Raw genomic sequence first — 57671 nt, 5'->3', positions numbered from 1 at the left:
GGCGAAGTTTGGTCGCCCAGAGCTAGTGACTATCATCGCCCTAGAAAAGCGTGAGAAACTTGGCCTGGTTGACAAGCAAAAGCTTATCGACGAGCTTAATGAAAAAGGCTTTTACCTTCAAATGCCGCCAAAAGAAGATAATTTGCTAGAGCAACACCGTGAATCTCTTGGGCTTTCAAAAACGCCCGATAAGAAGTTTTAAATATCCATGTTATTAAAGACTCTAAACCGCTTAGTTAGCCGAATTACCTTTATAGCTAAGCGCAAAAATCGTAGTTTATTTCCTCAACCGCGCAATATTGCCCTAGTTTTATCGAGTATAACCTTAAGCTTTTCACTGGCAGTTCATGCCGAAAATCAGCCAAGTAATGACAGTGGGCTTAGCGAGACGGGCTTCAAAAGCTACGTTGCTCAACTGAAAAAAGAAGCGGCCGAAAAGGGCATAGATAAGACTAAATTAGATTTAGCGTTTGCTGACATTACTTTCAGGCCCACGGTCGTCAAGTCTGACAAAAGCCAGCCAGAGAAAAAAATTACGCTAGATGATTATCTAGCAACGCGAGTACCCGACTGGAAAGTGAAGCAGGCGGTTGAGCAGTACAATGAACACAAAGTACTGCTTGACGAAATTGCTCAAAAATATGGGGTTCAGGCCCGCTTTATTGTTGCGCTGTGGGGTAATGAGTCTAACTTTGGTAAGATTCAGGGCAACTTTAGTGTGCTGTCTGCACTGGCATCTTTGGCGTATGAAGGGCGAAGAGAAAAGCTGTTTAAAGACAATTTTTTTGCGGCACTTCAGATTCTAGATGAAGGGCATATCTCTGTAGAGGCGCTTAAAGGCTCTTGGGCCGGTGCGATGGGACAAACACAGTTTATGCCCATATCCTTTCTAAATTACGCAGTGGACTACGACGGCGACGGCAGAAAGGATATTTGGGGGACCAAGGCAGACGTATTTGCGTCAATCGCCAACTATCTATCATCTGAAGGTTGGGATAGTGAAGGGACGTGGGGACGCCAAGTAATACTAACCAAACCAGTACCTTTTTCAGGGTTAGCGAAATCTAACATGAAGCCGTTGGCCTTTTGGCAGCAGAATGGCGTCAAGCGCTACAACGGAAATGAACTCCCCAATGCAGAAATCAGTGCATCGCTTATTATGCCAGATGGTGAGCAAGGCCGAATTTACTTGGTGTATAACAATTTTCACACACTGATGAAGTGGAACCGCTCGTCTTACTTTGGCGTTTCGGTTGGGTATTTATCAGAGCGGATAAAACGAGGTTACTAATGGCTTATCGTCACATCGATTCTCAAGGCAATGAAATATCACTACCCGTTAGTAAAGTAGTGTGTATAGGTAGAAATTACCTCGACCACATTCAAGAAATGAATTCTACCGTATCTGAAGCACCCTTGCTGTTTATGAAGCCAAAGGCTGCCTTATGTTATATGCAGAAGCCTATTGCCATTCCTACCGACAAAGGCGAGTGTCACAACGAGCTTGAAGTCGCTGTGCTGCTAAAATCATCATTGAAGAATGCGAGTGTAGATGACGTAAAAGCCGCGATATGGGGTATTGGACTTGGTCTCGATTTAACCCTTCGCGAGGTTCAAGCCGAGCTTAAGAAGCAAGGCCAGCCTTGGGAAAGAGCGAAGTCTTTCGACAACAGTGCACCGCTGTCAGGCTTTGTGCCGTTAAGTGAAATAGAAAACTTGGAAGACCTGCGTTTTACCTTAACCATAAACGGGGTGGTTAGACAGCAGGGACATACCGAGCTGATGCTGCACAAAATCATCCCACTTATCGCCCATATGTCATCTATATTTACGTTAGACAGTGGTGACGTGATTCTTACAGGCACGCCCAAAGGGGTAGGTAAGCTTTGTTCGCAAGATACGATTGTTGCAACGCTAGACAATCATTTAACCGTGGAAACCGAGGTAATAGCAGAATGACAGCCGCGTTTTGGGAAACCAAATCTTTAGAAGAGATGACCCAAAAGGAATGGGAATCACTTTGTGATGGATGTGGTAAATGTTGTCTGCAAAAATTTATCGATGATGACGCGGTAGAAGAATACGAAGTGACCGACCACATTAACGATAATGAGAAGATTCACTATACCAATATTGTGTGTACGTATTTGAACACAAAAAAATGTGAATGTACCCAATATGAAAGGCGCACAGAGCTGGTGCCTGATTGCGTGAAGCTGACAAAAGAGAATCTGAAGGATATCTTTTTTATGCCTAATAGCTGCACCTATCGCCGCCTTTATGAGGGAAGGGGCATACCATCGTGGCACCCATTGTTAAACAAGGGGAAGAAACACGTGATGCACGCAAAGGGGATGTCGGTACGCAACAAGACCGTTTTTGAAACCGACGTGGATTTAAATAATTTTGAAGACTATATAGCCATTTGGCCTTTAGAAGACTTAGATTAACGCGCAGAACGCGCGTTAATCGCCATTAACAATCGCATAAAGCAACGCATCGCGCCCAAATACACGTTTGCGACAAAGCCCTTCTTTTGTACCACCAATTCGCTCTGCTACACGTATGCTTGCCTTGTTGTTAGGCTCTATAAAGCATTCTAATCGATGCAAATTCATTTGAGAGAACGCAAGCTTCTTCAAGGCTTCACAAATCGCGGTAGCTAAACCTTTTCCGCACGCGTCTGGTTTAAGCCAGTAGCCAAGATTAGCGATAAGGTGCGTGTGGTGAATATGGTTGATAATGCCCATACCTAAGCATTTTTCTTCGTGCATTAGCAAGTAGGTAAGTCCATATCCTGTATCTCGTGCCTTTTCCATGTTGGTGATGCACTGCTTAGACAGTGCAGGCGTAACAGGGCAAACCGCTGAACCAAACCAAGGTTTTACGTGATGGATAGACTGTTGCCCAGCCTCACAAAGCGCATAGCAATGTTTCTCTGCAATGCGCTGAATGAAAATGGGGCCTTGTTCCGTATGTATCGGAGGTAGGCGAGACGGTAGAATGGATAAGTCGATCAAAAGGGTTTCTTATCCAATAATCGACATGCAAACACAATAGCAAACACAGCAAAGTAGGCAGCAAAAATAATTTGCATCCACTCAGCCATTCCCATAGACAAAAACTGCCACGAATCTTCTAAACAGTCACCTTCAGCAGCAAATACAGCGGGTAGCCACTCGTGAAGTTGTAACCACGAAGGGAAGTTTGGCACTATTTCACAGCTTGCAAAAAATGGGTTCGCAGCATTGAGAATGCCTACGTGCTCTTTGGCAATTAAGAAGCCCCATCCTGCAGATACAGCCCAACCAGCAAAGCCAAGCATGCGTGTAAAGCCGTTGTTTTTAATAACGACAATAAGTGCTGACAACACAATACCGTACATGGCGGTTCGCTGATAAATGCACATAATGCAGGGTTTTAAACCCATGCCGTACTGAAAGTAAAGCGCAGCAATTTCTAATGCCAATGACGTGGCGAAAAGCACAAGCCATGAAGACTTGTGCTCTGCCCATTGGCTAATGCTGTGAATGATTCCGCGCATAGACTAGTGACCTACCGCTTGAGCACCCGCTTCAGCAGCGGTGTGGTGTTCAATGAGGTGCATGTCGTAAAGCACCTGAGTAGCATCAGCAAGTCCAATGTATGTTGCTAACAAACCAACGATGGTCAGCACGATGGTATATGGCAATGCCATCATAACCATACGGCCGTACGACAAACGAAGCAGTGGCGCGATGGCTGAGGTCAGCAAGAATAGGAAAGCAGCTTGACCGTTTGGTGTCGCCACACTGGGTAAGTTGGTTCCCGTATTGATTGCTACAGCAAGCATATCGTACTGGTCACGTGTGATTTGACCGGCCTGTAGAGCCGCTGTGACTTCAGTGATATAAACAGAGCCCACAAACACGTTGTCACTCACCATCGAAAGCACACCGTTAGCAAGATAGAACATAACCATTTGCGTTTCGCCTTCAAACGACAGTACCCAATGGATTACCGGCTGGAAAAGGCCTTGGTCAATGATAACGGCTACTACACCAAAGAATACGCAAAGTAATGCGGTAAATGGCAGTGCTTCCTCGAACGCTTTTCCAAGTGCGTGTTCTTCGATAACACCGCTCATAGAAGTAGCAAGTACAATAACTGACAGACCAATAAGACCCACTGACGCCATGTGCGTAGCAAGACCAATGATTAACCAAACACCTATTAGTGCTTGTACTACCAGCTTAGCGGTTTCACGCTTACTGCGGCCCTTGTCCATATGGTCGTTATAGTCGACCAAAATCTGTCTTACCGCTGCAGGTAGTTTTGCGCCGTATGAAAACATACCGGTTTTTTCCAGAATTACGGTGGTAAGTAGTCCAAATACGAATACTGGGATAGTAACGGGTGCCATACGGATGAAAAATTCAACGAAGTCCCAGCCAGCCTTATCTGCAATAATCAGGTTCTGTGGTTCGCCTACCATGGTCATAACACCACCAAGGGCAGTACCTACGGCTGAGTGCATCATAAGGTTGCGTAGGAAAGCTCTGAAGTCTTCTAAGTCGTGGCTTCCCAGCTCGTCGTCGCTTGTGTGGTCGTGATCAGAATGAAACTCCTTGCCCGACGCTACTTTGTGATAGATAGAGTAAAAGCCCAGACCTACACTGATTATTACTGCAACAACCGTTAATGCGTCGAGAAACGCCGATAGAAATGCAGACGCAAAAATAAACGATAGGGATAAAATTAACTTGTTGCGAACCTTAATCACCAATTTGGTGAACAAGTACATAAGCAGGTCTTTCATGAAGTAAATGCCCGCTACCATGAACACCAGTAGCAATAGCACTTCTAAGTTAACTTCAATCTCATGCATCATATGGCCAGGCGATGTCATGCCTATAAACATCGCTTCGATGAGCAGCAGGCCGCCTGGTTGAAGCGGGTAACACTTCAATGCCATCGCTAAGGTAAAGATGAATTGGATTACAAGCGTCCAGCCCGCTACATATGGGTCCACCATAAAGATGAAGGGATTAACAATGAGAAAGGCAATAATGGTTTTTTTATACCAGTCGGGCGCATGTCCCAGGAAATTCTTATAGATCGCCGCGATCATTGAGGTTTGCATGAGTTCCTGTTCCTTTTACAACAAAGCACGCATTTTTGCGCATCTTTATACTGTGTAGTTCCGGTTATTGCATACACAAACTGCTGGCGCGATGCGATTTATTTCGCTTTACCGCGGTTTTGCTGCTGTCATTATAGTCGGAAATTAAGCGTACATGATATTAACGTCTTGAGAAAGCAATTCACAGACCCCACCATGTGAAAGTCACTGAATATTTATCACTTTTTTATGATAGTTATCATTGAATTTGAAAATACGTAAGATTTCGAACATAAAATGTACAAGCAGTGTTTAATGGTGTTTGAAATAACACTTTAATTTTAACAAGTTGTTAAAAGCTTTAGTGGACGAGGCATAATTCATTGTGATAATAAAACAGCATCTGGTACAATCAGTTGCAAAATAACAATAACGTGCAGGCGATTAGTTATGATTTATAAGGCACAGAGTCCAGCTGGATTCGCCGAAGAATATATTGTTGAATCTATTTGGAGTGGAAGATTTCCACCTGGCACCATTTTGCCTGCAGAAAGAGAGCTTTCTGAGTTAATTGGTGTAACGCGTACTACACTGCGTGAAGTACTTCAGCGTCTAGCTCGTGATGGTTGGTTAACAATTCAACACGGCAAGCCGACCAAGGTTAACAATTTCTGGGAAACGTGTGGGTTAAACATTTTAGAAACACTTGCTCGTTTAGACCAAGAAGGGATCCCAGAACTGGTTGATAATTTATTAGCAGCGCGCACTAATTTAAGTGCGGTTTTCATTCGAGGCGCAATTCGAAACAACCCTCAAGAGTCTGCTGAAATTATTGCCCGTTATAAAAACGTTGAGCAAGAAGGTTTAGCTTTTGCCCAGTTCGACTATCAAATGTCTCATGACTTGGCATTAGCATCTAACAATAACGTATTTGTTTTGATGATGAACGGCTTCCGTGGCTTGTACTCGCGTATTGGTGGCTATTTCTTCTCGCACCAACAAGCACGCGACGTGGCAAACAAGTATTACGCAGACTTGCTTGATGTTGCTGAGAAAGGCGAATACGACCGCGTCCCTGTAGTGGTAAGAAAGTACGGTATAGAGAGTGGAAAGGTGTGGCTTGCTATTCGTGATGACATGCCTAAGGATTTGGTCGACTAAACACTAGGCTGCCAAAGGCTGTTGGTTTCAATACGACGGCTTTTACAACAAACAACAAAAGCGCCGCATTATTTCTGAATATGCGGCGTTTTTTATCGCTTTCTACTAACGCTCGTTGGTGAATTTACAGCGATGAAACACAGTTTCACATATCTTGTAACATTTTAACCCTTACTTAGTCCCATTCGCGTTAAGTAACGCTAGACCCTAAATCGTATTTATATATACTCACTTTACTTATAAACTTCGCTTAGTTTAGCTGCTTTTTTAAATCTTCAATGATCAAAAGTCGATTGTCTTCAATCGCTTGGCGGTAAACAAAGCGCCAATAAAAGTGCACAACAGGAATAATAATGAAATATCTATGGATAGCACTTGCCGCAGGTGGCTTGGTAGCAGGCTGTGGCGTCGAAAATAAAGCTGAAAATCCTCAACAAGTAGCTGAAAGTGCAGCGCCATCCGTTATGCTAAATACTCAAGTAAGTGCGCCTGTGGCGAAAAAAGTGCCGCATGAAATGACCGCGCATGGTGTCACCCGTAATGACAATTACTATTGGATGCGTGATGACTCCCGAACCGACGAAGAGATATTGTCCCATTTAGAACAAGAAAACAGCTATGTTGAGACTGTTTTGGCTCCTCTTAAGAAAAACCGAGAAGCGCTTTATGAGGAGCTCGTGTCTCGGATTGAGAAGGACGACTCAACCGTTCCCGTTCTCGACAATGGTTACTGGTACTACACCAGCTACTCAGGTGAAAACGAGTATCCTATTTATTTAAGAAAACCTTCACTTGACGCTGAACCGCAAGTATTGCTTGATGCAAACCGAATGTCTGAAGGGCATGATTATTTCAGTATTGGTAGTTATGCGGTGAGCAGCAACAACAAGTTGCTTGCGTATTCTGAAGATACGCTTAGCCGACGCATCTACACTGTGTATGTCAAAAGCCTAGAGAGTGAAGAAAAGCTTGATGACGTTTTAGAAGGTACGTCTGGAAGTGTAGTTTGGGCGAACGATAATATCCATCTCTTTTACGTGAAGAAAGACCCGCAGACTCTTTTGGGATACCAAGTCTATCGCCATAAATTGGGCACGTCTCAAAGCGAAGATGTTTTAGTTTATGAAGAGAGCGACCCTACCTTTTATACCTATATCAGTAAAAGTAAAGACGATAGTGTCATATACATTCACCACGACAACACCGAAAAAACAGGTGTGACTTTGATTGATGCGAATAACCCAACGTCTCAAACAAAAGTATTCTTGCCCATTGAAGACGGACAAGAATACAGTGTAGCAAAAGCGAGTGACGGTTATTTTGTGTTGACCAATATTGGGGCGAAGAATTTTAGAGTGATGAAAGCACCATTAGGCGCCACTAACGATGTGTCGAAATGGAAAGAAGTGATTGCACATCGTCCAGACGTTTTCCTTCAAAGTATTGAAGTAATGAACAACCACTTAGTGGTTAAAGAAAAAGAAAACGGCATGCTGCGCTTGGTCGTTCACAATCTGACGACAAACGAAGAGAAAGTTATTCCAACTCAAGATCCAATTTACGGTGCGTATTTTAATGCAAACCCTAAAATGGATACCAATAAGCTTAGAATTTATTACAGCTCGTTGACCACGCCTGGTTCTATCATTGATATAAACTTAGATACCCTTGAAAGCGAGGTGATGAAACAAACCCGTGTATCTGACACTTTTGACTCCTCTCTCTATGCCTCTGAGCGCGTGATGATTGAAGCGAGAGACGGTACGTCGGTTCCCGTTTCGTTGGTTTATCGCAAAGATAAGTTTAAGAAAGACGGCACCAATCCATTATATCAATACGCCTATGGCTCATACGGTTCGACTGTAGACCCAACGTTTAGAAGCAGCTGGCTGTCTTTGATAGACAGAGGCTTTGTTGTCGCGATCGCACACATTCGCGGAGGTCAAATGTTGGGGCGCGAGTGGTATGAAGACGGCAAAATGCATCAGAAGATAAATACCTTTACTGACTTTATTGACGTTTCAAAAGGACTTGTGGCAAAGCAGTACGCAGACAAAGACCGCGTCTTTGCTATGGGCGGCAGCGCGGGTGGCTTATTAATGGGCGCAATCGTAAATATGGCACCTGAACTCTATCAAGGTGTGAGCGCGCACGTTCCATTTGTTGATGTAGTGACCACGATGAGCGATGCGTCTATTCCGCTGACTACCGGCGAATATACCGAGTGGGGTAACCCAGCCAACAAAGCTGAGTTTGACTATATGCTTTCCTACTCGCCTTACGATCAGATTGAAGCAAAAGACTATCCACATATGTTGGTTACAACCGGACTACACGACTCACAAGTGCAGTACTTTGAGCCAATGAAGTGGGTGGCGAAGCTAAGAGAATACAAAACAGACGATAATTTACTGCTTTTCAAAACCGACATGGAAGCGGGTCACGGTGGAGCTTCAGGACGTTTCAAACGATTCGAGTCTACCGCGCTTGAATATGCGTTCGTATTGCATCTTGCAGGTGTTCCACTCTAACTCTACACCCACCTTTTTAAAACCAGTATCCTCTGGTATTTCGCCCGAACAAGTTAGCGCTTTTTCGGGCATTTTTATTTTTTGTGTTTTTAGTATGCGGATTCTAATTGTTAATCGTAAAGTAAAGCCATGGTGTTGAAATACACTCTCATTTAGCATTCATAGGAGCTGAACATGACTACTACTGACACAATTAAAGGTAAAATCAACGAAGCCGAAGAAATGGCACGTAAAATTTGGTTAGCAGGCCTAGGCGCTTATGGCAAGAGCGTTGAAGAAGCGCAGGGGCGTTACGAGAAGCTAAGCGAAGAAGCGAACAAAATGTTTGACGAGCTAGTGACAAAGGGCGAAACGCTAGAAGAAGACGCAAAGAGTAAGTTCAAATCTACGACTAACGATGTTGAAAATCGCGTTGCAGACGTGCGCAAGAAGCTTGGCCTTGATTCAGAGCCAGCTGATCAGCGCATCGAAGAGCTTTCAGCAAAAATCGATGCCTTGACTGAAGCGGTTGCAAAGCTAGCTGCCAGCAAGTAAAACGGTTTTCCTTCTGGGCACCATTTTGTGGTGCCCTCCATGCAGTTTTCATAAGCTTTTCAGTGCTGAAAGCGCGTTTTAAAAGCTGCAATTGAGTGACAGCGAAGCATTTTTACAAAGTTCAATGACTGTAGAAACCGTTTTATGCTGTCATGCTTAGTAAATCTCCGTATTGGAGGCGTTATGAGCAACAAAAAAATTCCATCTACAGAATCTGTGTCGACAGTCGATCAAGATTCATCAGTACTTAACGGTACTGCTACTTCACCTCTTAAATCGTCACCTCTATTTGGTTGGCTTTACGCTGGCTCAGATTTGTTATCGGCGAAATTAGACAACGCTGCAGGCGTTGTTAGTCAGAAAATTGATGACACGCAAGAAACCATAAATTCGATGCAGGCGAAAGGGCTTGAGGTTGAAAGCGAGTTAAGACGAACACTTAATCCCTTTGCCTTGGTTGATGCTGCTCAGAAATTAGTGGCGTCAACGCCGCTTTTTTCTGCATTCTCAGGCGGCCAGAAGCGCCAGCAAAAAGAGCAGCAGCTTGAACTATTAAGCGCAAAAGTTGACTTGCTTGTAGAGCAGGTAGCCCTTTTAGCAGCAAAAGAGGCTGCTAAAAAAGCTGAGGCTAAAAGCGCTGCTAGCAAGACTGCAGCGCCCAAGAATACCTCACCAAAGTCTACGCAAGCAACGAGGAGTACATCGACAAAGTCGTCTTCGACCGCTTCTTCAACTTCTCGTGCTCGCAAAGCCAATACAACCAAATCGGCATCTGCATCATCAAGTACGACTAAAAAAGCTTCTGCGGGAACAACTAATAAGCGTACTGCGGCCAAATCGACAACTACTAAGAGTGCGGCACAAAAGAAAGCGGCTAGTGCAGAAGCAACGTCGACTAAGAGCGCGACTGATACAACCAAGAACGACGAATAAAAGCACTTCCTAAAGATAAACCTCGCTTTCGGCATGAGCGCCAATTAACTACATATGTGGTTAATTGGCGCAGCTTCGTCCAGAAACGCTTTAGATAGACATAGTGATAGCTGTAGCTAAGTTTAGTTTTACATTTTCTTGAGAGGTGTTTTGTAGAAGTTGTACTATGAGCTTTTATTGAAGTGAAACTTCAATTTTTCCATCACAAACTTCACGTAACTAAGCCCACTATTTATTTTTCGCCCACAAATTCTGATGCTTTTTAAAACCGAAGAAGTCATAGGGTTCCCAGAAACTCGGTACTAAATCGTCAAGTGCGTCCGGAGTGAAGTTGCTCGACAATTGACTCATAATTTCACTTAATCTGTCTTTCCCTACGCGCATGAGTTTCTTGCGGTTAGCTGGGAAATAAAGGTTTCTTCCTTTGGGGATGATTTCTTGCGTACCGCTGGTAATGTACTTCTGATTTCTTGTTACCACTTTACATAAAGGCTCAGCTGGATTTGCAGGGTTAAGACCAATCACTATTGCACATTCGTACTGGTCCTTTTCGTGACCTTTCTCATTCATCGGTATGTAGGTAATACCGAACCCTTGTGGGAAATACCCCACAAGCTCAACAAAATCCTGAGCTAACTGCTTATTTAAGCCGCCTTTTTTCGCTAATTGTTCAATGAGCATGTAGCCTTTAGGCAAGCTCATACGTGAGTAGTCAGACTTAGTTGAAAGCACAATTGAAACATAAATTTGAGGGATCTTTACAATTTCTCCCAGCCCCGTTTTCGATACAAATGCATCTTTTACCAGCTGCTGCAAAAATTCATTGGCTTCTTTGTGAGTTTGAACAAAGCGATCTCTTTCTTCTTTGTTGTTTCCTACATACTTAGGTAGGCCTAACCCCTCAAACAAGTACTTTAAAGTGAAGTGATAGTTTAGCTTCAGAAGATCCTTTCGCTGCGACTCTTCCAGCAAACGAAATTCGTCTAGATCGCCATTTTCCCCTTTCAAGATGGTGAGTGCGGCAGGGCTTTGCAGGCCAATATCTTGAAGTAACGCTGCGGTAATTAGCGGTCGTCCAAGCTCAGTTTTCCATTTATCGCGCCAATAGCGGTTCCCACGAAACCGCGATGCAGCTTCGCGATACTTCGAGAGATATTTGTGAGCAATCGTGTCGTGCTCTAACAGTCTATCGACTAAGCGCAGTGTAAGCACCGCTTTGTAGAGCGGTTTGAAGCGCATGTGCACACGTGCAAAGTTGCCCTCTGGTCCTCGTGTGAGCAGCATAAGTGTACCAAGCAACTTAGCGCTGAGCTGTTGTGTTTCTTGCCAGTTATCGCCCTCACAAAGCTCAATAATTTTGGTGCTTACAGCGTCAAGCCGCTCTATCCTTGCCAGACGCTCTTCTTCAAGCTTTTCGGTGCTGTTTGTTATTTGCTTGGTCAGTTGCTCTGCAAGCACCTCTTTGTTTTTATTTCCCTCAATTTTCTTAAGCTGAGCTTTCAAGTCTTCAATGTGCTGCTCAAGAGAGGGGGTAAGCGAAAAATAGTGACTCGCATCCTCGAACACCGAACCGTAGCCCGTTTCTTGAGGATAAATCATATTGATTAGTTGTTTTACTTGCTGCGTGTAAATGCTGTCGGGGTTTTGACTTTGTGCGCTCACCGTTTTCCTTTCAAAAGATGCTGCGAATTGCCATTACTTTGCTATTGGCAATTCAAGACAGGTCAAGCGACGCACACGCTATCTTACTTCGTGCCCAAGCTCTACTGCCTCACGTTTTTTCAATTGGCCTAAATGATACCGTAAATTTTCGCTAATTTTGGTATTTCTTTTAATAACATGAAGTTGCGGCCATGATGCCCGTTCGCCACTGACAATCAACTGATTGATGCTTTCGCGCGTTGGATTAGACAACACCTGCGATAAATTTCTAATTTGGCGCTTGGGTAAAATATTGATGTTACCTACGTATTGTTGATCAATGATAGAACGAACTTTATGAATAGCCAATTTGGCACTTTTATTACCGGTTAACCTTTCAATGATATCGATGGCGAAAATACTGTTAGTTTTCGCTAGTTGGCCAAGATGGCGCGCAGACATGTCCCACAGCGAGTTGGGGTCAATGCGGCTTGCGGAAATGAATGGCACTGCCAACGGGTTTGTTTGGCTCACGATACTGTGATTTACGCCATATAGCCTCGCTAAGCGCTCGAAGGGAAGGTCGGCCATTAATGAGCCATCGGCAAAACGACGGTTGGGAATATAAGGCACAATATCGCCCGAAGGCGTTTTCGCTCTTAACTGTACAGGGCTAAAAATGATGGGAACTGCACAGGATGCACGTACCGCTTGAGTAATAATTGCATTCGGTGAGGTTTTAGCATTTAACAAGCGCGAATGTTGATGGAGGTCGGCAGGGGATACCGTCACAGTAATGTGTCGACCTGTTTTCTTAAAAGCTTCCTCAAAAGTGGTGAGGTCGAAAAGTTCAATCAGCGCATTTTCGAGCACGGAACTATCAAATAGCCCTTTCTTTCCAAGACCGGCAAAGCTTCGCCAGTGTTTAAAAGTCTCGTAAATAAAGTCGGCGCTGAGTGCTTCTAATAACTGGTCGTGAGTTCGTGTACCCAACATGGCTGCGATGATAGAACCAGCGCTAGAGCCAGACACTACGGTAGGTAACAAATTCTTTTCGTTTAACGACTTAACCACGCCAGCATGGAAAAAGCCTAAGCCTGCGCCACCTGAAAGCATAAGGCAGCTGCGCCCGAAGGCGTGTGCAGTCTCTTCAAAAAATGACAGTTTCTCGTAGAAGTCTACGTCTTGTTCATCGGCGTGATAAATTTGCTCTAGCGCCAATATCACTTCGTCAATAAACTGTTCAATAAGATATTTAGTGCCTATTTTACACTGGGTAAGTAATACGGGGTTGGCAATATTGCCTAAATTGCCGTGTAGCCCCTCGTGCAGAATCGACATAAGCGCATGTAAATCGCCTTTGCTTCTGGCAAGCTGTAGGCGCTGAACCCGTTTTCGAATTAGTTTGTAGTCGTAATCATCGCTAGCGTCTTCGGCTTTCCGTTCCTCAGCACCAGACAATGCATCGTGCGCTAAGCACGCGGCCTCATATTCATCATAATTGCCTGCATGCTCGATTTCATGTTCAAGCTTTTTTAACCGCAAGTCGAATACTGCCATGACGAGTACCTATTTTTGATTGATGAGGGCTGTGCCTTCTACTCATTTGAAAAAGTACACTGACCCGAAAAACACCAGCAAAACGATAGTTTTCACTTAGAACGCAGTTCTCAAAAATTACAGGTCATTAAATGTCCATATAACGAAGACTCAAAGCAAGGGCATGAGAACAGCGGTTCATACACTATTTTGAGTGTATGGCGGAAATTTAGAATTCACTACCTAATCGTTTGTTGTTGAGAAAACTGATGCACGTTAGGTGAATCACACAAGGTCAAACGTTCTAACTTTTAGACTTTCATTTAGCTGTTTTCAATCAACAATTAGCAGTAATTTCACTTTTTACATTGACCATTTCATAAGCACTCAGTAGCCTGAGAGAGAAAATAACAAATTGGACCACATGTTCGTAGTATGGAATGGAACTTTGAAACGCTAAGTCTGCTATCAATTCCTCTAATTAGCGCTATTGTTGGATGGCTAACCAACTATCTGGCGGTAAAAATGATGTTTTACCCCATTGAATTCGTTGGTATTAAGCCTTTCTTAGGGTGGCAAGGGCTTATTCCTGCAAAGCGCCGCCAAATGGCCGAGATTGAGGTTGAGTTGGTGCTTGGCAAACTGCTTAGTGTTGAAGAATTAGCACAGCGGTTAGATGCGGACGAACTCACCAAAGCAATAGAACGCCGTTTAAGTCAGGTTATTCGTAAAGTCGTTAACGATGTAATGGCGGAATCTGCGCCCCAACTTTGGGCTGCGTTACCTGTACAGGGCAAAAATTTAGTTTACCAACGTATTGAAAACGACATTCCTAATGTGGTTCATAAAATGGTGGACGACTTTCAGCACAATGTCTCAGAAATTTTAGACATTAAAGAGCTGGTGGTAGAGCAGCTGGTGAATGCGCCCGAACTCGTTAACGAAATTTTCTTAACGGCGGGCAGCAAAGAGTTTCCATTCATCGTGCGTTCTGGATTTTACTTTGGCTTTTTGTTTGGTTTGCCAACTATGCTTCTTTGGTACTTCTATCAAGCATGGTGGATTTTACCGTTAGGTGGACTGCTTGTGGGTTATGCCACTAACTGGATTGCTATCAAGATCATATTTGAGCCCAAACGCCCGCGAAAATTGGGGCCTATTACCATGCAAGGTATGTTTCTAAAGCGCCAAAAGGAAGTGTCTGAAGTCTACTCTAATATAATCGAAGAGAAGCTTATAACGCCTAAAAACATCACCCATGTGATCTTACATGGTTCAGGTTCCGCTCAGCTTTTAGAGCTTATTGAACTTCATGTTAACGATGCCATTGAGCGTTATGTTGCCATCGCTCAACCTTATTTTGCGTTGGGTGTGGGTTCAGAAAACTACCATAAAATGAAGGCGCTAGCGGTGCGTCAGATATTTGATAATTCTGATAAATATCTGCTCTATGCGTTTGATTACGCTAACAACGCTTTGCAGATTGGGCACGATTTGAGTGAGCGTATGCAGGCATTAAGTGTTGAAGAATTTGAAGGCGTTTTGCGCCCCGCATATCAACAGGATGAGTGGAAACTTATCGTAACGGGGGCTATTTTAGGTATGGTAGCTGGTATAGCTCAACTCTATCTGGTGTTTATGTAACGTGTTTAACGAGTAAAAAATTAATGCACTGGGTTGGCAAAGGATTGGACTAATTTATGAAAACCGCGCAGAAAATACTACTTACCGCGCTAACCTTATTTAACGAGCACGGCGAAAACACTGTTACCAGTGTTGATATAGCCATTGAGTTGGATATTAGTCCAGGAAATCTTTACTACCACTTCAAAGGCAAGGACAGCCTGGTTAACGCGTTGATGAAAATGCATGAGCAGCAGATGCAGAAGATACTAAGCCGAGAAAAGCTCGATACACTTCATCCTGAAGAAATTATGTATTACCTGTATTTGCTTATAGATAGTATTCATGTATTTCGCTTTTTCTACCGTAGCCCGGCTGACTTAGCAGAAAAATATCCCAGTATCGTGCGCCCTAGACAGCACATATTGTCTAGCTTGAATAAGCAATTAGCGTTTCTTTTTGAGTCACTATCGAAACGAGACATTCTTATTGCCTCAAAGGCAGACAGGGCACTTATGGTGGATTTAATGTCCTTAATCATCACACAGTCTTGTCAATTTGATGAATTAAACAGCCATATGGATAGTACGATGCAGCGCTATCATGCCTTGTCGCTCATGATGGTAAGCGTATTGCCAAGATTGGCGCTATCCGATGAACAAAAACAGCAGTTAGAACAGATGCTCGACTCTCATGACTTTATGAGAGATGCCTCAACCCCGTCACCCCTCGACTTCGCGTAAAGGAATAGTAATGGCAAAAACGCTCAGTTTCTTAGATAAGTCATTTTGGATAACCGAGTCAGACGAGAATCCAAAACACGTAGCTTGCTTGCAGCTACTTGCCATACCTAAAGGGGCAAAAAGTAACGAATATGTCCCTCAATTATTCCAAGAAATAAGAAGCTTTGCCCGTGCTACTTCTCCCTTCAACTGTGCGGTAAAAACGGTATTGGGGTACCCAGTGGGGTTTGCGCCGGTAAAAAAGCTCAACATGGATTATCATGTTCAAATTCATCGTGTGGCTGATGTTACAAACCGCGAAGCACTCGATGCGTTTGTAGCAAGATTACATGCTTCGCGGTTAGATCCCGACAAGCCCCTTTGGCAATACCATTTCATCTTTGATGACAACAGCGAGACGTTTGCTATTTATGCGCGGGTTCATCATATGTATGGCGATGGGGCAACCTTAGTGCGCTGGTTCCAAGCGGGATATGTATCAAACTCTCACGAGACTAAGTTCACACCAGTTTGGGCAGTAAAACGACTGCGCCATAAGCGCAGAGAGCCTGTGAGCTTTTACAAGCGCTTAGTGGGAGTGGGTTACGCGCTTAAAACCGCGCTCGATTTGCTTATTATCTTTATTCGTATATTCATGAAAGTGCTGCGAGTGAACCCACATTATATGCCTATTCCTTTCACTGGTACGAAAACAGTGCTGACTGGACAAGTGAAAGCGGGAAGGGCTGTGGCAACCATGGACTTAGACTTTAAGCGGGTGAAAGCCTTGGCAAGGCGAACACGCTCCACTGCAAACGAGGTGTTGCTATGTGCCTTCGATATTGGCGTACATAAACTGCTGCAAGACCACGGGCAAGTATTTAAAAAAGCCTTGTTCACCAATATGCCAATTAATTTGCGTAAACCCGGCGAGAAAACCACGGGTAATAAGATAGCTATTGTGCCGGTGCAGCTTGCTCACGGCGAAACTGATCCGTATTTACGCTTGCGCCAAATCGTAGTGAACCACCGCATTGTAAAACATGCAGCGCAGCACGCGCGGCCCGCAGCATTTAGCGGCTATACCATTGTTATTCAATCGCTTGCACTGGTCTTTGAGTGGTTAAGGCTATCTAGCGTAGTCAAACCCATTGCCAACATCTTAATCTCCAATGTTCCTGGGCCAAAAGATACGCGGTATTTAAAAGATGCAGAGCTTCTGGCTTGTTACCCCATTTCTACCATGACGCCTGGGGGCGGGGTAAATATTACGCTTATGACATATGCAGGCACGGCAAATGTGGGATTAGTGTGCTGTAATAAAAATATTGAATCGCTACAGCCGTTAGCGCGCTACGTCAAAGAGGCGTTCGATATGCTTGAAGCAAGTGTGGACGACCCCAGGCTAAACATCGACGATATTGGTGAACAGGTGGATACTGTCCCTGTTTCTATTGTGTCAGATCACTAGCGTGCATTGTTCCAAACAGTAAGCGTTGTCATTCAATGAGGTAAAAGCGCAGTACGTCGTCTTCTACACGCACGTTTTGGCCAGCTTTTGAGAACAGAACCTCGCGCCAATGGTCGTTACGCATGGTATGGCTTAAGTCTTCCTGCTTAATTTGCTTTTTAATGGCGTTGTTAATGAGAGGGATGTGGTAGTCCAACACTGCTTGTTTCGAGCCAGATAAATAGACCTTTAGATAGTCTGCAGCCATGTCGGATGCACCAGCACTAAACAGTGATAGGGCTGATTTTAAAGAGCCGCCAAGTAGAGAATTAACATTTTTGGGAAAAAAGCGAGACATTAGAAATTGTGTGTCTTTAATCAGCGCGTAATCATCGTTAACTAGAGTAACGCTGTCAGTGGTGATGTCGGTCAAATAAAGGGTACTCATATTTTTGTCGTAATAAGGTGAAGCCGATACGGTAAATACAACATGAGCGCGATAAATAGTGGTGGTGGCCACCACAATATTAAGTGCAGCAAGGCACTGTAGTCCAATACGGTTGTTTGCACTATCGAGTGCTATATTTCCTTCAAGCACGGTAACCGTGCCAGTTCCCATGGGGATATCGAAAGTGAATGAGTAAGGAAAGCTGCCTTTTACGAGGTCATGAAGCTCTGATTTCGTGAAGTCGTCGTGCGTCAGCTTGCCCCATTTCACAAGCCATTGTGCAAGGTAGACTTTACATTTGTCTTTAAACGATAGGTTTTTGGTCAACGTTCATTCTTAGCCTAAATCTACTAGGCGGTGGCTTGTTGTTAGTTTTTTCAGAGTAGGGGCTACTTCGATATAGCACTTAAGTTATCAGGATTATTAGATTTTTTAAATCTTACAATTTAAGTCTTTTCTTGGCGAAGTGTTGTTTGGTAATCTGGTCGTACCACAACGTTTTTTTAACATTTAATAGTCTTGCCCTCAAGGAGTTGGCGAAATGAGCGAAGTACTGAGCAAATACGATTACATTATTGTAGGCGGCGGTTCTGCGGGCGCGGTGCTTGCCACCCGTTTATCAGAAAACCCCGCGTTAGATGTTTTGCTATTAGAGGCTGGCTCAAAGGACACTAATCCGCTTATTCATATCCCGTTTGGGTTGTCTTTACTCAGTAGATTTGAGGGGATTGGCTGGGGTTATCACACAGCACCCCAAAAAGAGATGTATGACAGAGAACTGTTCTGGCCCCGCGGTAAAACCTTGGGCGGCAGCAGTTCGGTTAATGCGATGTGTTATATTCGCGGGCAAAAAGAAGACTACGACCGCTGGGCTAATGAAGAAGGGGCTGAAGGTTGGTCGTTTGATGATGTACTGCCTTATTTCAAACGCTCTGAGAACTTTGAAGAAGGTGCTGATGAATACCATGGCACAGGCGGCCCACTCAATGTTAGCAAGCTTAGGCATACCAGCGTGCTGTCAGACGCATTTGTGAACTCAGCGTCGATTGCAGGCTATCAACAGCTGGACGACTTTAACCGAGACGACAGGGAAGGGTTAGGGTATTACCATGTTACACAGGCCAACGGGCAACGCTGTTCAACGGCGAAGGGGTATTTAACGCAGGCCAAGCATCGCAACAATTTAACTGTACTTACTAGAGTCGCAGCCGAAAAAGTGCTGTTAAAAGAGGGGCGTGCAATTGGCGTTCAGGTACGTGAAAAAGGCGTAGTAAATCGCTATTTTGCTAAAAGCGAAGTTATCCTGTGTGGCGGCGCGATTAATTCACCACAACTTCTTATGCTTTCAGGTATAGGACCCAGAGCAGAGCTAGAAGAAAAGGGGATTTTTGTACAGCAAGATCTGCCTGGTGTGGGCCAGAACTTACAAGACCATCTTGATGCAATTGTACAGTATACCTGTAAAGCGAGAGAGGGCTATGCCGTGGCATTGGGGGCATTACCTTCCTATGTAAAAGCCACCGCAGACTATGCGTTTAAGCGCAAAGGCATTTTTTCATCAAATATTGCTGAAGCCGGTGGTTTTGTTAGTTCAAGTTTAGCGACGCACGGACCTGATATTCAGTTCCACTTTTTACCTGCAATATTGAGCGACCATGGAAGACAGTTAGCCTTTGGTCACGGCTATGGTCTGCATGTATGCTGCCTATACCCGAAAAGCCGGGGTACTATTTCGCTGCAAAGTAACCATCCTGCTGATCAGGCACTTATCGACCCGAACTATTTGTCTGCCAAAGAAGATCAGCAGGTCATGATTGAAGGTGTGCGTATTGCCCGTAAGCTGCTATCGGCCCCAGATTTCGACAAGTTCCAGGGCAGTGAGCTATACCCTGGGGAAGAAGCACAAACAGATGAAGAAATATTAGAGTTTTTACGTGAGCGCGCTGAAACCATCTATCACCCGATTGGTACTTGTAAAATGGGATGTGATAACGATGAGATGGCCGTGGTCGACACTCAATTGCGGGTAAGAGGTATAGCTGGTCTTAGAGTGGTAGACGCCTCGGTGATGCCCAGCCTAATTGGCGGCAATACCAATGCGCCCACCGTGATGATCGCTGAACGTGCTGCGGAGTTTATAAAAGCGGCCCATGAAGGGCAGCCGGTATCTTTGGCTAAAGCAGAATCGGCGTAATTAGGCAAAAGGGATAAAAGCGAGGAACTGCCTCGCTCCGGGCTTTTTAGTCGCTTACTGTAGGTTCAGTCGCGCAAGGGCATTTAAATCGCTTTGCGGGTATTTATCCGCTTTTGTCGATGTCGACAACTTAGAGGCTGTAAAAGCATTTCAGTGTGCCAAAACAAGCTTAATAACCGCGCTGCTTATGGCTGTTTTTGCATAAATAAATCCGCTGCACAATCACACATCTCATCGATATGACTGCTGTCAGCGTATATACCATCAATGAGCAATCGTGCAATACCGTGTAACGTGCCCCAAGTAACCTGTGCGAGTCTCAGCGCATCCTGATTATTTGGGAGAAGCCCTTTATCTTGCCAATAGCGTGTCATCGTCACCTGAAACTGAAAACAGGGAAATGCAACATCTTTCAAATCGTTGGTCGCCGCTTGGTTTTGCCAAATAGTGCGACCAAACATCAATTCGTACATCTCTGGGTTGTCGGCAGCGTAGCCAATGTATTCGTGCACAAATTCGCGGAAACGTGCCTGCGGTGTTTTGTCTTCTTGTTCGAAGATTCGTTTAGCTGCGGTATGCCAATCGCTAAAGCCTTTGGCCGCAATGGCGCTTAAAAGCGCACTCTTGTCTTTAAAATGGTGATAGGGCGCAGTACGTGACACTCCGGCATCTTCTGCCAGCTTTCTGAGAGATAAACTATCAACGCCGTATTCAGACAGACGCGCCGTTGCCGCCTCTATCAGTGCGCTGCGCAAGTCGCCGTGATGGTAGCTTTGTACTGCATTAGCCATAAACCCGATGTTTCCATTTTCAAAATTGAGACGAATAGATAACGTTTTATCTTGACACTGTCAACATAGCCTTTTATCTTGACGCTGTCTAGTTTGCAAATTTGTTAACAGGAACAGCCCAAGGAGACAGCGCAAACCATGAAGTACTCTACATTAGAAGTAAAACAAGAGGGTCATATTGCCCACGTAGTACTAAACCGCCCCGACGCAATGAATAGCATGATCCCAGAGTTCTGGACCGAATTGCCAGCGGCTATTCGTGAAATAGACGATGAAGGTAACGCCCGTGTTATTGTTATTTCATCAACGGGTAAGCATTTCTCTGCCGGTATGGACTTATCGGTGTTCCTGAACATGAAAGAAGACTTTAAGGGCGACCCGTCGCGCAGAGCAGAGCGTATGCGCCGTATGGTGATGTTACTTCAAGATAGCTTTACCGCCATAGAGCAGGCACGTATGCCGGTTATTGGTGCCGTGCAGGGCGGGGCAATTGGTGGTGCCGTAGATTTACTTAGTGCATGCGACATGCGCTATTGCACACAAGATGCTTTTTTTACTATTAAAGAAACCCAATTAGGCATGACAGCCGATGTCGGCACGCTTCAGCGACTTCCAAAACTCATTCCCATTGGCATAGTTAAAGAACTGGCTTATACCGGGCGCAACTTTGGTGCCGCAGAAGCGCAGCAACTTGGCTTTGTGAATCAGGTATTCGATGACCAAACTGCCATGCTAGCCGCGGTAATGAAAATAGCTCAGCAGATTGCGATGAATTCGCCGTTAGCAGTTTCAGGCACTAAGACTATGATTAACTACGCGGTAGAACACACGGTGGCAGAGAGCTTGACCTATATGGCCACATGGCAAGCGGGCATGTTCCAAATGGAAGATGTGTTTAAAGCCATGGAAGCACAGAAAACCAAAACGCTGCCGGAATATCCGCCATTACACCCAGCCATTAAGAAAATGAATTCGTAAGTGAATGTAATTAATTGAATTATAAAGCGCCTTCAGAGAATGAGCGCATTAGATAAGAATATTTAAACAGGCTTTTTAACGGCTTTTACCAAGCCAAAACGACTTTCAGGAATGTATCATGAATCAGACCGTTACCGATCATCCCGGTTACCCTCATTTATTTCGTCCGTTAGATTTAGGGTTCACTACCCTAAAGAACCGCGTGCTCATGGGTTCTATGCACACGGGCTTAGAGGAATTACCCGACGGCCATAAACGTATGGCGGCATTTTATGGTGAACGTGCCAGAGGTGGCGTAGGGCTTATCGTTACAGGTGGTATAGGACCAAACGAAGAGGGCGCTACCCATCCGTCAACGTTTCGTTTAGATACAGACGAAGCGGTGAAAAACCACAAAGAAGTGACTGACGCAGTGCACATTGCTGGCGGTAAAATCTGTATGCAAATTCTGCACACGGGGCGCTATGCGTATAGCCCTAAGCTTGTGGCACCTTCTGCGGTACAGGCGCCAATTAACCCGTTTAAGCCAAAAGCACTTGAAGCTGACGAGATAGAAAAGCAAATTGAAGATTTCATAACTGCCGCAACCCAAGCCCAGCGTGCGGGTTACGATGGCGTTGAAATCATGGGTTCTGAGGGCTATTTCCTTAATCAATTTATTGCAAAGCGCACTAACCACCGCGACGATGAGTGGGGCGGTGAATATGAAAATCGTATCCGTTTGCCTATCGAAGTAGTGCGCCGCGTGCGTGAGGCGGTAGGTAAAAACTTTATCATTATCTATCGTTTGTCCATGCTTGACCTTGTTGAAGGCGGCTCTACTTACGATGAAGTCGTACAGCTTGGCAAAGAAATTGAAAAAGCCGGTGCGACTATCATTAACACCGGCATTGGTTGGCACGAAGCGCGTATTCCAACCATTGCCACTAAAGTACCGCGAGCGGCATTTACATGGGTTACCGCAAAATTCAGAGAGGCGCTTTCAATTCCAGTAATTACGTCAAACCGTATCAACACCCCTGAAGTTGCGGAAGAAGTGCTGTCTCGCGGCGATGCTGACATGGTATCAATGGCTCGTCCATTCTTGGCAGACCCAGACTTTGTGCGCAAAGCGCAGCAAAATAAAGCTGATGAAATCAATACCTGTATTGGCTGTAACCAAGCCTGCCTTGACCATGTATTTAACGGCAAAATGACTAGCTGTTTGGTGAACCCACGCGCCTGTCACGAGCTTGAAATAAACGTTAAACCTGCAGAAACTAAAAAGCGTGTAGCGGTTGTAGGCGCAGGTCCAGCGGGATTGGCGGCGGCAGTGACCTCTGCCGAGCGCGGTCACGACGTTGTGATTTATGATGCATCTAGCGAAATTGGTGGGCAATTTAATATTGCCAAACAAATTCCGGGCAAAGAAGAGTTTTACGAAACGCTACGTTATTTTAAGCGTCAAATTGAGCTTCATAAAAACATTACCCTTAAGCTAAATACTTATGTTGATGCGGCTGCGCTAAACGATGAAGGGTTCGACGAAGTCATGATTGCAACTGGCATCAAGCCGCGTACGCCAGCGATCGAAGGCATTGAGCACGAAAAAGTGCTGACCTATATCGAAGTATTGAAGGAAAAGAAACCCGTTGGCAATAAGGTGGCCATTATCGGTGCTGGTGGTATTGGTTTTGATACCGCGGAGTACTTGTCTCATGGCAAAGAAACGCCGAGCCAAGATATCCCTGCATTTATGAAAGAGTGGGGCATTGATATGACCTTCTCGGCCCGGGCTGGTATTGAAGGCGTTAAGCCGCAGCCAGAACCATCACCAAGAGAAATTTTCCTACTACAGCGCAAGACAACCAAAGTCGGTGCGGGTTTAGGCAAAACAACGGGGTGGGCGCACCGAGTGGGTCTACTAGCCAAAGGCGTTACCATGATCCCAGGGGTAAGCTACGATAAAATTGATGACGAAGGGCTACATATTACGGTTGATGGCAACAGCCAAGTATTGCCGGTAGATAATATCATCATCTGCGCAGGCCAAGAGCCGATGCGTGATATCGTTGAAGGCTTAAACATGCCTTACCACTTGATTGGTGGTGCAGACGAAGCACTAGAACTAGATGCAAAACGCGCAATCGACCAGGGTACGCGAGTGTGCGCAGCGGTTTAATCGCCTAGCGCAAACGTGCGGTTAGAAATATAAGCGCCTCATCAATAGGTGCTTCAGCTTCATTATAAACCCCTCTTTTTCGGAGGGGTTTATTTTATCTAGCAGCCGAAGGCTGTGATTTTTTATGAAAATAACGAAACCAGACCTGTTTCAGTCTGTGATGGTAGCCTAGACCTGCTATTATCGGTTTCTTTTTTTGAGATAAACATGTCATACAGCAACACCCAAGACTTAGTTCAAGCAGTTACTAATTCCCCAGATACTATCGAATTTAACGACGTTATTGCGCTTATTGATAGCGCATTTACTTTCTCGCCCACTGCTTTCACCAATGGTGATGTGTTAAACGAAGCAAACCAGAACAACGGCTCGTGCAAACTGCTCGCACTCGGTCAGCATTTAAACCTAAACCAAGCTCAAACGCTGGCCTTATTTGGACGGTTCTATCGCGAAGACGTACTTAATAACCCTAACGGCGACGACCACGCCAATATCCGCAACTTTATGAAAACGGGCCATGAAGGAGTGGCGTTTGAGACGTTTCCTTTAAAGGAAGAGTCGTTATGACTGCACCGCTTCAAATACCATAACAGTAGACGCTTAAAAAAGATCACGTCAAATACCGCATCTATTTCTCTGCGATTTGTTAAAAAAAGAAAACCATAGCAGCGCAAATGTAAATTGGATGTATACATATGATGTTTGTTTATGTAGTATCAATTTAGTGTTTTAAACTTGATAAATAGATGTACGTTGGGGCGCACCATTTTGCAAATGAGGCTTAGCCAACGTGCTGTTAACCTGGGACTACATTATGAAACGTCAGTTTAAGGTTGCCGCTCTGGCTCCACTTATAATGATTGGTGCCGCGTGCACGCAGATAGAAACTACAGAAAGCAGTACTTCTTCAATAAATCCAAGTCAGCAAGAGGGTGTAAAAAGCTCCCTTGAAGCGACAGCTCGCAGCAAAATCAACGTACTTCAAACAATGATGGACGAAGCAAAGTCCAAAGGCATAGATGTAACGCGGGAAGAAGCCGTTGTTTGGTTTTCTAATGAGTTTCTAAAATTTGCAAATTGGGACGAAGCAAACCCAAAGGCTATAGAAGCTGCTTTTGGTTATGAACGACATTTTGCTCCTAACAAAGCAAAGCTAGCTGCAGAACTTCCAGATTTCGAGCGTAGAAAGGTGATAGATATTCTTGACGCTGGCATAGAAGAATTAGGCAAAGAGATTCGTGGCGAAATAAAACGTCGCCCAGTTGTTAAAGTTGACTGGCAAAACACTAAAGCTACTGATGATATGTTTGTGAGTAACGGTAAGCCTATTTTCCTCTACGATTACTTTTCTAAGTCTGTAGGTCAGCCTCTAGGCCAGCCTGATATTTATAATGACTATTTAGGTGCACTTTACCACGGTGGCGAAAACCTTTATCCCGTTGACCACGACCGAGCAATCAATTCTTTCTTAGTAAAAGAAGACGGTACGTTTGATGAAGCGCTGCTAAAAGAGCTTACAGATATTCCTGATGACAACATTGGCTACTTAGTCGCATGGTTAATGGGTATACCTGAGTGGGTAGAAGCGAAAGAGCCAGAAATTAGAAAAGGGCGATCGCTTTTTCAGGGCTTTGATTTGGATAATCCGCTTGCCCGTGAAGTATGGAGCAAGATACTTCGCAAAGCCGCCGCAGTCACTAAAGACAAAAAAGTCATCGAATTAGGTTTCGTGCTTGCCAATGAGCCTCACTGGTATTCAGAGGCTGGACATTGGACAGGTAACTATGAAGAGATGCAAGGAATCTCATCATACACGTTAGCTGAATTCCAAAAATGGCTTAATGAAAAATATAAAGGCAACGTAGCCCAGCTTAATGCTAACTGGAACTCCAAGTTTGCTAGCTTTGACGATGTAGAAATAGAAATTCCTATCAGCGAAAGCTTGCGTGGAAAGCCAATCTGGTTCGATTGGAATCGTTATAACATGCATCGAGCAACCTCTTGGTTCACTTTCATGCAAAATGAACTACACGCAGTAAACCCAGACGCAGATACCCACATAAAAATTTTTCCGCGTACATTTTACGAAGATTCTCGCTCTCACGGTATCGATTTAGAAGCCTTGACTGAGCTTACCACCATGATTGGCCACGACGCTAAGGCGCTGGGAAGCCCGAGTATAAGACCTCATATTTCTTCTGACTGGTGGGAAAAGTACACCTATAAATGGGATGGTATGAGCATGATTCACGACTTTACTGAGTCGGTTTCACCAAACAAAATCAACGTTAACTCTGAATCCCACTTCTTGTCGTCTGGTCAATGGAAAGTGATGGACCCACGTGAAAGCTACGTGCGAAACGTGTATTGGTTAGCTACGCTTCAGGGAATGGATGCGAACATGGGCTGGTTCTGGATGCGCGATCCAGATGGTTCGCCCGAAGACCGTTTAGAAGGTGAACTTAACTTCTTCGATCCTGGCTTAGCCGGTGCGTTTGCGGGCTCAAACAATATGCAGCCCCATGTTTCAAACGAAGTAACGCAAGTCATGTTCGACTTAAATACTTACTCTGAAGAAATTATGGCACTTAGAAAGCAGCGTAGACCGATGCGCTTGTTCTACTCAGAAACGTCTGCAATTAACGTTAGTGATTACATGACTACGCAAGGAAAGCTTTATAAGTCTATGTTTTTTGAAGGCTTCCCGCTTGGGTATGCGACTCAAAACATAATTGCTAAGCAAGATAACTCTGCGTGGGATACTTTAGTAGTTTATAAAACACCAAATGTTACCGATGGCGAGTTTAATGCATTGCAAAAATACCTAGATGCAGGTGGCTCTGTGGTTATAGATAAGCAGTCTCTTCGTTTTAATGAATACGGTCAGCTACGTGAAAGCACCTTGAAAGCACGTAAAGGTAGGCTCATCGTACTTGATGAAGACGCTAGCATAGAAAAGCTTCGTCAAGCCGCATTAGCTGAAATAAAACCGGATAGCGTACCGGATATTGAGTTTAAAATTGATAGCCCGCTGAAGCACAAAACCACAATCACGAGAGTGGCGAAAACAGGCGACAATAAGTACCTAGTGAATTTATTAAGCGTTGGGCACGAGCCAGTTCAGATCCAGCTTTCACACAAAGGTGGGAGCAAGCTAAAGGTTACAGATTTAATGACAAGTAATAGTATGGAAAGCGTTTTTGAGCTTGCTTCGGAAGAAGTGCTATTACTTGAAGTAGAAGTGAAATAGCATTTTAACTATCGCGTAAAGAGGCCGGTCACCAGTCCACGTTGACCGGCCTTTTTATTTTAAACTGTCACCTTAATTTTTGCTATCTCGTCTAAGCTTCAGCCAAACCTCTCACTACACCCCTTAAATTAACGTCATTGTAAATATTACCCCAAACAAAAGTTAAATATTTGTTGATTAATGCAAACATAATATGTTTATATTGGTATAACATGGTTGTGAGGGCACTCTGTGCGCCAAGCGGTAATATAGCTAGCCAAGCTGCTACCGCCTTTAGCAATACCGCACAGATTAATTGATGTGATTAAGCATTAAAGAACGAGAGTAGCGATGAAAAATGTAATAAATCGAGGTTCAGTTTTAAAAACTACGGCGATAGCTGCGGCGGTGGCGCAGTCGTTAGTGAGCGGGCACGTTTTTGCACAGGATAATGCTGATAGCGACAGCGGCGTTGAAGTGATTGAAGTCAAAGGGATACGAGCAAGTCTTAGCCAAAGCTTAAATAAGAAAAAGAACAGTGACGAAGTGCTAGATAGCATCGTTGCGGAAGATATTGGTAAGTTCCCAGATACAAACGTAGCTGAATCGCTACAGCGCATCCCTGGTGTATCTATAGATAGAGCGGGTGGTGAGGGAGCTCAGGTTACTGTGCGAGGTTTTGGTCCTAGCTTTAACTCCGTACTAGTACAAGGGCGCCGTCTCGCAACTGATACTGCAGGTAGAAACTTTCGTTTTGATTTACTCGGTGCTGAGTTAATTGGCGGCGCCGATGTTTATAAATCGGCGCCATCGCATCTTCAAGCCGGCGGTATAGGCTCGACCATCGATTTACAGCTGCAGCGCCCGTTAAACATTGGTGAAGAGAAAACCGTATTAAGCACCCGTGCTGTTTATGAAGATAACTCTGGTGATGTGGCACCACAGTTCTTCGGCCTTTACAGCAATACATTCGATGATGATAAATTAGGTGCTTTATTCTCACTTTCATATCAAAAGCGTAAGTCAGCACAGGATGCTGTTTTTTCTGGGGTATTTGTTGGGCCAGAAATAAACGAAGAGCAAGCTTCAGTGCTCTTCGCTGATGGCGAAGGAAATGGTGCTGGTCGCTATCTGCACCAACAACAAATTCGTTATGCGCGACAATTTCAGGACCGTGATCGTATTGGCGCTACCGCGGTACTTCAGTACCAATTAGCAGATAACGCCTTGCTAACCATAGATGGCTTGTTTAGTGAATTCGATATTACCAACCAAACCACTCACAATTTTATGTTTAACGAGCGCGTCACTTACAACAATGCGGTAACTGACGAAAACAATATTCTTGTGGCTTGGGATCAAATTGGACGTCCGTTTCAAGCTGCAGTAGAGGACAATCGTACTTCTCAGGTTTACCAAATCGGCGCAAATTTAGAGTGGGATATCACTGATGATTTAGTTGCAACATTTGATGTCTCTTATTCAGAAGCTGAAGACGATTCAGCGGGTGACGACTTCTTCTTCGTTGTAGCAGGTCCACAAGCCGTTCAAAGATACGATAATACAGGGGGCTTTGACGCGCCTGTATTCCAAAACTTCGAGTTTGAACTAGCCACTACAGATTTAAACGGTGACGGACAGATTAATAACCTTGACCGTATTGTGGGTGATGAAATTACAGCGCCTGATCCGAACGATACCTATTCGTGGTTTGGTACCCGAGAAGGACAGGGGAGTACTGATGAAGTACTAGAGCTTCGAAGTGACTTTGAATGGTATGTGGATGCTGGTGTTCTAGAAAGTGTCACTTTCGGCGCTTACTATGGTGACCAAGAAAAGACACGTTCTGACGCCCGCACGCCAGGCGGTGGTGGCGGCATCAATAACGCTTATCTTCAAGGCCAAATCCCATTACCCGCAGAGCTATTTTCGTTAGAAAACAACAGCAACTTCCTTGATGGTATCGACGTAAACCTTCCTTCGCAATACTTGGCCTATGACCCTGAAGAAGTCATTGCTTATTTAGAGTCACCTGCGGCTATGGAAATGCGCGATATGCTAAACGGATTGCCACTGGGAACAACTGCTGCACGTTTAGGTTTAGATCCTTCTAACCCGCGTGCCGATGGAGGCGTAGGGTTTAACGCTGTCGATGTCCCTCGTAATGCGTTTATTATTGGTGAGGAAACATTGGCCGCCTACGTTAATGCCAAGCTTTCTGGTGAAATTGCAGATATGGGGCTAACGGTAAATATTGGCTTCCGCTACACGCAAACAGAAACTACTTCTGAAGCGTTCGCAGAACCCTTTGCAACAATATTCCCAGACCCAACTCGTCCAGATGTGTTGTTAAGCACGCGCTTACCAGCACAATTTATAGAGCAAACTGAAGACTATAATGAATTTTTACCTTCAATCGCTGCACGTTTAAACATTACTCATGAGCTCGTAGCACGGGCGTCGTACTCACAATCTTTAACACGTCCTAACTTGGCAGACTTGAACCCAGGTATAAATACGGCGCCAGAGCTAAGGCTATCTGATTTATCAGGTTCATCAGGTAACCCAGACTTAGACCCGTTCGTGTCTGACAATATTGACCTTTCGCTAGAGTACTATTTTGGTGAAACGTCTGCGGTAAGTGTTGGCTTCTTTAGAAAGGATGTATCGGCATTTATTGCGCAGCAAGAGCAGTTAGAAGGTCTTACGTTGCCACCAGGTAATCGATTAGACGAGGTTACTGAAGATAGAAGTAACATCGATGGTGACACCATATTTTTGAATATAAATCGCCCTCGTAATTTGAATTCTACCGTGGTCGACGGCGTTGAAATTGCCTTTCAGCATGTTTTCGACACACTACCAGGCTTACTTCAATACGTAGGGGTTAGCGCTAACTTAACTTATGTGAGCTCTGATGATGAGGTAGGGGACGAGTTAATTGATTCTGCGGTAGCACTACCTGGCCTCAGCGACTCACAAAACTTTGTATTGTTTTACGATGACGGGGAAATCGAAGGTCGAGTGGCATACAACAAAAGAGATCGTTTCTTTAGCGACCGACAAGGTCCAGAGCCGATATTTACTGAAGATTTTGACCAGCTTGACGTGCGAGTCGCATGGAACATTAATGAAACCTATCAAGTATTTGTTGAAGGGACTAATTTGACAGACTCATTTGTTAAGCGTTCGGGCAGATTTGAAAGCCGATTTGGCGGTATAGAAGATCCGGGAGCACGCTACGTCCTTGGAGCAAGAGCAACATTCTAAGAAGTGTAAAACTAAAGTAAGCACCTCAACGAGGTGCTTTTTTATCAATTAAAATTGATAGGAAGCGCCAACGATAAAGTTTCGACCACTCGTTGAATATGATTGCGTTCTATTGTCTTGAAATTGACGGATACGTTCATCGGTTAAGTTATTACCTTCAAACGTAATTTGAAATGACTCACTTACGTTATAGAATGCTTTAAAGTCGAGAAACGTTGTGTCATCAAAGCCTTCAACTATATTTTGGCTAGCACCTTCTCCAGTTATGTATTCATCGCGATATGCAAGCGATGTTCTTACCCCCCATCTTTCAGTCTCGTAAAATACGGTCACATTGTAAGCAAGTTCAGATAGACCCGGCGGTGTAACTTTAAACGCTTCGCCCTCATTGAACAGCGTCGTTTCACCGTCAGCAAACGTGACATTGGTAGCAACGCCCATATTTTTTAACGCGCCGGGAAGGAATGTTAAGTCTGCTTGGAAGGCAATCTCTATACCTCGTACTTTTGCACTGTCGCCGTTAATAGGTTGGTTAACTGTAAATTCAGTTTGCGCATTTACCCTTGGGTCAAAGTCTAAAAACGATAATGGGTAACCTGTTTCAGAGTAAGGCATGGTATTCGACTGCTCTACAATAAAAGAGTCCATATCTTTATAAAAAGCGCCCACAGATACGCGTAAACTCTCAGCATAATACTCTAACGAGGTATCAATTGAATCGGCAACGAAACGCTCTAGGTTTGGATTGCCCGAAGAAATGAATGTGTCTGCAACGCCAACCTGACCGGCCGCTCGTAGTTGGTTGAGAGAAGGGCGAGAAATATTCCTGTTAGCGCTAAATCGAGCTACCCATTGATCGCTTATATCAAGGGCTAAATTTAATGAAGGCAAAAAGTCATCATAAGAATTGTCGAACACCACTTCGTCTAACCCTTCGCCAGTATTTACTTCGCCTGTCGATGTTTGCTCGGTTTGATACCATCTCACGCCTAGGTTACCGCGCAATACCATATCTCCAATTTCTCGGTTGAAGTTGTATTTGGTATAAAGCGCTAGCGTTTCCTCTTCGATATCGTAAACCGTGCCCGGACGATTAAATGTTGAGTCTAACTCTCTAGAAATTCTCCCTGTGGCTTCGAGTAAGTCGAAGGTTGCAGTATTATTTGCAATAGCATAGGGGCGAAGAATAGGTATCGTGGTTAACTGGAAAACCGCAGCGGGATCAGTTTCGTCATCCTCCCAATCTTCGCGGTCTCTTCTTTCATAGCCAGAAGATTCGTAGTTTTTAAATTGAACTCCAAAATCTATTGAGTCTCCTGACGCTAGCATATAGTGCCAATCTGAAGACATAATATTGAAACTGTTTTCAATGTTGTCTTCACGCACATCAGAGCGCATAAGCATCCATTCATCAAAGTCTGAAATATCAAAGTCGTAAGTGTTTTGACCGTATGGTGAGTTGCGCCAGTCTACTGAGAAAGCATGTCCAGTCGCTTCTGCAAAAATTTTGTCGTGAATGGGTTGATCAAAATTTGAATTAGAACGACCAAACATCAACGTGGACAATAAATTATCGGTAACTTCAAATTCTCCGTTGAGCGAGACTTGGTAAAAGTCAGTTTCACCGTAGCTTACTTTAGATTCAGTGCGTAAATCTAAATTCTCAAAAGATGCAAAAACTAAGTCGTCTTCTTGAATAGCGGCATCTACGAGTAATTGTTCACCCGTCACGTCGCCAGTAAAGGCATTTGTACCTGCAGTAGATATCTGGTTTTCAATACGGTCATTTGAAAGCTGCCCATATAGCCCATCAAGTGACCACAGTGTTGTAGGAGAAGCTTGCCATTGAAGTGAGCCGGTTATACCCAAACGTTCACGCTCGTTAAACCACGATGCAATATTATTGGCTCGTGGTATGAACACCCTTTCGTTTCCCTCGGCATTGATGAGACGGTCAGCAATATTGTCGTCGACGGAAGAGGCAACATTATCTTGACCAAAGCTAGCCTGACGCCATGACCAAACGTGATATCCACGTTCAATAGTATCAACTTTTGAATAAGCCGCTGAAATCAGCGCGCCAACGTCGCCCCACGTATTGGACAATAAACCTGCAAATCGAGGGCCTGTGTTGTCGGCGAGATCGTTATGAATGGCTTTCGCCGTAATTGCACCTTTGAATCCATCGTAGTCAAATGGCTGGGCTGTATGTAAATCAACAGTACCTGCTATTCCCCCTTCATCTAAGCTTGCCTCATAAGATTTGTGCACATCTATACGATTAAAAAGCTCAGATGCAAAAACACTAAAGTCAAAGTTTCGTGTTCGAGAGGCACTGCCTCGTTGGTCAATGCCTGAATCAGTGGTGAAAAGTGCCTCCATTCCGTTTACCCGTGTACGAGTGAAGTTGGGCCCAAGCCCTCTGAGCGCTATTTGGCGCCCTTCGCCAGAATCACGAGAAATGGTAACCCCTGAAATGCGTTGCAACGACTCAGCTAAGTTCAAGTCTGGGAAATTAGCAATATCTTCAGCTAATATACTTTCTGTTACGTTGTCTGACGCTTTTTTCAGCGCAGCACTTTCTTTTAAACTAGAGCGGTAGCCTTTTACTTCAATTTTTTCAATGTCATTGACTGTAGAATGTGTCTCTGATGCTTGTGTGGTTGCACAAGGTAAAGTGGTCAGTCCAAAAAACATTGCTAAGGTAATTTTATTTATCTTTGTTGCCAGTCTCACTTTTCTATCCTCTTTGAATGTGAATACAAAACTGGCTACAAGACAAACCTCGTAAACGTAGTTTTCACACTAAGCGCAACGATCATAAAAGTTTCATAAAAGCTGGAGATTCATAAACGTGCTCAGTCAAATACCATTTGAAAGCGGCGTGTAAAGTACGCCATATCAGATTGTAAAGTGAACGCCTAGAAGATAGGTTGTTCCCGATTGTGTATACACCAATTGCCGCTTTGCTGTAGGGCTTGAAAACAGATCAATAGGGGAGTTTGTTAGATTCAGAATATCGAATGAAATTTTACACGAAGCGGTTACATTGACATAGAATCCAGCGTCTATGATTAGCTGCTGATCAATGCCGTTAAACTGGTTGACGTTATCTGTCTGAGTTAAGTAGCCATCTCTGTATTGAAAAGCTACTCGCCCTCCAAGATATGTTTGTTCAGTATAGAGCGTCACGTTCGCAGTATGTTTTGACAAGTTTAACAAGGGAGCACGGATAGTTTCGTTATCAACGAGGTACGACGTTTCACCGTGGGAATAGGTGTAGTTAGTCAGGATGCCGGTTTGGTGTAAAAATTCGTATTTCAATGAAACTTCAGCACCTTTTATAACACCACCTTCGCCATTTACTGGTTGAGAAAGGGCAAAAAGTTCGCCTTCCCGATCTTCGGTTAGTAAATGTGCCGGCAGTCCAAGTTGGTCAAAAGGCAAAAGTTGGGTTTGTTCAGTGATGTAAGAGTCCATTGACTTATAAAAAAGCGCAATGCCCAAAAAATTATTATTTGAAAAATAAAATTCACTAGCCATATCGACAGTGTCTGCAACAAAGGGGCGAAGTGAAGGGTTACCTTTAATAATACGATTATCGGGAACGCTAACGTTGGTAGTAATACGTAAATCATCGATTGTTGGTAGCGATAAATTACGACTAAAACTAGTTCTTAGCGTGACGGTATCGGATATATCCCAAGCAAGATTGATAGTAGGCAGAAAAATGGTGAAGGTGTTATCCACCGCTTGTGTTTTTGCTTGGTCTTCTAAGCTTGCTTGAACACTTTTCAGATGAACGAACCTCACACCAGCTTCAGAACGAAATAATGGTCCGTTGTAGCTGTGGGCTAAGAAAGATGCGTGAGTGCGTTCATCGACGGAAAAAGCGGTACCTAGTCTGTTTGTTTGTGCCGTAAGCTGCCGAGAAAAAATTTGGTTAGATAGACGCCCGTGAAATGAATGGTCCAGAACGTGAGTAAATGTTTCATCAACATTGGCAACAAGAAAATCAGTGCTGTTTGGATGCGAGTGAATGCTACTGTTAAAAGCAAGGTTACGTGTATTTAAATTTCTTATATCATCTCTTCGCTCATATCCGTCTGAAGAAAAGCGTCTGCCTTGATAGCCAAAAGTGATATCGTTTTTTTCATTAAGCAACCAGTCAAATGAAAGTTTGAATTCCTGAGAACGGTTAGTTTGTAAGTCTTCACGTACATCAACTCTATGTAGCGCCCAAACAGATGAGTTGGTCAACGGTACATCGTGTTCAATGCGTGGGAGTGTCGCTGAGTTTCGATAGTCGACACGATAACCTATATTAGATGCTTGAAGAAAGACCTTATCGTGTAAAGGGCTTTCAAAGGTAGATTGTGACAACCCCAAAAGCGCGGTCACGCGCATATTGTCAAACAAAGTATCGCTAGCGTCGAGTGTAGCACTTAGAAATTTAACATTTGCGTTAGATAACTTCGATTCGCTTCTTACATTAGATGAACGGTACTCTGCGTAATCTAAGGTATTGTAATTGTCGATGTTGAAATCTATAAGGTCCGTTTCATTTTGGTGTACTAAGTTAAACTCAGTATCGTCACTGTTCAATGATGAAAAAATGGCATTAAGATTTATCTCTCCATTGCTTTTATTCCTCCACTGTAGGGAAGAGGTCGCACCGAACTTGCGTTGATTTCTTTCAACATGAGTAAGCGAGGATACGGATGGTGCAATTACAACCCCCGCTCCGTCAATGTAACTCTCTCGCCAACCCCAATCTCTGAAGCCCGTTTCTATGTTGTTACTTTCACTATAAGCTGCTGAAAATAGGGCGCCAAAACGTTCAGTTCTTGTCGTTGCTAGAAATGATACTTTTGGCAACAGTTCACGAGATATCGAATTGAACGTCGTTTGTAAGTTAAAAGCTTCATGCTCACCGTCATAGTCAAAGGGACGCGGCGTAGATAAGTTAATGGTACCGGCAACGCCGCCTTCATCTTCTAACGCTGAGTATGTTTTGCTCACGTCTATTTTACTAAACAAATCCGCTGAAAAAATATTGAAGTCAAAATTGCGAGAGCGAGTGGCAGAGCCTCGATGGTCAAATACTGAGTTAAACGTCGCAAGGGACGCGATGCCGTTGACTTTGACTTTTACGAAGTTGGGGCCTAACCCTCGAAGGCCGAGCTGCCGTGTTTCTCCGTTATCACGCTCTGCCACTATGCCGGGAAGTCGCTGGATTGCATCGCCTAAGTTTCGTTCCGGAAAGTCCGCGATATCTTCCGAAAAGATCGTGTCTTTCTGCACAATGCTATTGCGTTTTTGAGACTGTGAAGCAAGTAAGCTATCTCTGTAGCCACGAACGATGATATGACCAGTTGGGTTTGTTAAAGGACCTTTATCTTGCGTTAATTTTACATTGTGTTTCCGTTTCAAAGGATGTTTTGGTAGCAGTATTACAGTGCTGCTTTCTATCTTTGCATGTATATTGGTGTTTTGTAGTATTTGATTAAGAGCATGGTTAATAGTAAACATTCCCTTCAACGCTTCTGAATCAATATTAGGAATGATGTTTGCGTCAGCAATTAGTGAGAAATCAGCCTGCTGAGCTAGTTGATAGAGAGCGCTTTTTAAAGACTGTTCTTCGATGTTTAGGTCAAAGATCTTGCTGTCGTTATTGTTTTGCGCACCGTGAAGATGCAAAGCGAAGGCCGATAAAGTTAAAAAGAGAACTAAACGCAGCATAATCCATTGTTAGCGAGGCGAAAATACTTGAATTCGCTACGCTAACATTAGTTTATGACAGGTATGTGTAAGACGAAGAATGTCTATTCACGGCCTGGTTGTTGAACAAGAACGGTTCTATCTGCCGTTTCTTGAGTGTAGATATTATGTGAAATTGCTAGCCCATTTAGAAAGGAATCGATATTTTGAATGTCGAATGACGCATCTATTTTTATTTTTGTTGACACGCTATTTCCCACGTAAAGCTTTTTCTCACGATACCTATTTAAATCAGAAATGATTTCGTTTAGCGGTGCATCTTCGTAAATGAATCTACCGTTGATCCAGCTCAATGCTGTTTTTTCATCGAAAGTTGATATTTCTGACATTGTTCTGCCGGCAAGTTCAACGTTTATCTGTTTTCCATTAGAGATTTTGATAAAGCGCTGTATTTCTTGGTGTGTATCTCCTACTGCGACCGTCCCCTCAGTAACTGAAATCTGAATGTCATCGTCCATTTTCACCTGGAATGCTGTGCCTACCGCTCGTGTGTAAATGCCTTTCGAATAGACTGTAAAAGGCCTTGTTTTATCTGGGCTAACTTGAAAATGCGCGGTGCCACTAAGTAGAACTATATTTCTCTGATTGGAAGTGAAGTCGACATCAAGTTGGCTATTGCCACTCAAGGTCACCACAGAACCATCCGCAAGCGGCAGAGTTTTGTTACCTTCAAAAGTAGACGATATTCGGTAGGTGTGATTTTTACCACTATCAAAAGGGAAGTCTACAAATGATAAAAAACACACTATCAGCATGGCTGCGGCAGACAGAGTTGTATAGAAAAAGCTAACGTTTTTCGTTTTATGGCCGTCGGTGAGCGTAGTTTTATTAAAAATAAGTGAGTCGCAGTTACCTGTGTCTTGCCATAGTAAAGCCACCTTTTCAAATGCTACACGATGGGTTTCAGAAGCGTTCAACCAGACTTCAAGTTCATGTTTGCCGTCTACGTCCAACTCATTACTGTTTAATTTTACAAACCACTCGGTTGCTATAAGTTCGATAGTTGTGGGTGTCTGAGAATAGTCAACTTGCATTACTGCTCTCCTTCTGTTTGAGCTTGCTGTAAAGTAAAGAGCGCCGCGCAAAGTTGCCTAGATATATCAGCAAGACTATAGTTCAAATCATTGGAAATTTGTTTATAGGTATGTCCAAGAATCCGACTGCGGATGAAAATTTCTCTTTGCTTACTTGGCAGTCTCTCTACCGCATTATTTAGCGCCATAAGCTCTTTTCTGTTCTCAGTAATTTTCTCCGGACTTAAAAGGTCAAATTCTCTTTCTTCAATTGACGTTTTTTCACAAATAAAGCGTTGTACTCGCTTAACTCGTTCAAGTTCATTAAGTGTATAGTTCACAGCCATTTTATAAATGTAGGCTTTAGGGTTTTCAATTTGTGTAAGATTCTCTAGTTGACTGAATTTGGTAAATACATTTTGTACAACATCTTCGGGTTCTGGTGGGCCCAGCCCATAATTTTTTTGCAAGTATTTCATTAAGTTAGCAGCGTGTGAAAGGTAAAGTTCATTGATTAATTCCGAGCTTTTTGTGCGCTTTTGCTTATTCTTTTTTTGAGGTTTTAAGAAGATCAGCTTGTCGATACTAGTGGAAAACATGTTAACAGCCCTGTTTCTTGCTTTGTTTTACTCCAAGACAAATATTCATTCCTTTTTTTTCAAATAAATTGTCAGGTTATATTTCTTTCTGAAATAAGGCAGAGAGAAATGCGTAATGTGCAAGTAAATTGAATAGAGGTCGCTATGGTTATGCGCGATGAGTATGAAGCTTTTATGAAATATGCCTTTTCATTGAGAAATTTTGTTGTCCCACTTGTTTGATTAGATAGGTTGCTGCCAAGCATACCAACTTTAATGAACACACTATCTGAAAAGGAACCCTCTATGTTCGCCCGAATGTTTTTTTGATTTTAGTTTTATTGCATATAACCCCTTTTTTTGCGCATGCTCAGATGCTTAATGTAGACGTTGACAAAGCAATAAAGGAGGTGGGACAAAGCTGCAAAAATTTTTCTCTTGATACTGAAAGTGATCATGCATTTGAAATTAACGATCACCACCAATCACTGACGCAAAGTCATGTTTTTTCTGATGGAAGTATTTTAACTTTTATGAGCCATTCGGAGACAGGCGATGGTGATTACGGTCAAATTCTTGTGTTTAAGGGAAGTGCCAGTCAAATAGACGGGTTAGGTCTACCTAGAAACAATGTTCGTCTTGCTCTTAACAGAAAAATTAGAATTACCGAGCAGCACCCGTCTGGTATCGCTTGGTTAAAGATGCCTTCTTCCATCAACCGAGATGCTGGAATACTCGTCGTTGCATCTGAAAATGAGAAAAAGGTCAGATTCCATGCATTTGATAGCACTTCATATAGAGGTGAAATAGCAACGCTATTGCAAAACGAACTCGATCAAATTACGGATGTATGGCTGATGCAAGACAGCACCGATACTTGGTTAATTACGCATAATATGAATAGAGGCGAGGGAGTTGCTTATAGAAGCACCACTTCAGCACTGTTTCAACAAGGTACTCACAACGAAGGCCATTTGAATGTAGAAGCGTTTACGTTAATTAACCATTACCAGTCGCCGTTAGACACTGGCTGTGGCAAAAGCCTCGGTCAAAACGCAATACTAACTAAAGACAAGTCAGGGAGCTGGTTTGTTATTCATTTATTCACTGGCAACGGTATTTGCGGTGCCAACAACGGAGACAATATCTTACAAGCTTTCAGGGTGTCAGTTTCAAAAGAAGGAGGCTTTCAAATCTATAGAAATACTCCTCTAGCTGCCAATGCCATTTTAGGCTCTACTTCAACGCCTTTTAGCGCAGGGGCCGATGGTGCGGCAGGTTTGTTTGTTGATAGCACTGGAGGCTTAGTCGCCCTGCTTGGAGCACAATATGCCACTTTAGATTGGTTTGATTGGCAGACTAGCGTTAAAGTGTGCAGCGCTTCATTTTAGTAACGTTGGTCAATTTTTGTAGTTTAGCATTTTAGGGGGCTTCGGCGGCGTAAAAAAGCGCTGAATATTCGCCGGCACCCTCTATTCCAAGGTATTAACATGAAGAACATTCTATTCATTTTATATTGTCTTTTATTCTTTTCTTGTTGTAAGAGTTTCGCCACTGATGTGACTACTGTTGCGGTCATTGCTGATTGTCAATTTGCTGATAAAGAACCCGCTGGAACTCGTCTTTACAGAAGTTGTTTGTCAAAGTTAGACAGCGCTGTGCAACAAATAAATAATAGCGAAGCCGTTGCAGCATTTCATTTAGGTGACTTCATTGATGAAGGTTTCAGCAACCTACAGTCGTTAAATTCTGTCACTAAACAAAGTTCAATTCCGTTTTATCATGTGCTCGGTAATCATGACTTTTCGGTTGAAGATAAGTATAAGCGTGAAGTTCCCAAAGCATTAGGCTTGCCTTCTCGTTATTACGATTTTGTGATTGGCGAATGGCGATTTGTTGTAGTTGACGGTAATGATATAAGTCATTATGGCTGGCCACGAGGTAGCAAACAACATGCGCTTTCTCAGAAGCTGATCAGTGAAAAGTATTCTGACCTTCCACATTGGAATGGTGGTCTTGGAGAAAAGCAGCTTGAATGGCTTGTTGCAGTTTTGACCGAAGCTGACCATAACAAAGAAAACGTCATCATTCTTAGTCACTTCCCAATTTTTCCATTCGACAGACACTTGTTATGGAATCACCAGCAAGTCATGGAAGTGATAACGAAGTTTCCTAACGTAAAAGCTTGGTTTAACGGACACAATCACGAGGGAGATTATGCCTATAAAAATGGCGTTCACTTCATAACATTCAGCGCTATGTTAGATACCGAGCGAACCGCTTTTAGTTTTGTAACGCTTTCCGATTCTTTTATTGAAGTCATCGGAGTGGGTAAACAGCGCAGTATGAAGTTGGCACTCTAAGACGCATATGCCTAAACGTAGTTTTCTTATACAAAGAAATAAATTTGAAAAAGGCGACCAAATTTAACATGGCGTAGTTAGCTAGATTGTCGTTTCACTAATGTTGGGCGGAAATTACGAGTACGTGCTTTGCCTTTTTCTATTCGATACACGATTTCGTTCAACATTTGGTTAAATGGATATTGTACGGTGGTTAGCTTTGGGTAGCTTAAGGTTGATATCATATGATTACCAAAGCCAACTACTGTAGTCTCGTAGGGAATTCTGAGCCCCATTGTTTTAAGTGCATTGATAACACCATAGGCTGCAAAGTCGTTTTCAGCAATGATGAAGTCAGCCCTTCTGAATAAAGCATCATTTTCCTTAACTAAATCGAAAGCACTGTCTATGTCACACTTTGTTAAAGACAAGGTTTCAACTTCCAACGGCCCTTTATAATTGCTAAGTGTTCCAATGATCCCAGAAAAGCGCTGAGCGCTGGCATGATTGAACGTTGCTGAGTAGACAACTATCCCGAAGCGTCCGCCATTTTTCAGCGCTTCTCTCGCTTGGAGTACACCGGCTTCTAAATGATCAAAGTTAACGCGCTGGAAGGACGACGAAGTCAATTGACGGTCAATACAGTAAAGATAGGGCAATTTTTTCACCCAGCGATTAAGCGTTTGCGCAGAGCATCTAGAGTGGCACAACACAATACCGGGGCATCCAAGTGCATCTAGTTCTTCAATTCGCGCTTTTTCTTCTTCCTCTGAGTGCGCTGTTTGTGCCAAGTAAGGTGGGAGTGGGGTACCTGTATTGGCTTGACTTAAACCGTTGAACTCATGACAGTCAAACGAGAAGTGGGGATAAATGATACCTATTGATGAAGAGCGATTTTTTACAAGATCTCTAGCATACGTATTCGGTTTAAAATTCAAACTATCTATTAACTGTTGAATTTTAGTTTTAGTCGCGCCTTTTACTTTTCCATTTTCATTGATAACCCGCGAAACTGTCGCGATAGAAACATTTGCTAGTTTCGCTATGTCTTTGATAGTTACAGGCTGGGTGATCATAAACTTATACCTTTCAAAAGCACCAACCATTTAAAAGAGCGCAAAAATGGCATATCCAATTATTCAACGAGCGCTAATGAAACAAAATTCAGCGCTAGCATTTTGTCCATTTACATTGATATAAAAATCGTATTTATCCGAGTTTAAACATAATATGTTATAAAATATATAATGTTTTGTGGAAATGTTAAAGACGATTCTTTGATTACACCAGACGCCCCATTCTTTAATATAAGCAATGTATGAGGTGTACTCGATTGAATTGACATTATTCGTAACGTCACGCTGAGTTATAAAAAGAAAACGTTAACAAAACGTTTATATTTAGGTTGCAGAAATCTTTCATTAAACATAATATGTTTGCATTAATAGGATATGTTAGTTGAGGAAGTTGTGAGATTACCCATTAGATTTAGCTCATCGAGCGCGAATGTTTCTTTTTTCGCCCTCGTCGCCGCATTCGGTGGCTTCGTATTCGGGTTAGATGCAGCAAATATATCAGGGGCGCTTAGGTTTGTAAGCGCAGAGTTTGAACTGGACTCGATTCAACAAGGTACGCTCGTAGGCTGTGCACTTCTTGGGGTTATTCTGGCGCTCTTCTTTACAGGTTCTCTGTGTGAAAAGTTTGGAAGAGCAAGAGTATTGCTCGCTATCGGTTTTACGTACTCCCTATCATCTCTATTGTCTGCATTTGCGGTAAGTTACGAAATGCTTCTTATGGGCCGCTTTATAGGCGGTGTGGCGTTCGCATCAATCACGGTTTCTGCCATGTACATTGGAGAAATTGCGCCTGCCCACCAGCGAGGCAAGTTTGTATCAATAAATCAGTTCATGATTGGTCTCGGGTTGCTATGTGCCTTTGTGATTAACTATTTTCTTGTTAAATCGCTTTCTACTTCCACTTGGTTAACCAACGACAATATTTGGCGCGTTATGCTGGGCGCCGAACTGATCGCCAACGCGATTTGGATTGCCCTTATCTTGTGTATTCCTGAATCGCCTCGATGGCTGGCTAAAAAGGGAAGAGATAAGGAAGCTTTGTTTGTTTTTGACATTATTGATTCTGGTGAAAAAGCCGCGGTTCTTTTAGAAGACGTTAAGCGCTCACTTACCAACAATAGTGAACTAGACACCTTTTCGCAACTTAAAACGTTGTTTAGCCCAGGGCTGCGTTTCGTTGTGTTTATCGCTGTTGCATACGCTTTCGTTCAAGGAGCAACAGGTATGAATGCAGTGCTGTTTTTTGCGCCTATGGTGTTTGAGCAAATCGGTATGAGCGTCGAAGATACTTTCATGCAAACTATTTCTACAGGAGCAGTAGGGCTTGCGGCAACCCTTGTTGCTATTGGGTTTGTCGAAAAGCTTGGTAGAAGGACACTCACCATAGCGGGTCTTTTACTCGTAGTGGTTGCTCACGGTTCTACCTTCTTAGGATTTAAGCAAGCGAGCTACGAATTTAATGAAGCTGCTATGGCAGAGCTAACAACCCATTTTGAGCAAAATGCGCTGGCCGTAACCTCGTTAGCGCCATTTGCTGGTAAAAGTTTCGATAGTGATGTGGAGTTGAAAACTGAACTGTCAAAACACTTCGATAAAAAGACACTGCCATTGGTAAGTGGCGCAATCATCGAAAAAACGATCATCGGTGTTAATGCACCACTGGTCTTGTTCGGTATTTTTGCGTTTCTTGCTGCATTTAACTTATCGATAGGGCCGATAATGTGGGTGATGTTCTCTGAGATATTCCCAAATAAAGTACGCAGTGTAGCGCTTCCTTTCGCCGCACTCATTCAAACTGTTTCATCGTGGTCAATTCAGCAGTTCTTCCCATGGCAGTTAGACAACATGGGCGTAGCAAACATATTTTTACTCTACGCCGGTATCGGGCTATTTGGGTTAATAGTTATGTATCTTTATTTACCTGAGACAAAGGGAAAAACCATAGAGGCACTAGAACTTGAGCTAACTAATCAAAACGCGTTGGGGGCTAAGTAATTATTATGGATAACGACATATCCACGTTTGTTGTCGACTGGGGCACAAGTAACTTCCGGCTTTTTGGATTAGATAGCAAAGGTGTATTAGTTGATACCATAGAGGCGCCTATGGGCCTTCTACAAATAAAAGACGGTAAATTCGCTGAAGCATTAGAGCCTAAATTAAAAGCCATGGCATCGAGTTATCAACATATCCCAGTGCTAATGGCAGGGATGGTTGGCTCTGCGTCGGGATGGAAAGAAGTGCCTTATGTTGCAGCACCCGCATCTGTTTCTGATGTTGCGCATAGCGCAGTGTGTTTTGAACTACCCTGGGGAGCGCGGGCTAGAATTTTACCTGGAGTAAGTTATAGGTCGGCTGAACTTTATTGCGACGTTATGCGTGGTGAGGAGGTTCAGGTGTTTGGATTACCTCTAATAACTGATTCAGACAATATGCATATTGTACTGCCAGGTACACATAGTAAACATGTCGATATTAAAAGCGGAGCCATTTCGAGCTTTTCGACTTATTTTACAGGCGAACTTTTCGCATTGCTAAGTCATTATTCATCGGTTAAACCCCCTTTGCCGGCTCAGGAAATTGTTGATGAAAATGCCTTTCTAAAGGGAGTTAAGCGGACGGCAAACGGCGCATTGCTTAACGATATTTTTTCTGCCCGAGCGCTCAGGTTATTTGGTGAACTCGCCGATCACGAGGTGGCGGATTACCTGTCTGGAATTTTAATTGGTAATGAATTACACAGTTCAACGCACAGAAATATCTATTTAGTCGGCGGTGAAGCATTGTGTGCTCGCTATGAGTTAGCTGCCAAAGAATTACAAATAGAGACGTACACGTTTTCTGGGAACACCTGTTTTTTAAATGGTATCGCAAGAATTATCAAGGAGATTGAAAATGAGCAGTGATAAGCGCGCTGAACTACCTCTCATAGCTATTTTGCGGGGCGTAACACCTCAGACAATCCTGGATGTCGCTAGCGTACTAGTAACAGCAGGGTTTACCAAAATAGAGGTTCCTTTGAATAGTCCTAATGCGCTGGAGAGCATACGTTTGCTCGTAAAAGAGTATGGTACCAAGAACTTCGAATTGGGCGCAGGTACAGTAACCAGATTAGATTTGGCTGAACAAGTTTTAGAAACGGGAGCGAACCTTGTGGTAACGCCGAACTGCAATGTAGATGTTATTAAAACAGCTGTCGATGCGGGGTGTGTTGCCTATCCTGGTGTAGTAACTCCTACAGAAGCATTCAACGCGGTGCATGCAGGCGCAACCAATTTAAAGCTATTCCCAATCTCTATGGTGGGCGTAGGGGGGATGAGCGCTATGAAAAGTGTGTTACCACCAGATATTGCGTTGTTTCCCGTGGGCGGTATTGACGCCACTTCAGAATCAATGACTCCCTATTTGAACAAGGGGGCTAAAGGTTTTGGGTTAGGTTCGCAGCTCTACAAGCCTTCTATGTCTTTAGATGAAATAAGTGAGAAAGCAGACGCGTTTGTTAAAACATATAAAGCAGTAATAGGCGAATAAGGCCAGCTTGCTCTCGGCTTAATTACGTTTCCTTTCGCCAGCGCATATTTACTACAGTGAGTTACGATAATAGGCTTGGTGTTTTCGGCAGTTTAATATAATGTTGAGTAAATATACGCATCATATTGTAGAGGTCTAGAGTAGCGGCGGTAAGTATACTGGTCTATTGGCCTACCAATATAAGCTGGCTCATACTCATCTGATGACTTAAAGAACCCAGCCGGATAGCGTGATCCGTCTAAAGGTGTTATGATTTAAATTATCATATGTTTAATGTAATCGGATTCGATTAAATGAATGAATTAGTTTATTACGACTTAAAACGTGCTGCCAAAATGACGCCAAGCTTGTCTGTGCAAGTGGCGAAAGAAATTGGCCGTCGTATCGTCGCTGGCTCACTAGAGCCAGGCACCTTGTTAGAAGAGGAAAACTCTTTAGCAGAGCGCTATCAGGTTAGCCGTGTAGTTATTCGTGACGCGGTAAAGATTCTGGTCGGTAAAGGGCTTCTGGATGTCAGACGGGGTATAGGTACTAAAGTTCGTCCCCGTAGCGAGTGGATATTGTTAGATGATGATGTGCTTGCCTGGCATATCACAGCACCACCTAATGAACACTTCATTAGTCAATTGATGGATGTAAGGTTAGCGTTTGAGCCTAAGGCTGCGCGTTGGGCTGCAGAACGTGCTGATCCTGAAGCACTTAAAGAAATCGAAGATGCTGTTATTCGTATGGAGCAAGAGTCGGGCTCGCTAGAAAAGTTTATTGTTGCCGATGCTTTATTCCACCAAGCCGTATTGCGGGCAGCACACAATGAATTTTTGACCTCTATGGAAGGTATGATTTACTCTGCACTTCTAGTCAGTGTTCGTATAACCAATCAAGATCCGCGAAAAAATAGCGACTCCGTTAAATTTCATCGAGACGTTTATGAAATGATAGCGAATGGAGATGGTGTGGGAGCTGAGACACTTACAGCAAAACTTCTTAATGATGCTATTAGAAGGCTCAAAGAAGCCTTTGGCGATAACTTCAGACAACAATAAATACATTCTTATTTTAGTCAGTGCCTGCTATAGCAGTCACTGGCTTCCTTACATTCTTTTACTGCTTATTTAAAAGGTCTTTATGTCCGACAATGCAAAGGGCTCTTTATTTATGGTATTCGCCATGACAGCCTTTGGTTTCGAAGACATGTTTATAAAAGCGGCAGCTGAGGTAATGCCCCTAGGGTTTGTTTTGGCGCTGTTTGGTATAGGCGGCACGCTACTGTTTTGCCTAATGGCACTAAAGATGGGGCAGGGCATCCTGGTTCCAGCTATACTGTCAAAACCTATCTTGATACGGGCTGTTTGTGAAATTATAGGTCGGATTAGTTTCGCTTTTGCAATAACACACACCACTTTGTCTAGTGCATCAGCTATCTTACAAGCAACCCCACTCGTGGTAGCATTAGGTGCTGCTATCTTTTTCAATGAAAAAGTTGGGTTAAAGAGATGGATTGCTATAAGTATCGGTTTTGGAGGCGTTCTGTTAATAATTAAGCCGAGTTTGAGTGATTTTGACGCGCTGTCTCTATTTGCAATTGTTGCTACCTTGGGATTTGCGGGGCGTGATCTCGCCACAAGGGCGGTATCTTCTGCAATATCTAATATCCAGTTGGGTGTTTACGGTTTTTTGTTCTTATACCCTCTGGTGTATTTTTAATGCTCTATAATGGAAATAGCGTTGAATTCGATACCACCGCAAGTGTTCAAGTGCTTGGTGCGGTCACCGTAGGGGTCGTTGCTTATCACGCTCTTACTTTAGCTATGCGTACGGGTGAGATGTCAGTTGTTTCACCTTTTCGCTACAGTCGACTATTAGTAGCACTAGCGATAGGTGTTACCGTATTTGGTGAGCGACCAGATTTACTAACTATCTTAGGTAGCACTTTAATTGTGCTGAGCGGAGCTTATTTTTTGATTAAGAAAAAGGAAACCTCTTAACGAACTGCCATTACACTACCGCTATTTGAGTAATTCGTATTTTAATCTATCAACAACATCATGTTGTCTATCGTATAAAACCTTCCAGTAAACAACTTTTCGTTAACAAATGTTACAGTGAGCTTTACATTTAAACATAGCATGTTTAAATTCGTTATACTAATTGTCATTGCTTATGCACCGGTTGGAAAAGCACCTGTTTTTTATCGCAAAAGTGAAGCAATCAGATTGGTAACCTATGAAGTAACACTAGAGTAGGAAAGCCTTTTGTTACAAAACCCTATAGCCGACTGAGAAAACAAGTCTCATGGGGAAAGTCATTTTAAATTGAAAACTGCATTAAAAAGGTGAGTTAAATGCCACTATCAACATTTTTCAAGAAACCGCTTTGCGTCGTACTTAGCAGCATACTCGTGCTCAGCTTTAGTCAAGGCGCAATCGGCGAAGAGCTGACAAAGGAGTACGTATCGTCTAACAACGCTAAAACAAGTAAAGAAGGCAAGGCCGCTAACGTACTTATTTTAATGTTCGACGATATGCGCTTCGATACGTTTTCTTATAGAGGAGGGCCGGTGGACACCCCTAATATTGACGCGCTTGCAGCTGAAAGTACTCGCTTCGATAATGCAATGTCGACAACGGGACTTTGTTCACCTTCTCGGGCGGCGTTTTACACTGGAAAATGGGGGCACAAAACCGGTCTTGATGACAACGTAGAACTTTATCACACCCGACTAGCAGAGCTAGATTTAAGTGAGGGTACGCTAATTAAAAAAGCAGCTGACGCTGGATATTTAGTAGGTCACGTTGGTAAATGGCATCTTGGTGCACGAGGCACAGAGCTGCGTGGCGCTGAAATAGATTTAGCGCAAGGGCACGAGCCAAGAGAACGCTTTACACGGGTGTATACACCCACCGACAAGGTCACTCAAGTCGAGGGCTACTATCAAGGAAAACTCGACTCGAACAACGAGAAACATGAGTACTACAAAACCCTTCCTGGCTCTTACGAAGATACTGAGGCCTATAAAAAGGTGGTTGCAGGCAAACAAATGCTTTCACAAATGGCAGAGGACGAGCGACCGTTTTTTGGCGTTATCAGTTTTAATCAGCCTCACCCTGCTTATCGGGTTCCCGAGCCTTACGCGAGTATGTTTGATCCAGCAGAGCTCGAACTTCCAAGTAATCATCTGGCTAAACGCATTAATAAGCCTATGGCGCAAGGCGGCATCTGGTGGCCTTGGCATGACGTAGGTCACATGAGCGACATGGACTGGCGAAAGGCTCGGGCTCACTATTATGGCGCGATCGCTATGGTAGACCGCATTGTTGGTGAATTAATTCAACAGGCCAAAGACGAAGGTATTTACGATGACTTGCACATTGTACTGTTCGGCGACCAGGGTTCTATGCTTGGTGAGCATACGCTTTATGATAAGGGTCCCTATGCCTACGATGAGCTTATGCGTATGCCGCTTCTTATAAAGGACCCAGACATATCCCCGCGTGTGGTTAATCGTCAAGTATCGCTTATTGATGTAACGCCCACGCTAACAGAGATGATGCATTTAGACGCTGAGCCTGATTATGACGGCCATAGCTTAATTCCGCTCATGTTGGAAGGTGATAAAGCGGAAAAGGGGGAAGTTGATAAAGCCCTTTATGCCTATGAATGGTACAACGGTTCATGGTTCGGAATTCGTGCAATTCGTACGCCTGAATACAAGTTTGTTTGGAACCCAGGTGAAGATTTAGACGAACTTTACGACCTTAACAAGGACCCTGGTGAGCTCACTAATCTTATCAATGACAAACACTATGTAAGCGTTCGCACCGACATGCTTAAACTATTGATGTCTGAACTAAAGCGCACGGAAGACCCGGCACTCACAAAATTAGAATATCACGCTAAACACTATTTACAGGACGTTAGACATGAAAAAACAAGCCATTAAGCTTTTAGCGGCTCTTAGCTTTTTGTCTGCTGTGCCCGCTGTTGCGGTTGAAGCAGAAAGGCCGAATATCTTGGTTATTATTACCGACGACCAAGGTTATGCTGATGTTGGTTATCACGGCTTCGACTCTGATGTTAAGACCCCTAATTTGGACACCCTAGCCAATGAAGGAGTGCGTTTTAGTTCGGGTTATGTTGCACACCCATTCTGCGGACCAAGCCGAACAGCGCTTATGACGGGGCGCTACCCTCATAAAATTGGTGCTGATTTTAATCTTCCGGTAGATGGTTCTAGCACGGGTATCGATACTCACGAAATGTTTATCAGTAAAGCACTGCAGCAGGTTGGCTATCATACTGGCGCTATCGGTAAATGGCACTTGGGCGAGGAAAAACCTTATCAACCAAACAGCCGAGGCTTCGACGAGTTTTACGGATTTTTAGGTGGTGGGCATAAGTTTTTCCCACAGCAATATCGCGCTCAATATGAAAAAGCGAAAGCCTCTGGTGTTAAACGTTTCAATGACTACATTACACCGCTAATGCGTAATACCGAAGAAGTAAGAGAAACGGAGTATTTAACCGATGCATTTACCCGAGAGGCGGTTGATTTTATCGATAGAGCCGGAGAGAACAAGCAGCAGCCATTCTTTTTGTACTTAGCGTATAACGCGCCTCACGTTCCATTAGAAGCAAAAGAAGAAGACCTTGCTCTTTTTTCTCATGTAAAAGACAAAAAACGCCGTACGTACCTAGCCATGGTTTACGCAGTAGATCGCGGCATAGCTAGTGTTGTCGATACACTCAAAAAAACGGGGCAGTATGACAATACACTTATTGTTTTTGTTAGTGACAATGGTGGCAAACGAAAATGGGGTGGCGTAAACCTGCCGCTTCAAGAGGGTAAAGGTAGTGCAAGAGAAGGTGGTCATCGTGTTCCGATGTTTTTCCACTGGCCAAATGGTTTGAAGGGTGGCAAGCAGTATGATGCGCCAGTCTCAACTCTAGATTACTACCCAACATTTCTGGCGCTTGCTAAGAGCGATGTGCCAAGCGGCAAAGTGCTAGATGGTAAAAATATTCTTCCGCACATTGTAGATAATACGAGTGCACGCGAAGGGGAAAGTTTATTCATTATGCGTCACCGTAAAGGCGCACATGATGTTTCTATTCGTCGCGATAATTTCAAAGCGGTTCGCACGACTACCACCAATGGTTGGAAGTTATTTAATGTTGCTGATGATATCGGTGAAACTGAAGACTTGAGCAAGCAGTTCCCGCAACTCTTAGCCGACATGGTAAAAGATGCGGGCTACTGGGCATGGTCAAATAAACCTCCCCAATGGTTCCATATCCATAAAGAAGGAGACGAGTGGCGAAGCGAAGATATGCCGCGTTACGGTGAAACCTTTGATTTAGACTAACTTAGATACATCCACACAACGACAAAAGCCGACACCTAAATGTGTCGGTTTTTTTATGTATTTAATTTACATGTTGTTTACATTAACTTCACAAAGGTGATATGTTTGCGTTTATGATACAAATAATGATGACCCTACTTTTTCTTCGAACTATTAGGTAATTAATATGAAAAATAAGTTATTACTCGCTTCAGTCGCTATTGTCTGCGGAGCGCAGGTAAGCGCAGAAGTTGTAAGGCCAACAGGAATGAAGGCAGGAGAAGTGCGTTTTAAGGAGCTTGGAGCCCAAACTGACGATTTCGAAAATGGGTTTAACAATAGTAAATGGCAAAATGCGCCCGCGAGTTTAAATGTAGGTGCTTGGACATTCGACAGTGATAACGCCTATGTAGAGAATGGTCGATTAAAAATCGCGACTACCCAAGAAACTCATACCCGATCATTTCAGGACAGCTGTTGGGATGGTGTTGCAGGCGGGCCATCTCAAACGGTTCAAAGGCAACTGTTTTATAAGTCTGGCGCTGTGCGCTCTGCTGTTGAAAGTACTTATGGTTTTTACGAGGCCTCTATCAAAGGTGTAAATATTTTTCCCGGTTTAAGCCCAGCTTTTTGGCTTTACAGTGACGGCCATCCTTTTCCTCGCGTTCAGGGAGAACAATATGTCGATTATAGTGAAATAGATATCGTTGAGTTACAGCAAGCCGATTGGCGAAGCCCAACAGACTTTGATGAAGTTAATGATATGGACCACAATCTACACGCGCGAGTGGAAGAAAATGGTAAAATCGTATGGAAACGTCCGAAGCCAAATCCAGAAGCTCAACTACTGCATTACGAAGCGCCGTTCGACCCCTCAAAAGATTTTCACACCTACGCTGTTGAAAACCGCCCCGATAAAATCATCTGGTATGTCGATGGTGTAAAAATAGGGGAAAAGGAAAACAAATGGTGGCACAGGCCTATGCACCTTATTTTCTCGCAAGGATTGCGTCGACACTTGATTAAATACAATAGTGCGTGCCAGCGAGCAGACCCAAACCCCGACAATGTTATAAAAGAAGGCTTCCCCGAAGATGCCACAATGCAGGTGGAGTATGTAAAAACCTGGGAGGTTTTGCCATCTATTTGGGTAGACGATGCGAATAAATACGCAAACACAGACTATCAGTCTGGCGGCACGCTAGATGTTGTTGTTAACTACCATGGCGGTAGTAATTTTTATGTTGTATTAGACAAGTACAATGGGATTACGGTTAACTTAGTCGAAAAAAATACGCAAGGGTTTGTGAAAATTGCCGCATCAGCGAATGATGCTACCGTAGCTAATAACGAAAAAAAATATGGAGGTAAGACAACCATCTCTCTTGATTTAGATGGCGTAACACCCACAGCCGATCTTCCCTCCGGCCATTATTATGCGCTGGCTCCGGTATTTAGATCTTCAAATGGCAGCGATGTTTTTTTACAAAGCGCTATCAATAATGTGAACATTTTGTCGGCTAACTCGGCAAATATTAGTGTTTCTGGGGTGGCTATTTCGGGTAGTAATAATAGAACAATAAACCTTGGCGAATCTGTAAAATTAACGGCAACCGTTCAACCAACTAATGCTACTAACAAACAAGTGATGTGGTCCTCATCTGACTCATCTATTGTTGACGTTGATAGTAACGGTTTACTCACTGCCTACTCAGAGGGAGCCGCCACTATAGAAGTCGAAAGTGTTGATGGGAGATTTACCGATGTGGTTTCGGTTACTGTACAACCTGGCGGAGGGGGCGGTAACACTGACGATAATTTGGTCATTAACAGTGGTTTTGAACAAAATAATCTGGCTACGTCTTGGGCCAACAGTTGGGGTAATGTTGACATAGTCGGCAATAATGCAAAGATAGGTGTTAACGCAGGCTATATTGATGGTACAGGGGCATTAGTTCAAGTTATTGAAGTACGGCCAAATACTACTTACACGTTATCTGGTTATGGTAAGGCCTCGTCGCTTACCGAAAAGGTGCGACTGGGTGTGAAAGAATATGGTGGTAATGAGAAAAGTCTTAGGTTTAAGAGCCGAGGTTATCAAAAGTTGAGTACTACCTTTACCACAGGCTCAGGTAATACCACTGCGAAGATATACTTCTGGAACGGTGAACGCGACGTTCAAGCGTATGTTGATGATATCATTGTGTCATCAACTGACGGTACTAGTTCTCCCCCAATTTCTGTAAGTGTAACTGGCATAAATACTAATCCTTCCAGAGATGAAATAGCAGTAGGCCAGTCTATTGCATTAACGGCAACAGTAAGCCCTGGTGAAGCCAGTGATAAAAGCGTCACTTTTAGCTCAAACGATCCGTCTATAGCGGTAGTAGATAATACGGGGTTAGTTACCGGAGTGAGTGAAGGAACCGTCACAATCACTGCTAAAACAAACGATGGTGGTTATATCGATACTACAGTGCTAACTATTGTGCAGGCAGGAAATGTGTCTTGTAACAACAACTGGGTTAACGTAACCGGAGTGACATTATCCATAGGCGACAACCGTTTGCGTACTGGGCAAACAGCTAACTTTAATGCGGTTGTCACACCGACTTGTGCGTCAAATAAGTCAGTGGTTTATACAAGCAGTAATCCTGCTGTAGCAACCGTTGATGCTAGTGGAGTGATCTTTGCGCGTAATAAAGGGGAAGCGGTAATTACCGTGAAGACGAAGAATAAAGGAAAGACCGATAGCTTGACTATCAAAGTGGATTAGTTTTTTAGTTGATGCAAAAAAAGCCTGCGACTTATACATGTTGCAGGCTTTTTATTTTATCAGGCTTTAACTTTTATAGCGTATTTATTGCTGCCAAATAACCGGTAAGAACACGCTCATTTCAGCCTCACCACGGTTACTCCACGCGAAGTAGGGCACGAATTGCGTAGAGATGCTTTCAAATTCTGGCTGCGATACATCGCGATACATGCCTGTTCCTCTATCTTTGCGCAATAAAATCTCGCCTTCGATGGTTGTGACACCGCCTAAAAATGAAGGCTGTTTTTGCACAGAAAGTTTAGACTTACTTGGTAAATACACATCGGTAATGCTCGCTGACTCAGGCAAATCAGGAGACTCAATGCAATAAACAATCGGGCCGCGCTTTACGGCTACCTGATTGCGTACTTCCTCAATACGCTCGTGACCTTCAATTAATTTAATATGCATCGGCATATCTAGTTCAATCACATCCCCGGCTTTCCATTGTCGAGTAATTGTCGCGAATTCACCTGGAACAAGAGCAATATCGAGGGTATCCCCGTTAATTTTCAACGTGTTTTCTTTCGACCACTCCGGAATGCGTAGGATGATGTCAAAAGCGTCTTCTTTGCACGCATCAATAGTGATTTTTTACCAAGCCTTCCCAGGGATACTCAGTGCTTTGAGTAAGCTTAAGTTCTGTGCCGTCGAGTAGTGTAGTTTCTAATGTGTTACCGCCATATAGATTCACGGATATGCCGTTGTTCGAGCGGTTGTAGGCCCACAATGAAGACTTTGCCACTGTTCTTACTAAGTTAGGGGGGCAGCAGAAACAAGATAGATAGGGTTCGCGATCCGGCGACTCTGTATTCATGTTTTCGTAGTCGCGGGCATCGTTAATTTTACGCAGGGGGTTAGCGTAGTAGTACTTGGTACCACATACGCTGATACCAGACATCATAGAATTGTGCATAACTAACTCCATAATGTCAGCGTATTTTGACTCGCCGTGAATACCTAGCATTCTTTGGCTAAACATGGCGTTGCAGATGTTCGCACAGGTTTCGTTGTAAGCGGTTAAGTTAGGCATCATATATTCGTCAATGAAACCTTCTTCAATCATATCCCTACGCGGAGACGCACCGTAGTGGGTTTGCCCTACGGCGCCGGTGGCGTACATTTTCTTCTGCGTGACATTTTCCCACAGACGATCTAAGGCATCGATAAGCGCTTTTTCACCTGTCTCTGCGTAAACATCAGCTGCACCAGCGTAGTAATAAAGAGCTAATACAGCATGACCGGCAGCTTCAGTTTCTTCGCGAAGTGGTACGCGCTCTTGCACCATATCGCCGATAGGATAGCCAATAGTTGTTGAGTCATGCACCATTTCTGACTGGCCGCGATTGTTGATAAATTGCTCAGCAAGCTTAAGGTAATCTTCATTTCCTACAGTTCGATAAAGCTCAACAAGACCCATAATTTGAGTTTGGTTAAAACCAAAACGACGTAACTCAGGTGGGTTAGGGCCGAACTTTGACACCAGCAAACTAGCATTTTTAAGGGCAATATCTAAGAAGTTAGTTTTACCCGTCATTCGATAGTGTATGCATGCTGCAGTGTAAAGATGACCGCAGTTGTACATTTCGTGATACTTGCGGTTTGAGAAATGTTCAATGCCATGTATTTGAATATAGGCATGAAGGTAACCGTCATCTTCTTGTGCTTTAGCAATGATGGCTATGATTTCGTCCATTTCTTGCAGGAGTTTCTGATCACTGTTTAAGCCATACATGTAGCAGGCTGCTTCCATCCATTTAAAGAAGTCAGCGTCATGCCAGTACTCACCATCGAACTTGCCATCAAAATCACCCGTTATGATTTTGAAGTTATTTAGAGCATGACCAATTTCACCGGTTAGTAGACTTCCCATGTATGGGATCATTGATTCTTCACAAAGCCTAGTTTTTTCGGCCCAAAAACCATCTTTCCATTTACATTCGCCCATGGATATAGGTTTGAGCTTTACATTAGGGCTTTTAGACGTATCAACCTCTGTCTTATTGCGCGTTAAATTCTCTGGCATGGAAAACCTCACTACCGATAGTTAAATTCATTATGAAAATAAGCAGTGCATTGGGCGCTTATCTACTAGCGCTTACCAAGCACTATTTATTTTCGGTTTTACTTTTTATTTCGTATCTACCTGTTGTCTTTCCCTTAGCTTTTCCCAGCCAATATGCTTTCTAATTGTGAAAATAGAGGGCTAGAAAATTAGAGTAGTGGTTTAGAGATAACAACTAAAGCGTTATTGACAACACAGCACTTAATTGAGATCAATGTAAACATATGATGTTTCGTTTTTCAAGAATTTTTAACATATCCCACATAATTTTCAGGTCTGAAAGGCCTAATACTGAGGAGATGTGTACGAGTTGATATATTCCGCGATACTAGTGTTTATACATTTCTTGTTAAAAACCTGTCAATTCGGTTGAATTGCAAACATCATATGTTTATATTTATTATATAATGCGGTGGCGATATAGAATATGCCACCATGGCTGTCGTGAAAGTTGAGTCTTAAAATGAAAATTGAATGTATTAAAACCTATCATCTTCGGTGTCATCTCGAGCAGCCTTTTGGTTTTTCTCAATGGTTTTACAATCAGCGTAATGTGCTCGTTATCGAAATCATTACTGACAATGGTATCAGTGGGTGGGGAGAGTGTTATGGCCCAGCAGATGTTATTCAGGCAGCAGTAGAGAAGTTCTACGCCCCTCGTATTATCGGCCAAGACGCGCTTTCAACCGATGCATTGTGGCATTTTATGTGGCGCGCTTCACTAGACTTTGCAAGGGCTGGCGTTATGACAGCAGCAATGTCAGGAATAGATATGGCGCTGTGGGACGTAAAAGGCAAAGCGTTAGGCCAGAGTGTAAGTACTTTAATGGGCGGAAAATGCCGAGATAAAGTACCTTGCTATGCTACTGGTATGTATTACATCGATTTACCCGAAGATAAACTTCTGCCTCATTTACTAGAAGAAGCGCAGGGTTATGTAGACGAGGGTTACAAAGCGCTAAAAATAAAAGTGGGTAAAAACCCCGACTTCGATATCGCTTTTATTCGCGCGCTTCGCGAGCGTTTCCCAAATACAATATTAGCTGCAGACTCAAACCATGCATTTGATTTAAGTGAAGCGATAAAAGTAGGGAAGGTACTTGATGAGTGCAATTACGCTTGGTTTGAAGAGCCTTTATCTCCAGAACATGCAGCGCAGTTCAGGCAGTTAAGCGATAAATGCGTGACGCCTATTGCTACCGGTGAATGCGAACAAACTCGCTTTGGCTTTCAAAAATTACTAAGTGCTGGTGGTGTACAGCTAGTTCAGGCCGACTTGGGTTATTGCGGCGGGCCGAGTGAAGCGCTTAAAATCAGAACCTTAGCTTCATCACAAGGGTTAAACATGATCCCACATGTTTGGGGAACCCAGTTTAATCTAGCCAGTGCTTGTCACTTCCTGGCTACGGCTTATCACGAGCCAGGCCGAGCGGAAGAGAAACCGCTTTTCTTAGAATACGACCGCACTGAAAACCCTTTGCGCGACGATATATTTTCACAAAAAGTGGTAGTGGAAAATGGTGACGCTCACGTGCCTTCCGGGAATGGTTTAGGTGTTGAGATTAATTTAGACGCAATGAAACCTTATGTGTTTTGCGAAACGGAGACAAAATGAACCATACGTTTAAGATGTTAATTAATGGCGAATTAACAGGCGCAGATAAAACTTTTCCGGTATTTAATCCTTCTACTGGTGAAGTGATTGCCGAAGTACCTGATATTTCAGAGTCTCAAGTCATTGAAGCGCTGGGCTTCGCAGATGAGGGCTTTAAGCAGTGGTCTTCTACAACGCTGGCCAAGCGCGCTGAACTTATTCTTGACTATGCCGCACTTCTTGAAGAAAACGCGGAAGAAATTATTGCGATCCTTATTGAAGAGACAGGAAAGCCTCGCGATAACGCAGAGTATGATTTCGGTATGCTAACTAATTGTTTGCGCTTTTTTGTTGAGGAAGCGAAGCGCATAGAGCAGCCTGTTATTGTTGATCCAGACGAGCGTTTTCACCATTTCATCCAGCGTCAGTCCTTAGGCGTAGTGGTGGGGTATTTAGCGTGGAACTTCCCGCTTCTTAATTTAGGTTACAAGCTGGCACCGTCTTTAGCGTCTGGCTGCAGCTGTATAATCAAACCTTCACAAGTGACGCCACTTGCAACGCTTAAGTGCGCAGAGCTTGCTCATCAGGTTGGTTTTCCTGCAGGTGTTATTAATATTATTACTAGCAATAATTATGATAATACTAATCCACTATTAACAAGCGAAACTACCGCATTATTCACTATGATTGGCTCTACCAGAGCAGGTGTTAATGCAATGAAGACAGCGTGTACCAGCGTTAAGCATTTCTCGGTAGAACTTGGCGGCAATGCACCTGTAGTGGTTTATGACGATGCTGACTTAGACAAAGCTGTGATTGATATTGTTAACCTTAAATACGGTAATTCGGGGCAAGTTTGCGTATCACCAAATCGTTGCTTTGTTCATGAATCACGAGTTGCCGAATTTATCGATAAGGCGGTATCGCACGCTAGCGGTATACAGTTGGGCACAGGCGATGATGCGGAGCGCCTTATGGGCCCGCTTAGCAGTGAAAAAGAACGCGGTCGTATACTTAAATTAATAGAGGATGCTGTTAAAGGTGGGGCTCAAATTGCACTAGGCGGCAACATTCCCAGCGACAGAGCAACCGGCTTCTATTTAGAACCTACCATTCTTACTGACGTAAAAGAGGAAATGGAAATCGCACGTACTGAGATTTTCGGCCCTGTGCTTTCTATTATTCCTTTCTCTGATACCGACGACATCATCGCTAAAGCCAACGATAC

Annotated in this window: 44 protein-coding genes (2 of these 44 only partly in view); 30 read left to right on the top strand and 14 right to left on the bottom strand. The window is 43.6% G+C overall.

Annotation, left to right across the window (positions count from 1 at the left end; translation table 11 throughout):
* The 4 genes in view from KUL49_RS05940 to KUL49_RS05925 are tightly spaced (at most 6 nt apart) and all read left to right on the top strand, a layout consistent with a single transcriptional unit that may run on beyond the window.
* Positions 1–202, top strand: partial view of a YcgL domain-containing protein gene (locus KUL49_RS05940; protein WP_014950003.1) — the 3' portion only. Its footprint begins 95 nt before the window's first position; 202 of the gene's 297 nt are visible here — the last part of the coding sequence; its start codon lies off the left edge, out of view; it ends in the stop codon at positions 200–202.
* A gap of 6 nt (positions 203–208) precedes the next feature.
* A complete protein-coding gene (locus tag KUL49_RS05935; RefSeq protein WP_131136641.1) occupies positions 209–1291 on the top strand; it encodes a lytic transglycosylase domain-containing protein in 1083 nt (360 codons plus the stop codon).
* Positions 1291–1959 carry a fumarylacetoacetate hydrolase family protein gene (locus KUL49_RS05930; RefSeq protein WP_014976926.1) on the top strand — a complete coding sequence of 223 codons (669 nt, stop codon included), beginning with the start codon at positions 1291–1293 and terminating at the stop codon, positions 1957–1959. Before KUL49_RS05935 ends, KUL49_RS05930 begins: the two co-directional genes overlap by 1 nt.
* Positions 1956–2450, top strand: coding sequence for a YcgN family cysteine cluster protein (locus KUL49_RS05925; protein WP_014950000.1), 495 nt, complete (start codon positions 1956–1958; stop codon positions 2448–2450). Before KUL49_RS05930 ends, KUL49_RS05925 begins: the two co-directional genes overlap by 4 nt.
* Positions 2451–2465: 15 nt before the next feature.
* On the opposite strand, the gene KUL49_RS05920 is transcribed toward KUL49_RS05925, so the two are convergent.
* Genes KUL49_RS05920 through nhaB form a run of 3 tightly spaced genes read right to left on the bottom strand, consistent with a single transcriptional unit; the run spans position 2466 to position 5122 of the window.
* The gene (locus tag KUL49_RS05920; protein WP_131136640.1) at positions 2466–3020 is read right to left on the bottom strand and encodes a GNAT family N-acetyltransferase; all 555 of its coding nucleotides are present in this window, start codon (positions 3018–3020) and stop codon (positions 2466–2468) included.
* Positions 3017–3544: a disulfide bond formation protein DsbB gene (gene dsbB, locus KUL49_RS05915; RefSeq protein WP_014976923.1), complete on the bottom strand. Its 528-nt coding sequence runs from the start codon at positions 3542–3544 to the stop codon at positions 3017–3019. The genes KUL49_RS05920 and dsbB overlap by 4 nt, the downstream gene beginning before the upstream one ends.
* 3 nt (positions 3545–3547) lie before the next feature.
* A complete protein-coding gene (gene nhaB, locus KUL49_RS05910; protein ID WP_014949997.1) occupies positions 3548–5122 on the bottom strand; it encodes a sodium/proton antiporter NhaB in 1575 nt (524 codons plus the stop codon).
* Between the two features lie 429 nt (positions 5123–5551).
* Between nhaB and fadR the strand changes: the two genes are divergently transcribed.
* The 4 genes from fadR (at position 5552) to KUL49_RS05890 (ending at position 10260) form a co-directional block, all read left to right on the top strand.
* The gene (fadR, locus tag KUL49_RS05905; protein WP_014949996.1) at positions 5552–6262 is read left to right on the top strand and encodes a fatty acid metabolism transcriptional regulator FadR; all 711 of its coding nucleotides are present in this window, start codon (positions 5552–5554) and stop codon (positions 6260–6262) included.
* 353 nt (positions 6263–6615) lie between these two features.
* Positions 6616–8793, top strand: a complete 2178-nt coding sequence (locus tag KUL49_RS05900) for a S9 family peptidase (RefSeq protein ID WP_131136639.1) — start codon at positions 6616–6618, stop codon at positions 8791–8793.
* A 174-nt stretch (positions 8794–8967) separates the two neighbouring features.
* Positions 8968–9327, top strand: coding sequence for a phasin family protein (locus KUL49_RS05895; protein ID WP_014949994.1), 360 nt, complete (start codon positions 8968–8970; stop codon positions 9325–9327).
* Positions 9328–9510: 183 nt separating this feature from the next.
* Positions 9511–10260: a hypothetical protein gene (locus tag KUL49_RS05890; protein WP_131136638.1), complete on the top strand. Its 750-nt coding sequence runs from the start codon at positions 9511–9513 to the stop codon at positions 10258–10260.
* Positions 10261–10488: 228 nt separating this feature from the next.
* Here KUL49_RS05890 and KUL49_RS05885 read toward each other — a convergent pair whose 3' ends face one another.
* Positions 10489–11922 carry a hypothetical protein gene (locus tag KUL49_RS05885; protein ID WP_131136637.1) on the bottom strand — a complete coding sequence of 478 codons (1434 nt, stop codon included), beginning with the start codon at positions 11920–11922 and terminating at the stop codon, positions 10489–10491.
* Positions 11923–12000: 78 nt separating this feature from the next.
* Complete coding sequence (locus tag KUL49_RS05880) at positions 12001–13461, bottom strand: DUF3336 domain-containing protein (protein WP_131136636.1); 1461 nt, start codon at positions 13459–13461, stop codon at positions 12001–12003.
* A 414-nt stretch (positions 13462–13875) separates the two neighbouring features.
* Here KUL49_RS05880 and KUL49_RS05875 point away from each other — a divergent pair, with 414 nt between their 5' ends.
* From KUL49_RS05875 to KUL49_RS05865, 3 genes are read left to right on the top strand one after another with little or no spacing between them, the layout of a single operon-like run.
* Positions 13876–15084 carry a DUF445 domain-containing protein gene (locus KUL49_RS05875; protein WP_131136635.1) on the top strand — a complete coding sequence of 403 codons (1209 nt, stop codon included), beginning with the start codon at positions 13876–13878 and terminating at the stop codon, positions 15082–15084.
* Between the two features lie 56 nt (positions 15085–15140).
* Entirely contained in the window at positions 15141–15806 is a 666-nt protein-coding gene (locus KUL49_RS05870) for a TetR/AcrR family transcriptional regulator (RefSeq protein ID WP_014976915.1), read from the top strand.
* 10 nt (positions 15807–15816) lie between these two features.
* A complete protein-coding gene (locus KUL49_RS05865) occupies positions 15817–17256 on the top strand; it encodes a wax ester/triacylglycerol synthase domain-containing protein (RefSeq protein ID WP_131136634.1) in 1440 nt (479 codons plus the stop codon).
* A gap of 28 nt (positions 17257–17284) precedes the next feature.
* On the opposite strand, the gene KUL49_RS05860 is transcribed toward KUL49_RS05865, so the two are convergent.
* Positions 17285–18010: a DUF1439 domain-containing protein gene (locus KUL49_RS05860; RefSeq protein WP_131136633.1), complete on the bottom strand. Its 726-nt coding sequence runs from the start codon at positions 18008–18010 to the stop codon at positions 17285–17287.
* Between the two features lie 214 nt (positions 18011–18224).
* On the opposite strand from KUL49_RS05860, the gene KUL49_RS05855 reads away from it, so the two are divergent.
* Positions 18225–19877, top strand: a complete 1653-nt coding sequence (locus KUL49_RS05855; RefSeq protein WP_131136632.1) for a GMC family oxidoreductase — start codon at positions 18225–18227, stop codon at positions 19875–19877.
* A 185-nt stretch (positions 19878–20062) separates the two neighbouring features.
* On the opposite strand, the gene KUL49_RS05850 is transcribed toward KUL49_RS05855, so the two are convergent.
* Positions 20063–20668 (bottom strand): TetR/AcrR family transcriptional regulator, encoded by a 606-nt coding sequence (locus tag KUL49_RS05850; RefSeq protein WP_131136631.1) that lies wholly within the window; start codon positions 20666–20668, stop codon positions 20063–20065.
* 138 nt (positions 20669–20806) lie between these two features.
* Here KUL49_RS05850 and KUL49_RS05845 point away from each other — a divergent pair, with 138 nt between their 5' ends.
* The 5 genes from KUL49_RS05845 to KUL49_RS05825 all read left to right on the top strand — a co-directional run bounded on the left by KUL49_RS05845 (position 20807) and on the right by KUL49_RS05825 (position 30306).
* Positions 20807–21646 carry a crotonase/enoyl-CoA hydratase family protein gene (locus tag KUL49_RS05845; RefSeq protein ID WP_131136630.1) on the top strand — a complete coding sequence of 280 codons (840 nt, stop codon included), beginning with the start codon at positions 20807–20809 and terminating at the stop codon, positions 21644–21646.
* A gap of 118 nt (positions 21647–21764) precedes the next feature.
* Positions 21765–23807, top strand: coding sequence for an NADPH-dependent 2,4-dienoyl-CoA reductase (locus tag KUL49_RS05840; protein ID WP_131136629.1), 2043 nt, complete (start codon positions 21765–21767; stop codon positions 23805–23807).
* Positions 23808–24014: 207 nt separating this feature from the next.
* Entirely contained in the window at positions 24015–24374 is a 360-nt protein-coding gene (locus KUL49_RS05835) for a HopJ type III effector protein (RefSeq protein WP_131136628.1), read from the top strand.
* Between the two features lie 247 nt (positions 24375–24621).
* Positions 24622–27057, top strand: a complete 2436-nt coding sequence (locus KUL49_RS05830) for a glycoside hydrolase family 42 (protein WP_131136627.1) — start codon at positions 24622–24624, stop codon at positions 27055–27057.
* 330 nt (positions 27058–27387) lie between these two features.
* Positions 27388–30306 (top strand): TonB-dependent receptor, encoded by a 2919-nt coding sequence (locus KUL49_RS05825; RefSeq protein ID WP_131136626.1) that lies wholly within the window; start codon positions 27388–27390, stop codon positions 30304–30306.
* Positions 30307–30354: 48 nt separating this feature from the next.
* On the opposite strand, the gene KUL49_RS05820 is transcribed toward KUL49_RS05825, so the two are convergent.
* From KUL49_RS05820 to KUL49_RS05805, 4 genes are all read right to left on the bottom strand, one after another.
* Entirely contained in the window at positions 30355–33042 is a 2688-nt protein-coding gene (locus KUL49_RS05820; RefSeq protein ID WP_242633736.1) for a TonB-dependent receptor, read from the bottom strand.
* Between the two features lie 165 nt (positions 33043–33207).
* On the bottom strand, positions 33208–36048 hold the full coding sequence (locus KUL49_RS05815; RefSeq protein ID WP_131136625.1) for a TonB-dependent receptor: 2841 nt from the start codon (positions 36046–36048) through the stop codon (positions 33208–33210).
* 83 nt (positions 36049–36131) lie between these two features.
* Positions 36132–37121: a FecR domain-containing protein gene (locus KUL49_RS05810; protein WP_131136624.1), complete on the bottom strand. Its 990-nt coding sequence runs from the start codon at positions 37119–37121 to the stop codon at positions 36132–36134.
* The gene (locus KUL49_RS05805; protein ID WP_131136623.1) at positions 37121–37699 is read right to left on the bottom strand and encodes an RNA polymerase sigma factor; all 579 of its coding nucleotides are present in this window, start codon (positions 37697–37699) and stop codon (positions 37121–37123) included. The genes KUL49_RS05810 and KUL49_RS05805 overlap by 1 nt, the downstream gene beginning before the upstream one ends.
* 353 nt (positions 37700–38052) lie before the next feature.
* On the opposite strand from KUL49_RS05805, the gene KUL49_RS05800 reads away from it, so the two are divergent.
* Both KUL49_RS05800 and KUL49_RS05795 read left to right on the top strand, forming a co-directional pair.
* Positions 38053–39069, top strand: a complete 1017-nt coding sequence (locus KUL49_RS05800; protein ID WP_131136622.1) for a hypothetical protein — start codon at positions 38053–38055, stop codon at positions 39067–39069.
* A 99-nt stretch (positions 39070–39168) separates the two neighbouring features.
* A complete protein-coding gene (locus KUL49_RS05795) occupies positions 39169–40041 on the top strand; it encodes a metallophosphoesterase (RefSeq protein WP_131136621.1) in 873 nt (290 codons plus the stop codon).
* Positions 40042–40118: 77 nt separating this feature from the next.
* Here KUL49_RS05795 and KUL49_RS05790 read toward each other — a convergent pair whose 3' ends face one another.
* Positions 40119–41096, bottom strand: coding sequence for a LacI family DNA-binding transcriptional regulator (locus KUL49_RS05790; protein ID WP_165477878.1), 978 nt, complete (start codon positions 41094–41096; stop codon positions 40119–40121).
* 393 nt (positions 41097–41489) lie between these two features.
* Here KUL49_RS05790 and KUL49_RS05785 point away from each other — a divergent pair, with 393 nt between their 5' ends.
* The 9 genes from KUL49_RS05785 (at position 41490) to KUL49_RS05750 (ending at position 52745) form a co-directional block, all read left to right on the top strand.
* A complete protein-coding gene (locus KUL49_RS05785) occupies positions 41490–43091 on the top strand; it encodes an MFS transporter (RefSeq protein ID WP_242633735.1) in 1602 nt (533 codons plus the stop codon).
* A 5-nt stretch (positions 43092–43096) separates the two neighbouring features.
* The gene (locus KUL49_RS05780; RefSeq protein WP_131136618.1) at positions 43097–44002 is read left to right on the top strand and encodes a 2-dehydro-3-deoxygalactonokinase; all 906 of its coding nucleotides are present in this window, start codon (positions 43097–43099) and stop codon (positions 44000–44002) included.
* Positions 43992–44627: a 2-dehydro-3-deoxy-6-phosphogalactonate aldolase gene (locus KUL49_RS05775; protein ID WP_207308451.1), complete on the top strand. Its 636-nt coding sequence runs from the start codon at positions 43992–43994 to the stop codon at positions 44625–44627. The genes KUL49_RS05780 and KUL49_RS05775 overlap by 11 nt, the downstream gene beginning before the upstream one ends.
* Before the next feature lie 293 nt (positions 44628–44920).
* Entirely contained in the window at positions 44921–45670 is a 750-nt protein-coding gene (locus tag KUL49_RS05770; protein WP_131136616.1) for a FadR/GntR family transcriptional regulator, read from the top strand.
* A 124-nt stretch (positions 45671–45794) separates the two neighbouring features.
* Entirely contained in the window at positions 45795–46331 is a 537-nt protein-coding gene (locus tag KUL49_RS21085; RefSeq protein ID WP_242633734.1) for a DMT family transporter, read from the top strand.
* Positions 46331–46612: a DMT family transporter gene (locus KUL49_RS21080; protein WP_242633733.1), complete on the top strand. Its 282-nt coding sequence runs from the start codon at positions 46331–46333 to the stop codon at positions 46610–46612. The genes KUL49_RS21085 and KUL49_RS21080 overlap by 1 nt, the downstream gene beginning before the upstream one ends.
* Positions 46613–46968: 356 nt before the next feature.
* Positions 46969–48567, top strand: a complete 1599-nt coding sequence (locus KUL49_RS05760) for a sulfatase-like hydrolase/transferase (RefSeq protein WP_131136615.1) — start codon at positions 46969–46971, stop codon at positions 48565–48567.
* Positions 48548–49990 (top strand): sulfatase-like hydrolase/transferase, encoded by a 1443-nt coding sequence (locus tag KUL49_RS05755; protein WP_131136614.1) that lies wholly within the window; start codon positions 48548–48550, stop codon positions 49988–49990. Before KUL49_RS05760 ends, KUL49_RS05755 begins: the two co-directional genes overlap by 20 nt.
* Before the next feature lie 166 nt (positions 49991–50156).
* Positions 50157–52745 (top strand): Ig-like domain-containing protein, encoded by a 2589-nt coding sequence (locus KUL49_RS05750; RefSeq protein ID WP_131136613.1) that lies wholly within the window; start codon positions 50157–50159, stop codon positions 52743–52745.
* A gap of 84 nt (positions 52746–52829) precedes the next feature.
* Here KUL49_RS05750 and KUL49_RS21075 read toward each other — a convergent pair whose 3' ends face one another.
* Together KUL49_RS21075 and KUL49_RS05745 are read right to left on the bottom strand one after the other, a co-directional pair.
* Positions 52830–53327 carry a beta-L-arabinofuranosidase domain-containing protein gene (locus KUL49_RS21075; protein ID WP_258312642.1) on the bottom strand — a complete coding sequence of 166 codons (498 nt, stop codon included), beginning with the start codon at positions 53325–53327 and terminating at the stop codon, positions 52830–52832.
* A 37-nt stretch (positions 53328–53364) separates the two neighbouring features.
* Complete coding sequence (locus KUL49_RS05745; RefSeq protein WP_258312640.1) at positions 53365–54810, bottom strand: glycoside hydrolase family 127 protein; 1446 nt, start codon at positions 54808–54810, stop codon at positions 53365–53367.
* 502 nt (positions 54811–55312) lie between these two features.
* Here KUL49_RS05745 and KUL49_RS05740 point away from each other — a divergent pair.
* Both KUL49_RS05740 and KUL49_RS05735 read left to right on the top strand, forming a co-directional pair.
* Entirely contained in the window at positions 55313–56464 is a 1152-nt protein-coding gene (locus KUL49_RS05740) for a mandelate racemase/muconate lactonizing enzyme family protein (protein WP_131136612.1), read from the top strand.
* Positions 56461–57671, top strand: partial view of an aldehyde dehydrogenase family protein gene (locus KUL49_RS05735; protein ID WP_131136611.1) — the 5' portion only. Its footprint extends 220 nt past the window's final position; the window shows 1211 of its 1431 coding nt (coding positions 1–1211); its start codon is at positions 56461–56463; the stop codon falls past the right edge of the window. Before KUL49_RS05740 ends, KUL49_RS05735 begins: the two co-directional genes overlap by 4 nt.

The organism is Alteromonas sp. KUL17 (genome assembly GCF_006538305.1).
Taxonomy (GTDB): domain Bacteria; phylum Pseudomonadota; class Gammaproteobacteria; order Enterobacterales; family Alteromonadaceae; genus Alteromonas; species Alteromonas macleodii.
The sequence above is the reverse complement of the archived record's forward strand: the minus strand, read 5'-3'. Positions and strand labels throughout refer to the sequence as shown.

Excerpts from the sequence above, each read along its gene's own strand:
- KUL49_RS05935 (WP_131136641.1), top strand. The coding sequence starts at position 209 with ATGTTATTAAAGACTCTAAACCGCTTAGTTAGCCGAATTACCTTTATA.
- KUL49_RS05930 (WP_014976926.1), top strand. The coding sequence starts at position 1,291 with ATGGCTTATCGTCACATCGATTCTCAAGGCAATGAAATATCACTACCC.
- KUL49_RS05925 (WP_014950000.1), top strand. The coding sequence starts at position 1,956 with ATGACAGCCGCGTTTTGGGAAACCAAATCTTTAGAAGAGATGACCCAA.
- dsbB (WP_014976923.1), bottom strand. The coding sequence starts at position 3,544 with ATGCGCGGAATCATTCACAGCATTAGCCAATGGGCAGAGCACAAGTCT.
- nhaB (WP_014949997.1), bottom strand. The coding sequence starts at position 5,122 with ATGCAAACCTCAATGATCGCGGCGATCTATAAGAATTTCCTGGGACAT.
- fadR (WP_014949996.1), top strand. The coding sequence starts at position 5,552 with ATGATTTATAAGGCACAGAGTCCAGCTGGATTCGCCGAAGAATATATT.
- KUL49_RS05900 (WP_131136639.1), top strand. The coding sequence starts at position 6,616 with ATGAAATATCTATGGATAGCACTTGCCGCAGGTGGCTTGGTAGCAGGC.
- KUL49_RS05895 (WP_014949994.1), top strand. The coding sequence starts at position 8,968 with ATGACTACTACTGACACAATTAAAGGTAAAATCAACGAAGCCGAAGAA.
- KUL49_RS05890 (WP_131136638.1), top strand. The coding sequence starts at position 9,511 with ATGAGCAACAAAAAAATTCCATCTACAGAATCTGTGTCGACAGTCGAT.
- KUL49_RS05880 (WP_131136636.1), bottom strand. The coding sequence starts at position 13,461 with ATGGCAGTATTCGACTTGCGGTTAAAAAAGCTTGAACATGAAATCGAG.
- KUL49_RS05875 (WP_131136635.1), top strand. The coding sequence starts at position 13,876 with ATGGAATGGAACTTTGAAACGCTAAGTCTGCTATCAATTCCTCTAATT.
- KUL49_RS05870 (WP_014976915.1), top strand. The coding sequence starts at position 15,141 with ATGAAAACCGCGCAGAAAATACTACTTACCGCGCTAACCTTATTTAAC.
- KUL49_RS05865 (WP_131136634.1), top strand. The coding sequence starts at position 15,817 with ATGGCAAAAACGCTCAGTTTCTTAGATAAGTCATTTTGGATAACCGAG.
- KUL49_RS05855 (WP_131136632.1), top strand. The coding sequence starts at position 18,225 with ATGAGCGAAGTACTGAGCAAATACGATTACATTATTGTAGGCGGCGGT.
- KUL49_RS05850 (WP_131136631.1), bottom strand. The coding sequence starts at position 20,668 with ATGGCTAATGCAGTACAAAGCTACCATCACGGCGACTTGCGCAGCGCA.
- KUL49_RS05845 (WP_131136630.1), top strand. The coding sequence starts at position 20,807 with ATGAAGTACTCTACATTAGAAGTAAAACAAGAGGGTCATATTGCCCAC.
- KUL49_RS05840 (WP_131136629.1), top strand. The coding sequence starts at position 21,765 with ATGAATCAGACCGTTACCGATCATCCCGGTTACCCTCATTTATTTCGT.
- KUL49_RS05835 (WP_131136628.1), top strand. The coding sequence starts at position 24,015 with ATGTCATACAGCAACACCCAAGACTTAGTTCAAGCAGTTACTAATTCC.
- KUL49_RS05830 (WP_131136627.1), top strand. The coding sequence starts at position 24,622 with ATGAAACGTCAGTTTAAGGTTGCCGCTCTGGCTCCACTTATAATGATT.
- KUL49_RS05825 (WP_131136626.1), top strand. The coding sequence starts at position 27,388 with ATGAAAAATGTAATAAATCGAGGTTCAGTTTTAAAAACTACGGCGATA.
- KUL49_RS05815 (WP_131136625.1), bottom strand. The coding sequence starts at position 36,048 with ATGCTGCGTTTAGTTCTCTTTTTAACTTTATCGGCCTTCGCTTTGCAT.
- KUL49_RS05810 (WP_131136624.1), bottom strand. The coding sequence starts at position 37,121 with ATGCAAGTTGACTATTCTCAGACACCCACAACTATCGAACTTATAGCA.
- KUL49_RS05805 (WP_131136623.1), bottom strand. The coding sequence starts at position 37,699 with ATGTTTTCCACTAGTATCGACAAGCTGATCTTCTTAAAACCTCAAAAA.
- KUL49_RS05800 (WP_131136622.1), top strand. The coding sequence starts at position 38,053 with ATGCTTAATGTAGACGTTGACAAAGCAATAAAGGAGGTGGGACAAAGC.
- KUL49_RS05795 (WP_131136621.1), top strand. The coding sequence starts at position 39,169 with ATGAAGAACATTCTATTCATTTTATATTGTCTTTTATTCTTTTCTTGT.
- KUL49_RS05790 (WP_165477878.1), bottom strand. The coding sequence starts at position 41,096 with ATGATCACCCAGCCTGTAACTATCAAAGACATAGCGAAACTAGCAAAT.
- KUL49_RS05780 (WP_131136618.1), top strand. The coding sequence starts at position 43,097 with ATGGATAACGACATATCCACGTTTGTTGTCGACTGGGGCACAAGTAAC.
- KUL49_RS05775 (WP_207308451.1), top strand. The coding sequence starts at position 43,992 with ATGAGCAGTGATAAGCGCGCTGAACTACCTCTCATAGCTATTTTGCGG.
- KUL49_RS05770 (WP_131136616.1), top strand. The coding sequence starts at position 44,921 with ATGAATGAATTAGTTTATTACGACTTAAAACGTGCTGCCAAAATGACG.
- KUL49_RS21085 (WP_242633734.1), top strand. The coding sequence starts at position 45,795 with ATGACAGCCTTTGGTTTCGAAGACATGTTTATAAAAGCGGCAGCTGAG.
- KUL49_RS21080 (WP_242633733.1), top strand. The coding sequence starts at position 46,331 with ATGCTCTATAATGGAAATAGCGTTGAATTCGATACCACCGCAAGTGTT.
- KUL49_RS05760 (WP_131136615.1), top strand. The coding sequence starts at position 46,969 with ATGCCACTATCAACATTTTTCAAGAAACCGCTTTGCGTCGTACTTAGC.
- KUL49_RS05755 (WP_131136614.1), top strand. The coding sequence starts at position 48,548 with ATGAAAAAACAAGCCATTAAGCTTTTAGCGGCTCTTAGCTTTTTGTCT.
- KUL49_RS05750 (WP_131136613.1), top strand. The coding sequence starts at position 50,157 with ATGAAAAATAAGTTATTACTCGCTTCAGTCGCTATTGTCTGCGGAGCG.
- KUL49_RS05745 (WP_258312640.1), bottom strand. The coding sequence starts at position 54,810 with ATGCCAGAGAATTTAACGCGCAATAAGACAGAGGTTGATACGTCTAAA.
- KUL49_RS05740 (WP_131136612.1), top strand. The coding sequence starts at position 55,313 with ATGAAAATTGAATGTATTAAAACCTATCATCTTCGGTGTCATCTCGAG.